This is a genomic window from Fusobacterium mortiferum ATCC 9817, from assembly GCF_000158195.2.
GTDB lineage: Bacteria > Fusobacteriota > Fusobacteriia > Fusobacteriales > Fusobacteriaceae > Fusobacterium_A > Fusobacterium_A mortiferum.
Genome location: NZ_GL987988.1, coordinates 496,226 through 547,531, shown reverse-complemented (window position 1 = coordinate 547,531; position 51,306 = coordinate 496,226). Strand labels below are relative to the sequence as shown.

The 51,306-nt window shown below is 27.7% G+C and carries 39 protein-coding genes and 1 pseudogene; 17 read left to right on the top strand and 23 right to left on the bottom strand.

What is annotated here, in order from left to right:
- A partial coding sequence (tnpA, locus tag FMAG_RS13730) for an IS200/IS605 family transposase (protein WP_005884099.1) occupies positions 1-228 on the bottom strand: 228 nt, incomplete at its 3' end.
- A 300-nt stretch (positions 229-528) separates the two neighbouring features.
- Between tnpA and FMAG_RS03550 the strand changes: the two genes are divergently transcribed.
- A complete protein-coding gene (locus tag FMAG_RS03550; RefSeq protein WP_005884097.1) occupies positions 529-1,887 on the top strand; it encodes an MATE family efflux transporter in 1,359 nt (452 codons plus the stop codon).
- A gap of 82 nt (positions 1,888-1,969) precedes the next feature.
- Complete coding sequence (locus FMAG_RS03545) at positions 1,970-2,743, top strand: glucose 1-dehydrogenase (RefSeq protein ID WP_005884096.1); 774 nt, start codon at positions 1,970-1,972, stop codon at positions 2,741-2,743.
- Between the two features lie 73 nt (positions 2,744-2,816).
- Here FMAG_RS03545 and FMAG_RS03540 read toward each other — a convergent pair whose 3' ends face one another.
- From FMAG_RS03540 to FMAG_RS13220, 10 genes are all read right to left on the bottom strand, one after another.
- On the bottom strand, positions 2,817-3,305 hold the full coding sequence (locus FMAG_RS03540) for a hypothetical protein (protein ID WP_005884095.1): 489 nt from the start codon (positions 3,303-3,305) through the stop codon (positions 2,817-2,819).
- A 10-nt stretch (positions 3,306-3,315) separates the two neighbouring features.
- On the bottom strand, positions 3,316-6,378 hold the full coding sequence (locus FMAG_RS03535) for a hypothetical protein (protein ID WP_005884094.1): 3,063 nt from the start codon (positions 6,376-6,378) through the stop codon (positions 3,316-3,318).
- A 29-nt stretch (positions 6,379-6,407) separates the two neighbouring features.
- On the bottom strand, positions 6,408-6,797 hold the full coding sequence (locus tag FMAG_RS03530; RefSeq protein ID WP_005884093.1) for a hypothetical protein: 390 nt from the start codon (positions 6,795-6,797) through the stop codon (positions 6,408-6,410).
- Between the two features lie 2 nt (positions 6,798-6,799).
- Positions 6,800-8,275 (bottom strand): WG repeat-containing protein, encoded by a 1,476-nt coding sequence (locus FMAG_RS03525; protein ID WP_005884092.1) that lies wholly within the window; start codon positions 8,273-8,275, stop codon positions 6,800-6,802.
- A 2-nt stretch (positions 8,276-8,277) separates the two neighbouring features.
- On the bottom strand, positions 8,278-8,745 hold the full coding sequence (locus tag FMAG_RS03520) for a hypothetical protein (RefSeq protein ID WP_005884091.1): 468 nt from the start codon (positions 8,743-8,745) through the stop codon (positions 8,278-8,280).
- Between the two features lie 18 nt (positions 8,746-8,763).
- Positions 8,764-9,321 (bottom strand): hypothetical protein, encoded by a 558-nt coding sequence (locus tag FMAG_RS03515; protein WP_005884090.1) that lies wholly within the window; start codon positions 9,319-9,321, stop codon positions 8,764-8,766.
- An 8-nt stretch (positions 9,322-9,329) separates the two neighbouring features.
- Positions 9,330-11,984: a hypothetical protein gene (locus tag FMAG_RS03510; RefSeq protein WP_005884089.1), complete on the bottom strand. Its 2,655-nt coding sequence runs from the start codon at positions 11,982-11,984 to the stop codon at positions 9,330-9,332.
- A gap of 93 nt (positions 11,985-12,077) precedes the next feature.
- Positions 12,078-12,665, bottom strand: coding sequence for a hypothetical protein (locus tag FMAG_RS03505; RefSeq protein WP_005884088.1), 588 nt, complete (start codon positions 12,663-12,665; stop codon positions 12,078-12,080).
- 21 nt (positions 12,666-12,686) lie between these two features.
- Positions 12,687-13,388 carry a hypothetical protein gene (locus FMAG_RS03500; protein ID WP_005884087.1) on the bottom strand — a complete coding sequence of 234 codons (702 nt, stop codon included), beginning with the start codon at positions 13,386-13,388 and terminating at the stop codon, positions 12,687-12,689.
- Between the two features lie 281 nt (positions 13,389-13,669).
- The gene (locus tag FMAG_RS13220; protein WP_005884085.1) at positions 13,670-14,464 is read right to left on the bottom strand and encodes a LytTR family transcriptional regulator DNA-binding domain-containing protein; all 795 of its coding nucleotides are present in this window, start codon (positions 14,462-14,464) and stop codon (positions 13,670-13,672) included.
- 647 nt (positions 14,465-15,111) lie between these two features.
- On the opposite strand from FMAG_RS13220, the gene FMAG_RS03490 reads away from it, so the two are divergent.
- Positions 15,112-16,347: a coproporphyrinogen-III oxidase family protein gene (locus FMAG_RS03490; RefSeq protein WP_005884083.1), complete on the top strand. Its 1,236-nt coding sequence runs from the start codon at positions 15,112-15,114 to the stop codon at positions 16,345-16,347.
- A gap of 395 nt (positions 16,348-16,742) precedes the next feature.
- On the opposite strand, the gene FMAG_RS03485 is transcribed toward FMAG_RS03490, so the two are convergent.
- Positions 16,743-18,899 (bottom strand): TonB-dependent receptor, encoded by a 2,157-nt coding sequence (locus tag FMAG_RS03485; RefSeq protein ID WP_005884081.1) that lies wholly within the window; start codon positions 18,897-18,899, stop codon positions 16,743-16,745.
- A gap of 138 nt (positions 18,900-19,037) precedes the next feature.
- Between FMAG_RS03485 and FMAG_RS03480 the strand changes: the two genes are divergently transcribed.
- Positions 19,038-19,397, top strand: coding sequence for a YbaN family protein (locus FMAG_RS03480; protein WP_005884079.1), 360 nt, complete (start codon positions 19,038-19,040; stop codon positions 19,395-19,397).
- A 243-nt stretch (positions 19,398-19,640) separates the two neighbouring features.
- On the opposite strand, the gene FMAG_RS03475 is transcribed toward FMAG_RS03480, so the two are convergent.
- On the bottom strand, positions 19,641-20,147 hold the full coding sequence (locus tag FMAG_RS03475; protein WP_005884077.1) for a flavodoxin family protein: 507 nt from the start codon (positions 20,145-20,147) through the stop codon (positions 19,641-19,643).
- Positions 20,148-20,344: 197 nt separating this feature from the next.
- Here FMAG_RS03475 and FMAG_RS03470 point away from each other — a divergent pair, with 197 nt between their 5' ends.
- From FMAG_RS03470 to FMAG_RS03425, 10 genes are all read left to right on the top strand, one after another.
- Positions 20,345-21,613: a radical SAM protein gene (locus FMAG_RS03470; protein WP_005884075.1), complete on the top strand. Its 1,269-nt coding sequence runs from the start codon at positions 20,345-20,347 to the stop codon at positions 21,611-21,613.
- A 61-nt stretch (positions 21,614-21,674) separates the two neighbouring features.
- The gene (locus FMAG_RS03465; RefSeq protein ID WP_005884073.1) at positions 21,675-23,801 is read left to right on the top strand and encodes a TonB-dependent receptor family protein; all 2,127 of its coding nucleotides are present in this window, start codon (positions 21,675-21,677) and stop codon (positions 23,799-23,801) included.
- A 31-nt stretch (positions 23,802-23,832) separates the two neighbouring features.
- Positions 23,833-24,804, top strand: coding sequence for a FecCD family ABC transporter permease (locus tag FMAG_RS03460; RefSeq protein ID WP_005884071.1), 972 nt, complete (start codon positions 23,833-23,835; stop codon positions 24,802-24,804).
- Positions 24,804-25,592, top strand: coding sequence for an ABC transporter ATP-binding protein (locus FMAG_RS03455; protein WP_005884069.1), 789 nt, complete (start codon positions 24,804-24,806; stop codon positions 25,590-25,592). The genes FMAG_RS03460 and FMAG_RS03455 overlap by 1 nt, the downstream gene beginning before the upstream one ends.
- Before the next feature lies 1 nt (position 25,593).
- Positions 25,594-26,484 (top strand): ABC transporter substrate-binding protein, encoded by an 891-nt coding sequence (locus FMAG_RS03450; RefSeq protein WP_005884067.1) that lies wholly within the window; start codon positions 25,594-25,596, stop codon positions 26,482-26,484.
- An 84-nt stretch (positions 26,485-26,568) separates the two neighbouring features.
- Positions 26,569-27,501: a metal ABC transporter solute-binding protein, Zn/Mn family gene (locus tag FMAG_RS03445; RefSeq protein ID WP_005884066.1), complete on the top strand. Its 933-nt coding sequence runs from the start codon at positions 26,569-26,571 to the stop codon at positions 27,499-27,501.
- An 11-nt stretch (positions 27,502-27,512) separates the two neighbouring features.
- Complete coding sequence (locus tag FMAG_RS03440) at positions 27,513-28,205, top strand: ATP-binding cassette domain-containing protein (RefSeq protein WP_005884064.1); 693 nt, start codon at positions 27,513-27,515, stop codon at positions 28,203-28,205.
- A gap of 4 nt (positions 28,206-28,209) precedes the next feature.
- Positions 28,210-29,040 (top strand): metal ABC transporter permease, encoded by an 831-nt coding sequence (locus FMAG_RS03435; protein WP_005884062.1) that lies wholly within the window; start codon positions 28,210-28,212, stop codon positions 29,038-29,040.
- Between the two features lie 17 nt (positions 29,041-29,057).
- The gene (locus FMAG_RS03430) at positions 29,058-31,271 is read left to right on the top strand and encodes a TonB-dependent receptor (protein WP_005884060.1); all 2,214 of its coding nucleotides are present in this window, start codon (positions 29,058-29,060) and stop codon (positions 31,269-31,271) included.
- A gap of 22 nt (positions 31,272-31,293) precedes the next feature.
- Positions 31,294-35,112 (top strand): autotransporter outer membrane beta-barrel domain-containing protein, encoded by a 3,819-nt coding sequence (locus FMAG_RS03425; protein WP_005884058.1) that lies wholly within the window; start codon positions 31,294-31,296, stop codon positions 35,110-35,112.
- A gap of 55 nt (positions 35,113-35,167) precedes the next feature.
- Here FMAG_RS03425 and hutX read toward each other — a convergent pair whose 3' ends face one another.
- The 8 genes from hutX to FMAG_RS03385 all read right to left on the bottom strand — a co-directional run bounded on the left by hutX (position 35,168) and on the right by FMAG_RS03385 (position 43,828).
- A complete protein-coding gene (gene hutX / locus FMAG_RS03420) occupies positions 35,168-35,641 on the bottom strand; it encodes a heme utilization cystosolic carrier protein HutX (protein WP_005884056.1) in 474 nt (157 codons plus the stop codon).
- A 196-nt stretch (positions 35,642-35,837) separates the two neighbouring features.
- Positions 35,838-37,208 (bottom strand): amidohydrolase, encoded by a 1,371-nt coding sequence (locus tag FMAG_RS03415; RefSeq protein ID WP_005884055.1) that lies wholly within the window; start codon positions 37,206-37,208, stop codon positions 35,838-35,840.
- A gap of 9 nt (positions 37,209-37,217) precedes the next feature.
- Complete coding sequence (locus FMAG_RS03410; RefSeq protein ID WP_040493587.1) at positions 37,218-38,522, bottom strand: NCS2 family permease; 1,305 nt, start codon at positions 38,520-38,522, stop codon at positions 37,218-37,220.
- Positions 38,523-38,724: 202 nt separating this feature from the next.
- Positions 38,725-40,545 (bottom strand): oligoendopeptidase F, encoded by a 1,821-nt coding sequence (gene pepF / locus FMAG_RS03405; RefSeq protein WP_040493704.1) that lies wholly within the window; start codon positions 40,543-40,545, stop codon positions 38,725-38,727.
- A gap of 138 nt (positions 40,546-40,683) precedes the next feature.
- The gene (locus tag FMAG_RS03400) at positions 40,684-41,940 is read right to left on the bottom strand and encodes a uracil-xanthine permease family protein (RefSeq protein ID WP_005884049.1); all 1,257 of its coding nucleotides are present in this window, start codon (positions 41,938-41,940) and stop codon (positions 40,684-40,686) included.
- A gap of 28 nt (positions 41,941-41,968) precedes the next feature.
- Complete coding sequence (locus FMAG_RS03395) at positions 41,969-42,346, bottom strand: thioesterase family protein (protein ID WP_005884047.1); 378 nt, start codon at positions 42,344-42,346, stop codon at positions 41,969-41,971.
- 19 nt (positions 42,347-42,365) lie between these two features.
- On the bottom strand, positions 42,366-42,995 hold the full coding sequence (locus FMAG_RS03390) for a thiamine diphosphokinase (RefSeq protein WP_005884046.1): 630 nt from the start codon (positions 42,993-42,995) through the stop codon (positions 42,366-42,368).
- Between the two features lie 8 nt (positions 42,996-43,003).
- A complete protein-coding gene (locus FMAG_RS03385) occupies positions 43,004-43,828 on the bottom strand; it encodes an endonuclease/exonuclease/phosphatase family protein (protein ID WP_005884044.1) in 825 nt (274 codons plus the stop codon).
- Between the two features lie 821 nt (positions 43,829-44,649).
- Between FMAG_RS03385 and FMAG_RS03380 the strand changes: the two genes are divergently transcribed.
- From FMAG_RS03380 to FMAG_RS03370, 3 genes are read left to right on the top strand one after another with little or no spacing between them, the layout of a single operon-like run.
- Positions 44,650-45,381: an HAD family hydrolase gene (locus FMAG_RS03380; RefSeq protein ID WP_005884042.1), complete on the top strand. Its 732-nt coding sequence runs from the start codon at positions 44,650-44,652 to the stop codon at positions 45,379-45,381.
- A gap of 41 nt (positions 45,382-45,422) precedes the next feature.
- Positions 45,423-45,761 carry a hypothetical protein gene (locus tag FMAG_RS03375; RefSeq protein WP_005884040.1) on the top strand — a complete coding sequence of 113 codons (339 nt, stop codon included), beginning with the start codon at positions 45,423-45,425 and terminating at the stop codon, positions 45,759-45,761.
- Between the two features lie 57 nt (positions 45,762-45,818).
- Positions 45,819-50,054 (top strand): 2-hydroxyacyl-CoA dehydratase, encoded by a 4,236-nt coding sequence (locus tag FMAG_RS03370; RefSeq protein WP_005884038.1) that lies wholly within the window; start codon positions 45,819-45,821, stop codon positions 50,052-50,054.
- 75 nt (positions 50,055-50,129) lie between these two features.
- Here FMAG_RS03370 and FMAG_RS03365 read toward each other — a convergent pair whose 3' ends face one another.
- Both FMAG_RS03365 and FMAG_RS03360 read right to left on the bottom strand, forming a co-directional pair.
- Positions 50,130-50,516, bottom strand: coding sequence for a PG0541 family transporter-associated protein (locus FMAG_RS03365; protein ID WP_005884036.1), 387 nt, complete (start codon positions 50,514-50,516; stop codon positions 50,130-50,132).
- A 16-nt stretch (positions 50,517-50,532) separates the two neighbouring features.
- A pseudogene (locus FMAG_RS03360) lies at positions 50,533-51,045 on the bottom strand (efflux RND transporter permease subunit); the annotation flags it as partial.
- Positions 51,046-51,306: the final 261 nt, after the last annotated feature.

Genomic DNA, 51,306 nt, shown 5'->3' with positions numbered 1-51,306 from the left:
GAATTTAGTCAATTCTGTTTTAGGATGAGCTTTGAACATTATATGTACGTGGTCTTTATCGTGATTCCATTGTACTAAAGTTATATGATACGGAACTCCAATTCTTACAAACATATCTTTAGCAAATTCAGAAATTGTGTCATCAAATACATTTCTTCTATATTTTACTACAAGAACTAAGTGATAATACAGCAAAAATACTGAATGACAATTACTATCTAATTCCATTGTTTTTACTCATATTTTTATATATCTACTGATTGTATTATATCACTTTGTCTTCTAAAAAACAATAGGGCAATTCATCGCACCACCTATAGAGGTGGGCGACTTCTTGCCCGTTAGGTTAAAAAAGATGGTACATTCTGGGGAAGAGAAAAAATCAAAAATAGAAATGAAGACCTTTTAAAGTTTATCAAAAATAATTTTTAATCAAGCAACATACAATCAATTATTTTAATAAAAAATTCACTCTCTTTAAATTTTATGATATAATACAGAGTACGATATTTATAGGGGAGTGAAAAGATGAAATTATCAAATGATTTAGGAAAAGATTCTATCTTAAGCTTAGTTTTCAAATTAGCTATACCTGCTATGCTATCTCAGTTAGTTAATCTTCTTTATAGCATAGTGGATAGAATGTATATTGGAAATATTCCAGAGATAGGTCCTATTGCTTTAGCCGGAGTTGGAGTATGTGGACCTATTGTTACTTTTTTAGCCTCTTTTGGTACTCTGATAGGACTAGGAGGATCTATCAATATGTCTATACAGATGGGAGCAAAGGAAAATGAAAAAGCTAAACAGATTTTATCTAACAGTTTTTTAGCTCTTTCTGTTGTTAGTATAGCTCTTACTATTATTTTCTTACTTGTAAAAGATAGCTTAATTATGTTATTTGGAGCTAGTGAGATTACATTTCCATATGCTAATACCTATCTTACTATCTATACATTAGGAAGTTTCTTTGCTATTATGGCTATCGGTTTAAACTTTTTTATAACTTGCCAAGGTTTTGCTACTATAGGAATGTTAACTGTTATCATAGGAGCTATTACAAATATTATTCTAGATACAGTCTTTATCTTTGGATTTAATATGGGAGTTGCTGGAGCTGCTTGGGCAACTGTTATTGCTCAATTTCTTTCATTTTTATTTGCCTTCTTATTTTTAAGAGGAAATAAAATACCTATCCCCATTACCTTTGGAAATTATTCAAAAAAAATTATGATAAAGATTATAACTTTTGGATTTTCTCCATTTTTTATACTAGCTACTGATAGTTTTATACTGATTATTTTAAATATGATGTTACAAAAATATGGAGGTATAGCTGAAGGAGATTTACTTATCTCTTCTGCTACTATTATTCAGAGTTATCTTTTACTTATAACAGGACCACTTATAGGTTTAACTGGAGGAACACAACCTATTTTAAGCTATAACTATGGAGCAAGAAAAATTCATAGGGTTAGAAAAGCTGAAAAATATATTGTAATATTTGCTCTTTGCCTTACATCAATTATGTTTTTTTCTACAAGATTTTTAGCTCCACAGTTTATTAGATTTTTTACTGATAATGTACTTCTTTCTGAAGTTTCTCTTTGGGGAATAAAGGTAAGTGTCCTAGCTGTAATTCCTCTATCTTTCCAATACTGTTTCGTAGATGGTTTTACAGCAGTTGGAAGAATAAAAACAGCTTTCTCTTTATCGGTATTTAGAAAATTTATATATATGGTTAGTACATATTTATTACCACTATTTTTTACAGCTAGATTTGCTTTTTTTGCTCAGCCAGTTGCTGATTTAATAGGTTCTATTGCCTCAACTGTAACTTTTTATTTTGTTTTCCACAAACATTTAAAAAGAAGAATTTTAAAATAAAGGATATTTTACTTTAATGTAGTATAATAGAATCAGATATTATTATCTTAGGGAGAAAGAGATAATAAAAGGAGTTGATATTATGTCAATAAAAGAAAAATATGATTTAAGTGGAAAAGTAGCTATTATTACTGGAGCTGGAGATGGAATTGGTAAAGCTAGTGCATTAAAACTTGCTGAAGCTGGAGCTTATGTAGTTTGTAGTGATTTAAATGAAGAGAAGGCTAATCTTACAGCTGAAGAGGCTAAAAAATTTGGTGTAGAAGCTATTGGAGTAAAATGTAATGTCTTACAGGAAGAGGATTTAAACTATCTTGTAGATACTACTGTAAAAACTTTTGGAAAAGTTAATATTTTAGTTAACAATGCTGGTGGAGGAGGTGCTGGACGTGAGTCTATAGAATCTCTTACTTTAGAGTATATTACTAAAACATATACTTTAAATCTTTTCAGTGGACTTATCTTAACAAAACTTTGTGCTCCTCATATGAAAGCTGATAGTTATGGCTCAATTATCAATATCAGCTCTATGTCAGCTAATATGGTTAGCCACAATATGATTATCTATGGAAGTTCTAAGGCAGCTGTTAATCAAGCTACTAAATATGCTGCCTATGATTTAGGTCCAGAAATTAGAGTTAATGCTATTGGTCCAGGAGCTATCAAAACTCATGCTCTAGGAACTGTTCTTACTCCAGAGATAGAAGCTAAGATGCTTGCTAAAACTCCTTTAAAAAGACTTGGAGATGTAGAAGATATTTCTATGGCTGTACTATATTTTGCTAGTCCTGCATCTGCTTGGACAAGTGGGCAAGTAATCTATGTCAATGGTGGAGGAACTCAAGAGTTAGATTAAAATAATTATATATTAAAAATAAAAATATAATATAAAAAGCTAAAGAAGTAAAGACTCTCTTTAGCTTTTTATTCTAATTATTATTTGTTACTAACACCTTTATTTTTACACTATTATCTATAAATCTCCCAGTACTATTACCTTTAGAAGTATCAGCTATTATTCTAATACTTCCATTATATTTTTTCTTTTCTGTTTCTCCACTTAATATATATGTCAAGTCAGTTTGATCTAACAATGAAACTATTTTCTTCTCTTCTTGGGAGGAACTTTCTTTAATTAAACTAGCTTTAACGTTTTCAATATTTTGTGCAACTCCTCCCCTCATTAACCTAGCTTGAAACTTTCCAACTAACTCTTGTTTACTTCCTTTTACTAATTCTCCAAAATCAAAATACATCTTACTTCCATCATCTATAGCATTGGTGATTGGAATAACCTCTAAATAAAGATCTGTAGGATCTAAAACCTTTGCTTTCATTTTTACAGTAATATTCCCATCTGATCCAAATAAGCTAGAAAAAATTATAAATAAATATATTAACAAATATCTTCCTTTCATCTGCTCTCCTTTAATTGGAACTAGTTGTATCAATTGTAATATCTATCATTATCTCTCCTGTATACTCTCCTGAGGCCATATTTGGATATGGCTTAGCATACCCTTCTAGTAAAAATGTATTAACTCCATTTATTGGAGTTTTTTTACTTTGGGTTATTTTAAGATTTTCTACAGGAATTGTACTAGTAGAGCTAGAAACACTTGTCAATATTCCAGAATTTTTTTGTAGTGTGAAAGTAATAGGATATGAGTTCGGATTTTTTACCGAAAATATCTTTTCTCCTTTTACATAAGTATTGTATGAATCGTATGTTAAAATTCCAAAATCTAACTCTCCATCATCTATTAACTCAAAAGATGGCCCTTTATCTGAGATATTTAATGTAATCTTTCCTACAGTTATATCGTAAAAATTAATCTTTCCTTCTAGCTTTTTATTTTCTAATTTTACACTAGAATTCTTTTTAATTTTTAATAGTGTTTTTCTATTAGTACTATCTTTTTCAAGTTTTATAGTGTAATTATCTAAACCTGCTGTTGAAAGTTTAGATGCTAAATCTTCTACTGTAAAGGCTGCCATATCAGGATTAGAATTTCCTAAAAGAGAATATTCAAATACTTCTCCCGATTTTGTTAATTTCTTTTTAGTTGTATTTCCATTAGCTACTATCTCATCACCTGTTGATAAATCAAAAGTATACTCTTTCCCAACTTGAAAATCTGTTGTATCTATTGTATAACTAGCCTCTTTATATGAAGTTTTAGTAGATTTAACAAACTCATATTTCATCTCATAAACTCTTCCATCATCTATTTGAAATCCAGTATAGAAACTATCACTATAAGAATTACTTTCATTCAAAGTTTTAAGATTAAATATAATTTTATCTTGAAGATCTGATAAAGTAACTGCAGTATTTATCAAATTATAATAAATTACCTCTCTTGATGAATTATCTCTATTATATGAAATTCTAATTTGTCCTCCTCCTGCCCCTCTATCTATTTGTCTACTATTAGATTTTACTTTAAACCCTAAATTAGCAGTTCCATTTTCAGTAACATTTACTACTTCTTTAGGAATAATGGAAGTAATCTCACTGTTAATATAACTTCCACTTCCTTTAATTATTAAATCCTTATACTTATTTTGTTGGAAAGCTCCAATATTATCAGACATTCCAATAAAAAACTGTCCTGTTCCTGTAGCTTTCATATAATCTATTAATAGATTATCAACCTCATAACTAACACTTCCAATATCTATTCCCCTATCTTTTATTACAGAGATATTCATTCGTCCAAATAATCTATCCTCTTCATCATAAAAATCAAGTCTATATTCAGCATCTCCAAAGTAATAATAACCTTTCTTATCTATAAAAAACTCTCCTAAAAGTTCTCCACCATCTATCCCAAAACCCAAGTCTTCATAATTTACATCAACTCTTCCATTACTATGAGAGATACTATTAGCTACTTCTATTCCCTCTTTAAAAAGTTTTATCTTCTTGGTTTTTTTCAAATCAAATTTTAGACCAGAAAGTATTTGCTCTTTAAAACTATATTTTTCTCCTGAGCTATTTGAGTCCCCATCATAAGCTTTTAACTCTGCAAAAATATCTTTCCAACGTCCCCAAGTATTACTTAGAAAACTTCTTAAATCTAACTCCTTAAGAGTTAAAATATCAGGTTGTCTTTCATATTCTATGATAATTTTATCTGGTTGTCCTCCAATTTGTAAATTATCATTAATCCCTGACAATTGTGCTACTACATCTATTTCATAAGTTCCTGAGGGTAAATTTGTTGGAATCAGTAATCCATCATAAGGACCTATGCTTATTCCTTTCCCAGCATCTTTTCCAGCTGTATTATAGCTAAACCTAAAACTATAGCCATGCTGTGAAAAATTATTTAAACTGAATTTAGAATATACTTGTCCACCCATTGTAATAATTGGATTTGATTCTCTAACTACTCTTACATTTATAGTTCTTGGATCTCTTTGAACTAAAAATTCAATAAGTTCTGGAGTGGTAATATCATAAATATTTCCCTTTTTATCACTTGTACGTAAAACTCTTCCTGGAATTTCATATTCTCTTATCCCATAAAGTCCAAATGCTTTATTTTTATAACTAGATGGAATATTTATTGTAAAACCATGATACAATTTTACTTGTGGAACTGATGTCCACCATGTTCCTCTCCAATCAGCTGCATAAATAACTTTATGAGCTATTTTTGAAGATGTAGAATCACTTACTCCAGTAAGTTGCTTTGTTTTATCAAATTCCCAAACATCATTTATTGTATACCCTTTTAGTAATTCTATATCCCACCAAACTGATACTGTAGCATTAATTGGTATATTTTGTGAAGTGTCTCTCTTATTAAAAGTCATAGATTTATTTTCAAATCCTCCCTCTATGCCATTAAACCACTCTGTATACTCCTTTCCTCCATCCATAGAAAAACCACCTTTTTCTAGAATTTCACCTGGTATCATCTTTCCTAAATAAAAACTATTTAAAGTAGTATTTCCAGGATTAACTGTTCCTGTACTTCTTGCTCTTCTGGTCTTTGGTATTTCTTTATATTCATATACTTCTAATAATTTTCCTGTTTTGCTATCAAGTTTTGAAATATACAAAGGTGGGGTAAAATTTTGAGCTATTTCTATGTAAATGTTATCCCTTAGGTTTTCTATATCTTCTTTATAAGTAAACTCTAACTTTTTACCTTTTGTATCTCTATTAATATTTTTACCATTTACTTTAATATCCCTAGGAATTAAATCTGTTGAAGTAGTTACAAGATACTTAGGTATTATTCCCTCTGTTTTATTTATTTCAAATACCATATTTCCATCCTCTAACTTAGAATATGTTATCCCCCTAATATTAAGTTTTTCTACTGTTAAATCAAGTATTGCTTTCTCTCTTATACGAGCTGTAGTATATGTTGTTACCTCTCTCAATGGATTTTTAGTTACATCTTCCTGTTCTATTTCTGAAAAAGATACTAAATAACTTGATAACAATAAAAATATAAGTATAATTTTTTTCATTTTTATCCCCTTACGAAACTATATTCATTTTATTCTACAACTGTATATTTTTGTTTTATTCTATACCTAAAGTTTGTAGTAATTCCATCTATTTTTTCCAATTTTCTCTCTGTTATTATTATAAAAAAATCTTTATCTCCTACTTCTCTCTCTGCTACTATCTTAAAACTGATTCTTTTAGTTTCTTTAGACTTTAAACTAAATTTTTTATGATCAATTCCTATGTTTTTAGTTCCATCAATTGCTAAAATATATTCTAAAGTTTCATTACTATTATTTGCAATCGTCATTATTTTTTCAACTTTTTCCCCTTTTTTTAACTTTTGATTAAAATCAAGAGAATCGATAGAAATTGCAAAGATATTATCTCTTATTAAAAATAATATTAAAACAAAGTATATAAATTTGAAATATTTCATTTTTAAATCTCCTGTATATTTATTAATTTGTAGTCTATTTTTTCCTTTAGAAGAATATATTTTTTATTGATATATATTAAATTATCTTTCTTTGTTTTAGCTATTATTTTACTATCACTGCTTCTTATAAAGTAGTATTCATCTTTTACTTCTCCAACTACTACCTCTGAACTTCCCTTTTTTAAATTTTTAAATTCTTGTTCTAACTTAACTCCAGTATAAAGGTTATAGTATTTCAAACTTTTTCTTTTAAAATTACCTAATCCATATATATCATCATCAATTTTTATAATATAATCATGTTGAGTATCTACATCATTTTCAATTTTATTTTCAAAAAATTCTCCACTCTTTATTAAACTATATTTCCCTTCATTTTCTATAATGAACCCAGTATCTACCTCTTGACTTATATTTTCATAAATATTTTCAGTAAATTTCAAATTAAATAAATTTATAAGTCCATATTTATTGTCTTTTTCATAAACTAAAATATCTTTTTTATTTGGAATAATTCTATCTATTTTTAAAACTTTCATATTAGAAGTAAAATAGAGTCCTTTTTTCTTTCCTAACCAATTTCCATTCTTCGTTATATAAAGTTCATCAAAAATAGGGTTTAATAAAATCTTTCCTTTTGAATCAATTATCCCTTTTTTATGATTATCAAAGTTTTGATAAATAGAAAACTCTCCTTTAAATTTCTCTAAAATTTTATATTTAAAATCAATCAAAATCTTACCATCTTTATTTATAACTCCATATTTATTATCTTTTTTAACAATAAAGGTTCCTATATTTCCACTCTCTAAGACCTCTTCAAAGCTTAAACTTTTATCATAAAAATCCAGATTTCTAAGTTCATATCTATTTTTTATTTTCAATATATATCTATCATTTACTCTCTCTAAAATTTCCCCATCATAATTATTTTGAATTTTTTTCTGTTCAAGATTATATATGTAAGTTCTACCTTGCCTAGTAAATATTAAATTACTATCATTAATATCTATAAATTTTATACCTTCGAGATTGAGCTCTTCACTTTTTAACATAGCTACTCCTCTCTCCCCTACATATCCAACCATATTCAAAATTAATTTTGTTAAATATCTTTTATGCTGTAACTTCCTATCCTTTAAAACTACATCTACTTCTTTTATTGCTAATTTGGCTGTATATCTTCCACTTAAAACATTTTCTGGAGCTTTACACAAAATTACTATTTCTTTTCTCTCTAGAGGTTCTAATTCTAATGAAGTTAAAGATAGACTACACCAATCACTCATATCCATTTTCTTATTAGTTTTTTCAAAATAAAACCTATATCTTACTCTATCTTCACTTTTATTATAAAGCACAAATTTTTTATAAGCTCCCTCATTATCAATTCTTTCTACAAATTTTACTGGATAAATATTAATATATGAAAAACTTAATTTAGATATTAATAAAAATAAAACTAATAATATCTTCATCTCTATTCCTCGCTATTTTTATTATCACTTTCTAGATTTTTAATCAACCGTCCATATACTTCAACTATAACTGGAGCATATCCTACATATTCTCCTTCTAATTGCTCAGCTGTATATGTTTTGTCATCTATTTGTGTCTTTTTTAAGATAGCATATACTTTTACTCTTCTTCTCTCTTGTATAATATCTATCTCTCTATTCCCTTCATCTATCATATATTTATCAACATTTAACCATTTTTTTGAATTTGTCATTAACCCATCTGATGGAAATTTTAAAATTACTTTTTTACCAAAATCCTCCTCGAAATTATCAGTAAAAATCTCTATTATTCCTTCACCTGTTACTATATTTCCAATTTCACTACTATTTATATCTTTAAACCTTATAGGTTCATAAACTTTTACCATTATTTTTGCAAAGGTTGTAGTTGATAAAATTAATATTAAAATTACTAATTTTTTGAACATTTTTGTCCTCCGTTCTAACTATTCCTCTCCTATTTCCACTGTCATATAGATACGTTTTTTATAGCTTCCCTCATTTGATATCCTTTCCCCGTATATTTTGACATAGTTATTCGTTTCTATCCTTTCATTTATATACTTAGGTGAATAAATATAAGTATCTTCCTCGCCATCATTATCGATATCAAATACCATATCACTATATTTTATAGAATAATAATTATTCTTTTCAGGTCTTCTATTCAATTCTAAATCAAAAGGAATTTCTAAAATCTCATTTCCTAAAACAGTAGCATAAATATTAATATCAGAAACTATTTCTAGAGGAACATAGACATTCACTTTCATATCTAAATATACATTATATACCTTTTCAAGTTCTCTTACCCCCTCTTTTGTTATGTATCTTTTTTCTTTATTGACTTCTGGTAAATTTAATTCTTTTATTTTATCTAATTTTTCCTTATTATATAACTCCTTATCTACTTCAATAAACTTTTCTAATTCTTCATCATTGGAAAAAATTATTTGAGATAAAGCTAAAAAAAGTATAAATAAACTTAAATTATTTTTTATCATTTTTTCTCCTATAATTCACCATATAATTCAATATCTTTTTTAGATATTTTTAATGTAATCTCTTTTCTAGACTCTACATTTTTACAATTTAAACAAAACTCTCTTATAAGAGGAGGTAAATTGTACTTTATCCCAGTATATTTTACTGATAATTGATACTCTTCAGGGATAAGTCCACTTATGTCGAAATATCCAGTATTATCTGGAGCGACTAATTCCAATATTTTCCCTGTTTTATCCATAACTTCAATTAAAAGATTAGAATAAAAATCTTGCTTTTCAAATTCTACTCCTTCAATATCTTTATCAAATTCTATCTTTCCTCCTATATTAATAAGTGGCTTTACTGGAATATATACTTTTACATTTGAGCTGTAATTACTCAATATTCTTATTTTTTCATTATTTAATGTATAGTTAGGATTTTTTATAACTATATTTAATTCATGTTCCATTCCATTGGATAATGCAAAAAGAGTTGCTTTCCCTACTTCATTTGTAACAGCTATTTGTTTTCCTACAGTTATCTCAACTCCTTTTAGAAATTTTTCTCCTTTATCATATTTATCATTTCCATTCTCATCAATAAAAGTGACAATATCAGCTCTTGATACATCAGTATTATCAAGTTTAAGCTTAGGATTTTTTAAGTCAACAACTTTATCAACTCCAATTTTATAATTTCTCTCCCCGTTACTAGCTAAACTACTTCCTATTGTAAATAAATCATCTAACTTCATAGTAACTCTCAAACTTATCATATCTTTCTTTTCTTTCTCATATTTCAATTCTGTTGAAACATCAAAAAGACCTTTAAAATTATTATTATAAAGAGTCAAAATGCTCTCATAATTTCTTCCTGAATCTTTCCACCTATTTTCTAATTTTATAGTCATATGTTGAAAGCCTGCATAATAAGCTCCTAAACTATAAATATTTTTATCAGAATCAATTAAATCAACTTGTGTATTTGCCATAAACAAAATATTTTTATATTTTTTATCTGCAGATAATCCAATCTTAGAATTTTTTTCTATTTTCCCTCGATAATCTTTCTGAGTGTCATAATTATATTCTAACCTTAGGCTTTCATTTACATCATATTTGAATCTAAAATTATTCATCTCTTTTTGAGAATAATATTTACCATATTGAGTCTTACTAAAAGTTGCACTATACTTTTTATATCTAATTTCTCCAAGTCCTGTATATGTATAATTATCCTCATAGTTCTTTTCATTGTTACTCAATTTGGAAAAAGCTTTTTCTCCATTTAATTTTAAAGTATAACCAATGCTATTATATACTCCACCATATATTGTTTCTAAACTCCCATAGTTTATATAAAAATTTTTAGGTTTTGCTTCACTATAATCGTTGAATAATTCAATCTCTCTACGAACACCTGCTCCAATTGTCAACCTATTAGTTACTCCATAATAAGCATTTGCTATTCCTCTATATTTACCTCCTCTATACTTATCTTCGTTTAGATATAAAGAGTATTTTACTTCATTCTTAGCTTGCCTATTGTAATCTTGAGTTGGTTTAATCTCCTTTGTATATATCTGGTTGTCGTTCGTATAAATTTTTAATTCATAAGTTTTATCTGTTTTTATTAATTCATTGTCAAAAATTACAACCCCATTATCATCATCTTTTATCTCTATGGGAGTTCCCATATATAGTAACTCTACCCTACTTCCAATAGGAACACTCTCTCTTATTATTACTTTTTCTCCTAGATTAAAGTATCCCTTATCTTTATAAAATGAAAATCCCCACTCTCTACTAGTACTATTATCTTCCTTTTTTACCCTTCTATTCTCAATAGTAAAGGTATGTTCTTTCCAAATATCTTTGTAGTTTAGGTTTAGAGTTCCCAAATAGCTATTTCTTAAATCATATTTTCCTGTAAACTCTCCATATAAAAGTGCTCCTTGATAACTTATCTCTCCATTCCAGTCTTTTTTATAGCTTTTTTCAGTTGAACCCTTATCAAATTCTTGCTCTCCTTTAATTCTTAAATATCCAGGTGCAAAAAGTTCTCTTGTCCCTTTTATAACTTTTTCATTATTTTTTTCTATCTCTTTCTTTTCTAGGCTCTCTTTTTTAAACTCAAGCAATCTTAAAATATCTTTTGGTTCTGTGAAGTTCAAGGACATTGTTATTTTTAAGTTTTGTTTATCTATATCTAAATGATTTAAGAATAGCTCTTTAAATGTTTCTTCTTTTAGAAAAATACTATCATTTTCTTGAAAAAAAGAGTTTTCTATTACCCTATTTTGAAAATATATTCTATTTTTCAATAAATCAATATCAATCTTTTCTAACTCTTCTCCTATGTATAAAGTCAACTCTTTTTCTGTTTGCTCAACATTCTTTAATCCAATTATCTCAATAAACTTTGTTAAGTCTAAGTAATTAAGATTTTCTCTCTCTCTTACAATAAAATTATTTGAAACATATCTATTATTTAGCTTTAATAAATATAACCCCTCTTTTTCCTCTATTTTTTCCATTTGACTTTTTAATATTTCATAGTCTTCTTTTGTTAGTATATTTTGATTATACATCTCTGTTAACTCTTCCAAACTATACTCTATACTAAATGAGTGTAAAGATAGAATAAGATATGCATATAAAAACATTATTTTCTTCATCTTAAAATCTTCTCCAAATTAGTATTAATGAGTCCTTCTGCTATATAGATATTGTCTATATAGCAGAAGAACCCATTTAGGGTTCTCTAATAATTAAAATGTTTTAGCTCCTTCAATATCAGATGTATTTTCTGCTGGTTTTTGGTTAGGTACTGATATTTTTACTGATAATCCAGTATCTGTAAATAATCCAGTCGTAACACCTACATCTGTAGCATCTGCTGAAACTACTACAGTTCCTCTATTTGTTTTTACTCCTGCCTCCCCTTTAGGTTGTGCTAAACTATAGTCAATTTTAACACCATTTAATGTATTAGTTTGCTTGTTATCACTTACTTCAGTTCCATCAGCTTTAACTATTTTATATGTTGGTTCATTTGCAAAATATGATTCTTTTCCAGCACTAGTCAATAATCTTGCTATAAATGTTCCATTTAATGTTTGCTTAGATTTTCCTTTTATTAAATCTCCAAAATCAAGAGCTAATGATTTTCCATCTGGACCAGCATTTAATACTGGTGTAACCTCTAACATTAAATCTGTTGGTTCTATTACATTTCCTGTAACTACTAGTGGTAATAGTGCATCTGTAGTTCCTTGTGCTTGATTAACTGGTTTTACAACTGCTCCAAACGATGTTGCTCCCACAACTAACATTGCTGCTAAAAATAATTTTTTCATCTTGCTTCCTCTCCTTATTTTTTATTTTATTTTTTTATTTATAAAAACACCCTTCTGAGTATTATATAGCTCTATATAGACTATGTCATCTCCAGCATTAAAGTTATTAATTTCAACTTCAAAAGTTTCTCTGCTATTTCCACTAACTCTTCCTAACCTTTTGGAATCAGCCTTATTTCTCTCTCTATCTTTAAACTGGGCTCCCAAGGTTATACTTGCATGTGAATTATTTATAACATCCATCTTACATACTAGCTTTTTATTTTCCTTTGTATAAAATTGTATGTTTTCTACATCTAAGGTCTCTTCTCTTTTAGGATTTCCTACGTGGGCTGTCATAATAATCTCAGGAACTAATCCAATTGTAGAACCACCTGTTATTTTATCTTCCTTTCCCTTTTTTAGTTCTGGAACAACTATTGGTGTAAAAGTTAATTTGAAAGAATATTCTCCTGTAGGTAAATTAGTACTACTTCCACCATAAATTTTTAATACGCCATATGTATTTGGGTCTAGACTCAATATATTAGGGTATATTGACATATCTTTTGTTATATCAATATCGCCAACTCCACTTATCTTCACTTTATATATTGCTCTATGCATTGACTGGTTATAAATTTTATACTCTCTATATCCATTTCCACCTACCTCTTCATCAAAATCAATACTATCTATTAAAAATGAAAAACTAATTGTTTTTAATAAAAATAAAAATATCAAAATATATCTCAATGTATATCCCTTACTCCTTTCGTTTTAAAACTATTCTAATACAGTTTACTTTTATATTTTAAAATTTTTTATAATTTATTTCTTTTTTCCTAATCTAACTTAAAAATTTATAATTTAATGTAAAAAGTACTAGAGCGTTACAAACATCCTAGTACTTCTAGTATAAACTTTATTTTAACATTTTTAACTTTAGATACATTAATTTATAAATATTTCACATTAAAATATTAATACCTAAACATTTTAGTCATTATTTTTTACATTTAATTTTAAAATTCTATATTTTTTTTATTTTTAATACTTATCCATTTAGATTCTAATTCTTTTAATTTAACCTTACTTACATATAATGTTTGTTTATTTTTAAAAATAATTCTTTCCTCTTTTAAATCTAAAATCTCTACTGCCTCTATATTAACAATAGTTCCTCTATCTAATTTATAAAAGGACTTTATTGTTTCCAATCTCTCTTCAACCTCTGAAAAATTTCTTTTAATTTCAAAACTACTTGAGTTTCTTAAAAAGAAAGTAGATCTCCTTGTAACACTTGAATAAGTTATATAGTTTATATCTTTTGTTTTAAAAAATCCTCTTTTAAATTTTCCAAGTAAATATATCTCTATATTGGCTAAATTTTCAGCTTCCAATATCCACTCTCTTGGAAAAACCTCATCCTTATTCTGTTTTAGTTCAGGAATAGAATTATGCATACTTATTATCTTCCAATCTCCATCTTCATAAAAAAATATTGTTGTTAGCCTTGTTTCCAAGCTTCTTTTTTCCTTATGAAAATATATAATTGTTAGATCACAATATGAAGATATTATACTTCCTAAGTTTCTTTCAATATAATTATTTATATAAAAACTAACTTTTCCACCTATATTTTTTATTCTATTCTTTAAGCTCTCTAAAAATTCATCCTTATTTTTAGCAATTTCTAACTTACTAGTTCCAATTCCTACAAAATTTTCAGAGACTAAACTTTCAATTAAATGAACATCATTTAGTATTAAGTAATTAAAAAAAAATGTTTTTAATATTCTTTCTCCTATTTGTTCCATTAAACCCCTCCTTTTAATTTTTCATAAATTACTTTTTATTTTTATAAAGATTTTCTTATAAAAGTAAAATATAATAATAAAGTAAAATTAATACTAGAAATTTAAACATTAATATTATAAGTCTATTTTACTATATTTAAATTTTTAAACACACCAAATTTTAAATATTCAGCATTAATATATACAAATTTGTACATTTAAGTTGAAATATTTTACATTTTAAATTATTTTATATTCTATAAAAAGAAAGAAGTATGAATTAAGACTTTGGATTAAAAATAAAATTTCCTAAATCATAATCATACTCCATTTGTTTTTTATTAAATTTATGTCAAATTATATAATTTATACCTAGTACATATATAATATTTTATATCCTATAAAAAGTCAATAGATTATTTTTTAGCTTTTATTACTTTCTTATTATTTTTATAAGAAAATTAATCTATTTTTATCCTCATCTAAAACATAATCTTGTGAAAACATATAATCACACTATCAATAAATTATTATAAAGTTATTCTTCTACATTTATTTTGTATATAAAACAATTTTTATATTATATTTTTTTATTTTAGAAAAACTTGACTTTTTTTATATTTAAGAGTAATATTCTATTACAATATTTTTATTTTAAGGAGAAAAAGATGTTTGAAAAAAGATATAAATCCCATCATGATGTAAAAGATGTTATTAATAAGTTAACTAAAAAAAGTATAGTAACTCCTTTTACATTCAATAAGTTACTCAATGAAGAACCAGAAAACAAAGAAGCTGGAATCTATGTTCATACTCCCTATTGTGATAAAATTTGCTCATTCTGTAATATGAATAGAAAGCAAGTATCCAACAATTTAGATGACTATGTTGAATATTTATGTAAAGAATTTGAAAAATATGGGAGTAAAAAATATGTTCAAGGAAAGGAAATTACTACTATATTTTTTGGTGGAGGAACTCCTACTATATACAAAGAGTATCAACTTGAAAAAATATTATCCACTCTTACTAACAGTTTTAATATTTCTTCTAATTGCGAATTTACATTTGAAACTACTCTTCATAATTTAACATTAAAAAAATTAGCTATTATGGAAAAATATGGAGTCAATAGATTAAGTATTGGAATACAAACTTTTTCTGATAGAGGAAGAAAACTGTTAAATAGAACTTATGAACAAAAAGAAATTATTAAAAGAATAAAAGAACTTAAAAAAAATTTTAAAGGGCTTATTTGTATTGATATTATTTATAATTACTTAGATGAAAGCTTAGAAGAAATCGAAAATGATGCTAAAATTGCCACTGAATTAGAAGTTGATAGTATTAGTTTTTATTCTTTAATGATACATGAAGGTTCAAATCTTTCTAAAGCTTTAAATGAAAATAAATTAAATTTTAATTACCAAATTTATAGAGATAAGGAATTACATCATACTTTTTTAGAAAAAACACTAAATAATGGATATAAATTATTAGAGCACACTAAAATTACAAATGGAAAAGATGAATATAGATATATAAAAAATATAAACTCTTTCTCTGATTTATTTGCTATTGGAGTTGGAGCTGGTGGAAGAGTTAAAAATATTGAATATTTTAATTTGAATAAGTTTATTACTTTCTATGCTAAAGATTCTAATTTTAAATACAAAGTAAAAAAACTTTCTGGAATTTTACAATATCCTGAAGTAAAATTAAGCAATATTAGAGAATTAACAGGAGATAAAATATATCCTGAAATATTAAGACTCTTACAAGAGTTTCAAAAAAGTAAATACATAGAATTTTTTGAAGATTCATTTAAATATACACTAGATGGTATATTTTGGGGTAATAGTATTGTTGCAGTTTTAATTGAAAAAATGATAGAGTTAGAATAATTTTTACTTCATTAAAAATATATTTTAAAAATAACAGTAATAATTTACATAAAAATTTCTTTAAAACTTTTTATTTTGAATTTTAAAATATTTTATAAAATAAATACTTGACTTTTGATTAAATATAATATATAATTCATTTAATCCTTTCTTTTAAAGTATTTTAATTTACTTAAACTAACAATTAATATAAAAGCTGTCAGTGTTATAAAAATCTGACAGCTTTTATATTTTTATTAAAAACTTTATTTCCAAATTCTAAAAAATCTTTTAACCATCAAAGGAAAATCTCATTCTAAGCTCAAAAATTTAAAAAATGAATTTTTTCATTTATACGATTGTTACTAAAAAAGTTGAGTACTGGATTTACTCAACTTTTTATTCCTATCTTATCATTAGAAAGTATAACTTATTCCTGTATAAAAAGTTCTACTATCTGCTGGTATTACAACTGCATAACTTCCTGGAGTAGAATACGAATAATACTTCTCATTAAAAATATTATTAATTCCACCATAAATACTTAATCCATTTGGATGATTATATTTTAATGATAAATCTACAACAGTATTCGATTTAACTAGACTATCTTCATCTTTGTCAGCTTCATTATAAAAATTATTATATTTTCCTGTATATTTCCAAGCAATTCCAGTACTTAGATTATCTGTCATTTCATAATCAACTTTTAGTGTCAACATATGTTTAGGAACTTTTTGTAATCCACTATTTGACCAATCAATCTTATTTCCATCTTCTATAGCTTGATTTCCTTTATCATTATACTTACTCTTTCCCTTTAAATACGAATAACTTTCTTCAAAAGAAAACTTTCCTAAACTTTGATTTGCACTAAATTCAATTCCATATCTATCTGTTGCTAAATAGTTTACTGTTCTAGATTCACTTATTCCATTTACATATACTCTATTCATCTGATTATCTGTAGTATTATAGAAAAGAGTTAGATTAAAAGCTGAACCCCAAATATAATCTCTCCATCCTATTTCATATATATCAAATATTTCATCTTCAGCTTCTGTTTTTACATATATTTTGTTTCCTTCAGAATCTAAAACTCTATCAGAAATTTGTTGCCCATCAGGTCCAGTAAAACCTCTTTCATATCTTGCATATACTTTACCAGTATCTCTGTAATTATATCCAATTGACAATTCATAGTTTTGATTTTTTCTCACACTAGTATCATTTCCAGGTCCATCTGAAGCTTTTTTATCAAAACTCCAATCTGTAATATCATATCTCATTCCTTGAGTAAACTCAAATTTTCCTCTTTCATATATATTCATAAAATATATAGCTTTTACAAATCTTTCATAGTCAAATTTAAGTGGAACTTCTTTATAAGTATATTTTCCATCATATTTTATATAATTTCCATCTACAGTTTGACCAGGCATAACTTTATCTCCATTTGATATTTTCCTCATCTTATAATCACTGTAATGTAGGCTAGCATTTTGTTTAAAATAATCTATTCCAAATAAAATACTACTTTTTTCCCCATATTCAATATTTAATTTTGCTTTTGTTCCTATGGTCTCTTGATACATTTTAGTATCATCATCATCGTTATTGGTAAAATACCCATCACTTTTAAAAGCATCTACTGAAGCAGTTATTGATTCATTTACTGCATAGTTATAACTCAGTTTAAAACTATCATCTTCTCTATCACTGCTTAAATAACTTCTTTTCTTTTCTACTATTTTTAGACCATTTTTATCTACACCAACTGTTACATTTTGATATTTAGGTCTATAATCTTTACCATATTTTTCTAAATTACTTTTAGTTATTGCTTTTATAAATTGCCCCTCTTCCTCTAAATGACTATACTTAAAAGAAAAACTTTGTCTATCTGAAATTCTATAATTAAATCCTCCTGAAAAATATTGAGAATTATTATAAGTATCTACAAAATACCAATCTTTATCACTTTTAGAATAATTAAGTTGAACTGTTAAATCATCATTAATTTTTGTTCCTGCATTCACATAATATTTTTTTTCTTTATCTTGAGAATACTCATATCCAACTTTATTAATTGGTTTACTCATAGCTTTTAAATTAGTAGTAATATTAATTACTCCTCCTACAGTACCATTTCCATATAAAACACTACCACCTCCAGGGATTACTTCTATCTTTTCAATCTGTTCCACAGGAACAACATCATAGTTTGTTCCATAAGGATGACTTACTAAAGTAGTAATAGGAGCTCCATCTATCATAACTTGAATATTTCTAGAAGCTTGATCTCCTTGTCCTCTAATATCAATCTCTCCCCATTGTGTAGTTCCTACTGTTATTCCTGGGACATCATTTAAAACTTGGGAAACTGATGTGTACCCCTTTTCATCAATTTGATTTTTATCAATCACAATTACATTTTTAGTTGATTTTAATTTTTCAATTTCAATATAATCAGGATTAATAAAAGTAGCTCCCAATTTAATATCTTCTGAAAAGGCTAAATTCTTAACTTGAACGATTGCTAATAGTAATAGTAATAATTTTTCTTTTTTCATTTAAATATTCTCCCCTCTATTTTTAATAATATTAATTCTATATCAAAATATTTTGAATGTCAATATTTTTATATTGAATTAATTTGACTTTTTTAATTTTTTGATATATCATTTTACTAAAATAATGAGGTGATATTAATGAAAAAAATTTTTTTGCTATCTTTAGGAACTATCTCTTTAGTTCTAGGGTGTCTTGGAATTTTTCTTCCACTACTTCCTACCACGCCATTTTTACTTTTAAGTGCTTTTTGCTTCAGTAAATCTTCTGAAAAATTTCATAAAGCTCTTTTAGAAAATAAAATTTTTGGACAATATATAAGAGATTATCAAGAGAAAAAAGGAGTTACTTTAAAGAATAAAATTATTGCTATTAGTATTCTTGTAATTAGCATAACTTTTTCTCTTACTAAAATCTCAAGCTTTCATTTAAAATTATTTCTAATCTTAGTTTTATTTGGAGTTTCTTGCCATATTTTAAGACTAAAAACTCTAAAGTAATTTAATTTGATATTAAAAATATTTTATTTTTTAATTTTTTACTTGACTTTTATCTAACTATACTATATAATTCAATTAATCCTTTCTTTTAAAGTATTTTAATTTACTTAATTAACAACTAATATAAAAGCTGTCAGTGCATATAAAAATCTGACAGCTTTTATATTTTTTGAAAAATATTTTATATCTAACTTTATTTTTATAAAAAAAAGAGAAGCAATTTTTGCCTCTCTCTCTATGAAACTATAAATTTATAATTAAATTCTTAAAATAATTATATGCATTTTCTAAATCATTTTCATCTGGATGCTTACTTGCATCTTTCCATCTTTTTATTCTTTCAGGGTTTGGTCCATGAGGATGATCTGGTCCAAATTTTGTTTTCATCATCTCTATAAGTTTTGGATCAATAGCTCCTTGACAATGATAGTGTCCTACTACTTCATTTTCATTACCTTCAAATAATTTTTTTATTCTCTCTATACAATCCATAGCATGTTGTGAATCTGGATAAGCTCCTAATGTAAATATGAAAGCTGTTTTCTTTTTCTTTATTGTTTCGATAAATTTAAGAGCCTTTGTATCAGCAGTCCCTTTATCTATCCAAGTCCCTACAACTATTAAATCATAATCTAAAGTTGTTACTTCACTGATATCTTTTACTTCTATCTCTGTAAAAGCTTTTGCCGCTGCTTCACAAACTTTTTTAGTATTCCCTGTTAGTGTTGAATAAGCAATTAATGTTCTCATCATATCCCTCCTAGTTTTAGTTACTAAAATTTATATCATATTTTAATTATAATGTCAAATTATTGTAAAATATTTATTTTTTATTGACTTTAAATCAAAAAAATATTATTATATTTATGTTAAAATTATTTTGAATATAAAAATATAAGTAAATATTAATAATAGATTAAATATGTATACTTTAGAGGAGGATTTAGATGATTAACAATTTATTATTATTTGATAAGAGGTATAAATCTCATCATGATAGTACTGGACTTATTAGCAAATATGTTCCTAGTGAAAAAGCTGATAAATCAAGTTTTGAAGCTATGCTTGAGATAAAACCAGATGATAGAAAAAAAGCTATCTATGTACATACACCATATTGTGATAAAATATGTTCATTTTGTAATTTAAATAGAAAACAACTAGATGGTAGCCTAGATTCCTACGCTGAATATATAGCTAGTGAATTTGATAAATATGGTCAAACAACATATTTTAAAGAAAGCACTTTTGATGTTATTTTCTTTGGTGGAGGAACTCCTACTGTTTATAAACCTAAACAACTTGAAATCATACTTCAAAGCATTCAAAGAAATGTAAAACTCGGAGAGAACTATGAGTTTACTTTTGAAACAACTCTTCATAATCTTACTGAAGAAAAATTAGAAGTAATGATGAAATATGGAGTAAATAGACTCAGTGTAGGGATTCAAACTTTCTCAGAAAGAGGAAGAATTTTCTACAATAGAACTTATAGTAAAAATGAAGTTATTGAAAGACTTAAAAAACTAAAAAACTTCTTCAAAGGAGAGATATGTATAGACATTATCTATAATTTCCCTGACCAAACTATTGAAGAGGTTATAGAAGATGCTAGAATTGTGAAAGAATTAGAACTTGGAAGTGCTAGTTTCTATTCTCTTATGGTTCATGAAGGATCTAAGCTTTCTAAAGATATTGAAGCTGAGAAAGTGATAATGGAAGAGGATATGAAAAAAGATTATCTTCTTTACTCTCATTTTATTGATGAAATGTTAAGAGAGGATAAATACTACATTTTAGAACTTACTAAGATAGCTAAAAATGGTGGGGATACTTACCAATACATTCAAGTTAGAAATAGTGGTGGCGATACTTTCCCTATTGGAGTAGGTGCTGGAGGTAGTGTTCAAGGAATTGGAGTATTTAGGATGAATAAAGAGATGAGCTTTTACTCTAAGCAGACTGAATACCATGCCAAATTTGCTAAGCTTTCTGGAATAATGCAGTTCCCTATCATCTCTAAGGAGAGTATTAAAGCTATTTTAAACGAGGAAGAGTATAAGTACTTCTGTGAGAAAATGAAGAGTTATGAAGAAGAAAAACTTGTTATTGAAAAAGAAAATTCCTTTAATTTCACTAAAGATGGAGTTTTCTGGGGAAATAATCTTTCAATAGATATTATCGGATATATTTTAGATAAAGTTTTTAATAAATAAATTTATATAATTTTATTTTATTAGTCTAATAATTAATTTAATGTAAAGGAGAGATATACATATGAATAAGAAAAAAGCTACATTGCTTTGGGCTCTACTTGCTGTATGTGCCTATGGAGAAACAAATAGTATTGACTTAGGAAAGAGTGTTATTTACTCTACTACAGGATTTGCTACTGAAACTAGAAAGATAAGTGCAAGTCCTACAATTGTAACAGCTGAGGAAATTAAAGAAAAAAATTATAAATCTGTAAAAGAAGCTTTACAAGATATACCATCTGTAAATATTATAAATAATACTTTTGGTTCTATGATTGACCTTAGAGGACAAGGAGGATTAGATGGAAATTCTGCTGGAGCTAAAGCTAATGTACAAATTCTTTTAGATGGAGTAGCTATAAATTCTCTTGAAACTTCAATGGTTAGTTCACCTATCAATACTATCTCAATAGATAATGTAGAGAGAATAGAAGTTATTCCTGGTGGGGGAAGTGTTATCTATGGAAGTGGTACTTCTGGTGGAGTAATCAATATCATTACTAAAAAAGGAACAGGAACTAGAGCAAATGCTGGTTATAGTTATACAAGTTTCAATGGTAAGAAATATGATGTATCTGCTGGACACACAATAGGAAAATTTGATATTGATTTATCATATAGTAATAATGAAGCTAAGGGATATAGAGATGATTCTAAAGATGATTCTGAATACTTCCAAGGTAAAGTAAGATATGATATCAATGATAATCACAATGTTGAATTTAAATATAATAATTATAATGCTGGTGCGAATATATTGGATTCTCTTACTAAGGAGCAATTAGAACAAGATAGAAAAATGGGAGATACTGATGGCTTTATCACTAAGATGGATACTGATAAAGATGACTATACTTTAACTTATAACGGAAAACTATCTTCTAATTTAGATATTAATACTATTGCTTTTTATAGTAAAACAGATATGTTAATGGATATGCCTGGTGCTGGAGTAGAAAATATGATGGGAATACAAATTCCATATACTTCAGATGTAAAATGGAACTTTAGAGATGAGAAAAAAGGAGTTAAAACTAAATTAAAATATAGCTATGGAAATGATAGTTCATTAATTTGGGGTATTGATTACATTAATAATGATGGTGGAAGATATGGAAAAATAAACAATACTCTTGATATGGGAATGATGGGAAAAAAACCTATGAATGTTAAAACTGATATGGATTTAAATAAAGATACTATAGCTACTTTTATTATGAATGCATATAAGTATAATGATTTTGAATTTACTCAAGGAATCAGATATGAAAAGTCTGATTATGAAGTTACTAGAGCCCAAAATGTAACTCCACCAATGGGTAAACCTACTTCATCATATCAATCATTTGAAAAAGATGAGGATAATTATGCTTGGGAATTATCAGGAAGCTATAACTATTCTGATACTGGTAGAACTTATTTAAGATATGAAAGAGGATTTACTTCTCCTGGTCCATCATTATTAACTAATAAATATGGTGGTAGTTATTACTTAAATAATCTTGATTCACAAACATATAATAGTTTTGAAATTGGTATGAGTGATTATAAAGGATTTACTGCTATTAATTTATCCCTTTTCTACTCATTAACTGATAAAGAAATCTATACTTATATGAGTTCTGGAATGACTAATAGTAATATTTTAAACTATAATCTTGATAAAACTGAAAGATATGGCTTTGAAATTAAATTAGAACAATATATTGATAAATTAACTTTAAGTCAAACTTACCAATATATTAATGCTGAAATTAAAAAAGGAAAAGAAAAGTTATTTGATGGTAACGGTAATGTAATTACTGGAGAAAATCTTTCTGGTAACAAAATTGCCGGTGTTCCAGAACATAGATTTACTTTAGGGGCTAAATATGACTTCACAAATAACTTCAATATTAATGGAGAAGTAGTTTATAATGGTAACTCTTATATCAACAATAACAATAAATATGGAAAGCAAGATAACTACGTTGTAACAAATATTAGAGCAAACTACAATATGGATAATGGATTATCACTATTTGCTGGAATCAATAATCTATTTGATGAAGAGTACTGTACTTCTGTATCATATAGTCAATCAGAAGGTTACACTTATGACCCAGCAGCTGAAAGAAACTACTATGTAGGATTTAGATATAGTTTATAAGATAAGAAGAAATTAAAATGTGAGGAATTATATGAAGAAAATTTTACCTATCGTGCTTACAATAGGAATTATCATAACAGGGATACTTGCCATACCTATGGGGAGTGTCCCTATTCCTCTGGAGTATATATTTTCTCCAGGAAAAGCACCTGATTATATAAGAACAATAATTTTTAACCTAAGATTACCTAGAATAATTATGTCACTATTAATTGGAATGATGTTAGCATCTAGTGGAGCAGTGGTACAAACAGTATTTCAAAATCCTCTTGCCGATCCTTATATTATTGGAATTGCAGCAAGTGCTACTTTTGGAGCTGTAATTGCCTTTGTGCTAAATCTTCCAGATTTTATGTATGGTGTCTTAGCTTTTATAACTTGTTTAGCTAGTACTCTTCTTATTTTTAAAATGGCTAAAAAGGGAAACAAAGTAAATGTTGCCACTCTTTTAATAGTTGGAATTGCCGTTTCATCTTTCTTAGGAGCATTTACATCTTTTGCTATGTATCTAATTGGAGAAGATTCCTTTAAAATAACAATGTGGATGATGGGGTATCTTGGAAATGCTACTTGGAAAAGAGTTATCTTTATCTTAATTCCACTTGTTCTATCACTGATATATTTCTATTCCAAAAGACATGAGTTAGATGCTCTATTATCTGGTGATGAAGAAGCCCACTCATTAGGAGTTGATGTAAATAGATTAAAAGTGAGAACACTTACTGTGTCTGCTCTTATTGTAGCTTTTTCAGTGGCTTTTTCTGGAATGATTGGTTTTGTAGGGCTCATTGTACCACATACTATTAGAATGATTGTGGGTCCATCTAATACTAAGATGCTACCTAGCACAATTTTAGCTGGTGGATTTTTTCTACTCATATGTGATACCTTTGGAAGAATTGTTCTTGCTCCAGTAGAGATTCCTATTGGTGTAATTACTGCATTTTTTGGAGCTCCATTCTTCCTATACTTAGCATTAAAAAATAAAAGGAGAGATTTCTAATGGAAGCTATAAAAATTGAAAACTTAAATTTCTCCTACGGGAATAGAAAAATACTTCAAGGTATTAATTTAGAATTAAAAAGAAATAAATTAACAGGAATTTTAGGTCCAAATGGTTGTGGAAAATCAACTCTTTTAAAAAATATTTTAGGATATTTAAAAAGTGAAAGTGGGAATATTTATATAGATAAGATTCTAAGTAAAAATATATCTCAAAAAGAGAAAGCTAAACTTCTTTCTCTGGTTCCCCAAAAATCTCAACTTGTATCTGCTATGGATGTAGAAGAGTTTGTACTTATGGGAAGACTTCCCCATTTAAAAAATAGTTGGGATGGGTATTCAAAGAAAGATGTTGAAATTGCTCAACATCATATTAAAGAGCTAGACTTAGAAAAATTTTTACATAGAAAAGCTGTTAGTCTTTCTGGTGGAGAGTTTCAAAGAGTTCTTTTAGCAAGAGCTCTCACTCAAGAAACAAAAATTATTTTATTAGATGAGCCTACATCTGCTTTAGACTTAAATCATGCTTTGGATTTAATGAAAAAAGTAAAGGATAGTATCATTGATAAAGAGCTTACTGCAGTAGCAGTACTCCACGATCTGAATCTTGCTGCCATGTTTTGTGATGAAATTGTCATGTTAAAAGATGGAAAGGTATTTTGCCAAGGAACTCCTAAGGAAACTTTAACTAAAGAGAATTTAAAAGCTGTCTACGATTTAGAATCTCAAGTTTGTTATACAGAAGAGGGAATTCCTTATATCATTCCTAAATTAAAAGGAGGAAAATAAATTGAAAAAAATAATTTTTTCTTTTATGTTTATACTATACTCTCTATCTTTTTCTGCTCTAAAAGTAGAAAATAATCAAGTTATAGATAGTTATAATAATAAGATTGAACTTAAAGAGTATAAAAAAATAGTTGTTTTAGATCCTGCAGTAATAGAAACTCTATATTTAATTGGGGCTGAAAACCATATTGCTGCTATTGGAACTATAGCAAGAAGTAAAATTTATCCTGAAGAGAAGGTAAAATTACTACCAAATGTAGGACATATTAATAATAGTAGTGTTGAAAAAATACTTTCTTTCTCTCCTGACTTAGTTTTAATAAATGCTATGTCTCCAAAACTAGGTGATACATTAAAACCTTTCAACATTCCTTATATAGTTGTTGAAGCTAATAGTTTTAATGATATTTTAAATAATATAAAACTTTATGGTAAGCTTACTGGAAATGAAGAAAATGCTGATTTGCTTTACAATAAATCTATTGAAAAATTAAATAATATAAAATCTAAAATTACTGCTCAGCCACTTAATATGAAAGGAACAGTGCTATATTCAACTTCTCCTATGATGGCTTTTAACTCTAAATCTCTTCCTGGACAGATATTATCTCTTCTAGGAATTGAAAATCTAGCAGATAATTTAGTTGGAGATAAACCTATTATATCCCCTGAGTTTTTATTACAACAAAACCCAGATTTTTTAGCTGGAGCAATGAGTATTTCTAAACCTGAAGATATTTTAAATAGTAATATAATAGTTAAGGAAACAACTGCTGGAAAAAACAATAATCTTTTTATTGTAGATTCTACAAAAATTCTTAGAGGTTCTCCAAGAATTTTTGAGGCAGTTGAAGAATTATATAAAGAGTTAGAAAATTTAAAAAATAATTAAAGAGATGGAACTTTACAGTTCCTATTTCTTTATAAAATTATTTTGATAATCAAAAATTTAGTTTTTCAGAAAGGTTATAATACTATGAAAAAAATTACAATTTTACTTTTTACTATACTTTCTTTTTTCTCTTTTGCTGAAGAAAAAATAAAAATTGGAGTTACTCTACAACCTTACTATAGTTTTGTAGCTAATATTGTTAAAGACAGAGCAGAGATTATCACGCCTGTTAGATTAGATATTTATAATTCACATAACTACAGTCCTACAGTTGAAGATATGAAAAAAATATCTTCCCTTGATACTATAGTTATAAATGGATTGGGTCATGATAGTTTTATCTATAAGCTGCTTAAAATGAGTGGAAAAAATATCCCAATTATTGAAGCTAACAAAAATATAAAATTAATGTATACAGAAGGAATATGTACCCACGAACATAATCATGATGTGCATGAAGAAGAACATCATCTTGAACATTCACATAATGAGGAAGTAAATTCCCATACCTATATCTCTATAACTGAGTCTATTGAGCAAATAGAGTATATTGCAGATCAATTAGGAAAATTAGATCCTAAAAACAGAGAATTCTACTTAAAGAATGCAAAGGAATATACTGATCGTTTAGCTAAACTAAAAAAAGATGCTCTTAATGAAATCAAAGATATAGATATCTCTAACTTTAAAGTTGTTACTTTTTATGCAGGTTATGACTATCTTTTTAAAGAATTTGGAAAAAAAGTCGATATAGTTATTGAGCCAGCACATGGAGTAGAACCTAGCATAGTACATTTACAACATATTATAAAAAAATTAAAAGCTGAAAATATTAAAGTTATTTTTGGTGAAAAACAATTAAAAAATAAATATATGGAAATTTTAAAAAGAGAAACTAGAGCAGACATCAAAGAACTTTATCATATGACTGGTGGTTCCTATTCTGCTGAAAGTTTTGAAGAGATGATTTCTCAAGACTTAAATGAAATTGTCTCTGCTCTAAAAAAAGAAAAATAAAAGGATAAAAAATGGAAAAATATGAACTAGAAATTAAAAATTTAAACCTTTCTATTGGTAATAATTCTATCTTAGAAAATATTAATCTCAAGATTAAGAAAGGGGAAATTCATTGCTTAATTGGACCTAATGGCGGGGGTAAAAGTTCTCTTATAAAATGTATTTTAAAAGAACTTAACTTTCAAGGGGATATTACCTTCCAAAATAATCATAAAAATATCATTGGATATCTCCCTCAACATATCAATCTTAATAATTCTATCCCCTTGACTGTTAATGAATTTATATCTATTAATTCTCAAACGTCCCCCTGCTTTTTAGGTTTTGATTTTAAAAAGCAAAGGCAGGTTGATAATCTTTTAAAAAAATTTAAACTATATGATAAAAGAAATTCAATTTTTACAACTTTATCTGGTGGAGAAAGGCAAAGAGTATTATTATTACAATCTCTTCTCCCTACACCAAATTTTTTAATTTTAGATGAACCTTTAACTGGTATGGATAAATATGGAGAAGATTTCTTTATTTCACTTATAAAAGAACTTAAAGAACAAGGAATTACAATACTATGGATAGAACATAATTTATATAAAGTAAAAAAATTTGCTGATACTGTTACTTGTATAAATAAAACAAATATAGCTTGTAATCTTTTAGATAGTAATTTTTTTGAAAAAGAAATCTCAAATATTTTTTGTAGGTGATTTTATGTTGGAAATACTTAATTATTCTTTTATCACAAATGCTCTTATTTCAGCTTTATTTATAGGACCACTGTTAGGAATTATTGGAACACTTGTTGTAAGCAAAAAAATGGCTTTCTATTCTGAAGCCATAGGGCACGCTGCAATGACAGGAATAGCTATAGGAATAATATTAGGAGAAAATTATTCGACTCCTTACTTCTCTACCTTTGGTTATTCTATCTTATTTGGAATTTTGATTATATATACAAAAACTAAAACTGATATAGCCTCAGATACTCTAATTGGAATTTTTTTAGCAGTCTCTATTTCCATTGGGGCTTCTCTTTTAACTTATACAGCTGGAACAATTAATCCACATATAATTGAAAATATTCTTTTTGGCTCAATACTAACTATTGAGAAAGTAGATATATATATCCTAATAACTATAACTGTTTTAGTTTTTATTATTTTATATCCTTGTTACAATAAATTTTTATTAATCAGTATAAACCCTAGTATTGCCTTAGCTAGAAAAATAAATATAAAATTTTATGAGTATCTTTTTATCATTCTGCTAAGTATCACTACAATAGGAGCTATAAAAATAGTTGGTTCTATTTTAGGTGAAGCATTACTTTTAATTCCAACTGCTTCAGCTAAAAATATATCTCATTCAATGAGAGCCTTTATTGGATATAGTATTTTATTCTCAACCCTCAGCTGCATATTAGGAATAATTCTTCCTGCTTATCTTACTCTTTCAATTCCTTCAGGGGCAGCTGTAATTCTATCTTCTACAATTATTTTTATAATAAGTATAATTATTAAGAAATTTAATTTTAACGTATAATATAAAGGAGGAATTTTATGAAAAAAATTATTTTATTTTATCTCATTGTCAGTGCTTTAAGTATAGCTGACGATGTTAACATTGATTTAGGGGATTCTGTTATCAGGAAAAACTATTCAGAACGGGAATTTTTTGTTGCTCCAAGAGAGATTAAAAACACCTATGTTGTTACTCAAGAACAAATTCAGGAAAAAAACTATAAAAATGTTGAGGATGTTCTTAGAGACTCACCTGGAGTTGTAGTTAATAATACTGCTTTTGGACCAAGAGTAGATATGAGAGGTAGTGGAGAAAAATCTCTTAGTAGAGTTAAAATTCTAGTTGATGGGGTAAGTATCAACCCTACTGAAGAAACTATGGCTAGCCTTCCTATAAATTCAATACCCATAGAAACCATTAAAAAAATTGAGGTTATTCCTGGAGGGGGAGCTACTTTATATGGAAGTGGTTCTGTTGGAGGGGTAATTAATATTGTTACTAATTCAAATGTCACTAAAGATAACTTTTTTATGGATCTAAAATACGCTTCTTTTGATTCTAGAAATTTTGGATTTGCTGGTGGAAAAAATATAAATGAAAAGCTCTATCTTAACTATGGTTTTAACTATGTTAATAGTGAAGGATATCGTAAAGCTGAAGAAAATGAAAACATTATATTCTTAGGAGGATTTGATTATAAATTTAATGATAGAAATAAAATTCGTTTTCAAGTAAGAAATTCAAGAGAGAATCAGAATGGAACTAACCAAGTTTCAAAGAAAATTTTAGAGCAAGATAGAACTGCTCCAGGATTAAATTTAGATTTAGATACTGAAAATAGTAGCTATACTTTTGATTATGAAAATAGATTTAATGACAGTTTGACTTTCTCTTCTACCTTCTATTATCAAGAACAAGAAAGAGACATCACTACTGAAAGTATTGATGATATTATAATTATTGCAAGTGATAGAAATCATACCCATGTACAAAATCATTATAATTTCTATGATGTAAAATCTATTATGAATGCAAAATTTTCTGAAAAAAAATATGGAATAAAATTAAAAAGTAATTATGAATATGACCATGGAAACCTTATCTTAGGTTATGATTTCTATAGTTCAAATAATAAAAGAAACTCTTTTGTTAAATCTGAAACTTTAAAAACATATAGTGATGGAAATTCATATATAAATCTTAACCCTAAAGATAGAAAACCTGTAATTAATAGTGTAGATATTGATTTAACTAAAGAATCACATGGACTTTACGCTTTTAATAAATATGAACTCACTGATAATATAGATATTACTAGTGGAATACGTGGAGAATATACAAGTTACAATGGAAGTAGAAAAAATGGTCCTAACTCTATGCCTTTTCTAGCCGCAAAAACACAAGAAATAGAAACAGATAGAAATTTAACTAACTATGCTGGAGAAATAGGAGCTCTTTATAAATATAGAGATACTGGTAATATTTTCTTAAGATATGAAAGAGGATTTGTCACTCCTTTTGCTACTCAATTAACAGATAAAGTTCATGATAATCAGTTAAAAAATCCTGATACAGGAATTATAACTCCTCCTATTGTTAATGTTGCTTCTATATATGTAGCTAATAATTTAAATTCTGAAATAACTGATACTATTGAATTAGGTATCAACGATTATATATTTAATTCTTTATTTTCTCTTTCATTCTTTGTAACAGATACAGAAGATGAAATTACTTTAATTGAATCTGGAGTTACTAATCCAGCTATTAAGAGATGGAAATATAGAAATATTGGAAAAACTAGAAGAATGGGACTTGAATTGCAAACAGAACAATATTTTGATAAACTTAGTCTTAACCAATCTCTTTCTTTAGTTAATGCTAAAGTTTTAAAAGGAGATAGTGATATCAATATCAATAAGAATGATAAAATTCCAATGGTTCCTGAAATGAAAATAACTTTAGGAGCGAAATACAGTCTAACTGATAGATTATCTCTATTAGCTAATTACACTTATATTAGTGAAAAAGAGGTTAGAGAATTAGATGATAAAGATAATATTAAAAAATTTACTATTGATAGCTATGGAACAGTTGACTTAAGTACTCTATACCAAATAGATGAATATTCTAATTTAAAACTTGGAGTAAAAAACTTAACTTCTACTAAGTATAATCTTAGAGAAACAAGTATTGAAGCTTTTCCAGCACCTGAAAGAAATTATTTTATTGAATTAAATGTAAAATTCTAAAAATATTAAAAGGAGACCAACTATGAAAAAACAACTAATTATGTTAATGTTAATTATTGCTGCTCAAAACAGTTATTCTGAGACTGATATCTACAGTAAAGATGGAAATTTTAGAATCTCAGTTGATTCTGAATTTATAACAACTTTTGAAAAAGGATCATATGAAGACTTATTAAGAATGGTAGATGAAATAAATAGACAAAATGGAATAAATTCTGATTATCTAGATAAAGGAACTACTGTTGGAGAGGGATATAATGATGTTGATATTGTTCCAATAGCTCAATTTACAACTAACAATGAATTTATTGAAGAGTTTACTTCAATAAAAGGAATAAATACATCAGATTCATATTTTAATGTTTCAGATTTAATTAATAACAATTTATCTAAAAATGAATTAGATAAGTTACAATATAAAAGAATAGGGAATCAAAAGAGAGTTTATCTTGGAAATGGTAATATTGTAAAAGATTTAAAAATTGTCAATTCTTCAGATTTTGAAAATGAAGTAGAAAATAGTAATAAAAATAGTAATACCAAATACCTATTAGAAGGGACATATAAAAGTATCGAATCCGGAGTAAGAAATCAATTAAATATTTCTATGGATGATTATTATTCTAAAATTCAAGGAAAAAGTAAAGAAGAAGTAGTAAAATATCTACAAAAAAAATTAAAAGAAGTTAAAGATATTGAAACTGTATATAAAAACGGAGAGCTATATACAGTTTGTAATGGAAAAGAATGGAAAGTTCTTTGGGAATTAGAAGCAGTATCTGTGCATCAACCTGGTGAAACTGATGAAAATAAACAATTTAAAGATGAAGTTTTTACAAAAATCTATATCTATGACTCTTTTAATAGAACAAATGATAGTTCTGGAAAAGTCTTATATAAGACTGATGGTAGTATAGTTATTGAAGATAAATTCAATTATGACAAAGCATATACTCAAATATCATCTGGGTATAACTCCACAAAATCTTTAGAAAAAATTATTGAAGAAGCTAAAAACAATCAAAATTCCAATAATAAAATTTTAAATCAATATTTTAAAGATAAAAATGAACTTTCAAATGAAGAGTTTGAAAAAAAATGGATAAAACCATTTGAAAAGGGTGGAGAATTTGATACAGCTCTAAATAACATGAAAAGTGAAATAGCCCAAAAAAGAAAGGATTTAACTCCTCTTAAAGAACAAAATTCAACAGCAAAAAAAGAATTAGAAAAAATAAAAAATGATTCTAGATTACCTGATGACCATTATATATTCACTGGAGGCTGGTATTCAAAAGAAGAGGCTAAAAAATATTATGATAAACAAACTAAAGAAGTTCAAGAATTACTTGATAATTATGTTAAATATAACAAAATTAAAGATGAAACTGATGATAAAATATTAAAAATAGAATTAGATATACAAATGGAAATTCCTAAAAAGTATGGTTTCTATAAGTGGGGAACAGAAGATGAAAGTAAGTGGACAAGTTTTGTTATAGGTGCTAAAGACCTTGTTGATGGTATCCTAGGTAAAAATATCGAACTTAGAGGAAAAGGGAGAATAGATGGAATTATAGATTTAGGAGAAGGTAACAATCAACTTACTATCACTGAACAATTCACAGGAAAATATGGTACTAATGTTATTTTAGGAGCTTATTCTCAATTAAAAAATATAGATGTGGTTAAAGTTGGGGGACAAATTGGAACTGATTCTTCTGCCTCTCTTTCTGGAAGAACTTCTCTTTCAATGGATATTGACCCTACAGTAAAAAATAAAGAAGGACATCTAATACAACATGCTTTTAAAGATTCAGATAAAGATATTATTTTTAAAAGTTTACACTCTATTTTAAATAATAAGTATAGGAATGATTTTGCTATTGAATTAATGGTTAGTAGAATTAGCGAAGACTCTGTTATTAACATGGGTAGAAAATTAGAATATGAAGCTTTTGATAGAGAAAGTGGAGAAATATTAGATTATAAAATATCTATGATTTCAGATTCAATTGCACATACCTTAGATAAGTTAGAAAAAACTGATTTTGAGGGAAATACTCTTTTAAAAGTTAATATCAAAGATTCTTTAAAAATGTTAAATGATAAAGAAAATGAAGTTTATGCAAGTATTAAAAATTCAGGACATCTATCATCTCTTTTTGCTACTTTGACAACTACAAATAAAAGAACTAACTTTACAGCTGAAGAAGATGAAAAAGAACTAAAAAAAGATATTACACTTGCTAAATATCTTAGAGAAAAAAATGCTGAAGAGATTATAAAAGATTTAGGTCAATTTAATTTTTCTAAACTTGAAGAAGACAAAATAAAAGAAAATATTAGTAATCTTAAAAATAATACTGTTATTACTATTGGACAAAAAAGACATGAACAATTAGCTAAAGTTAAAGAATTAAATCTATCTGAAACATCGCAAAAAATATCTGATTTAAATTTACAAAATGATATAAATAATTTAGACAATCTAACAGAAAATGAAATAACTGAAAAATATAATAACTTAAAAAAGTTTTATAGTAATGCACTTGAAACTTTAAAATCTCATTTAGATGAAGAAAATCAAAAGATAGATAGTGTTAAAAGTTTAAACAGTAAATTATCTTCTTTAGATAGTGCTATTAGATGGTTTGATAAGTATGGAGATAAAAAAAATAATTTAAAAGAGATTATGAGATATGCTCTTGAAATTCCACAACTTATTTCTAAAGTTCTACTTGAAAATGAAGAATCATTAGATAAAGCACTTTTAAAAGATTTAAAAGCTCTTGAAAATAAAGAAGATATATTTGATTATAAAGAATTACACTCTATTCTTTACTATACTCAAAGACAGGAAGAAGTACTAAAAGAATTACAAACTCTTATAAATCAAGTTCAAAATAAAAATATTTATTCTAGACTAAATAAAGTAGCAAAAGATGAAATCTCTACTTTTACTTCTATCCCATTTGATATAAATAACGACTTTTCAGTTAACAAAAATTATGTACATGGTGGAAGTATTTTAACTAAAAACTCTTATGATTCTTTTAAAGGAAATATCTATAGTGGTTATGGTATATATGAGACTGAAATTAATAATATGAACTTTGGATTTATTGTAGGAGGAGCTACTTCTAATCATAATGAAATAAAAAATGATACCCTTAAAGAGGTTACTACAGAATCTAAAATTAAAGGTGTTAGTGCGTATTTAGGTGGATATAATAGAAACTTCTTAACTCCTAAATTACAATGGCTAAATGGATTTGGATTACAGTATGGAGAGTATGAAGTAAATAGAGAGTTTAAAAATAATTATCAAGAAAACAATTTCACTTCCAATACAAATGTATATGGAATAAATTTATACTCAGGATTAAATTATCAATATTCTTTAAAAGATGACTTAGCACTTAATTTTAGAGGGCTAGTATCTTATTCATTTATCTCACAAGAAGATATTAAAGAAAAAAATGCTCCTTTAGCCTTAAATATTAAAGCTCAAAATTATAATTATTTAGATAGTGAATTAGGAGTAAGCTTAAATAAAACTATCTTTAACCCTAACTCTAAAAATACTCTATCTGGAGGTATTTTTGGAAAATTTGGTATATTGGGATATGACAATAAAAATCTAAATGGTAAATTTAATGATTCTACTAGTTCAATGGAAATCCAAGGAAACAAATTTGAAAAAAATTCTATAAAATTAGTTTTAAACTATGATGTTTCTTTAAATTCAGGAATCAACTATGGATTAGAAGGAACTTATACTACAAATGATGAATATAATAATATTACCTTTGGGCTAAAAGCTGGATATCGTTTTTAATCTAATTAAAAAGAAGCTGTAATAACATAACAGCTTCTTTTTTTTATTAACACTTTTATATCAAAGAGTAAAAACAATCTAAATACTCTTTAATTAATTCTTTCTTATCATCTCTTGGAACATATATAGCAAATATCTCTTTCTCATCTTCCCCATAGAATCTTATTGAACAACTTTTTCTTCCAAACATATTATCCTCTACTAAGAAAATCTCTTTTATTTTATCAACACTTAAATGTCCTCCTATTGAAGATTCTGGGTCATGGAAATTTAAATATCCATGAGCATAAAATCCCTTTGGAAACTTATCTTTTATTTCTAAAACAAAGTTAGGAGTTACTACTAATAGAAAAACTTTTTCCCATCCTCTTAATATTTCAAAAAGTTCTTCTCTTTTCTCAAGAGGATATTTTCTTACTGTTGGAGCTTCTCTTAATACCTCTATAAGAGATATTCCTAACTCTTTAGCTATTTTTTCTAAAGATATTTTCTCATTTTCTTTTAATAATTTCACAATTCTATTTTTCATCTCTTTACTCCTTTTATCTTCTTATTTTTTAAAATATTTTGTTCTTAATTTAATTTTATATTCAAATTATATTATAATTTAAAATTTTTGTCAATATTATCTCTCATATTGAAAATAATAAAAAAGAGTATTATAACTTTTAATTACAATACTCTTAATTTTATTATATTATTCTAAAGAATAATATAATATTTTTTTATTTAATATCTACTACTGGAAATCTATTTGGTAACTTTACTCCAGCTCTATCTAAAACTTTTTTACTTTGTTTTTTAACTTTTTCTAAAAGTTCTTTCTCATCTAAGAATAAAATTTTCTTCTCTTTCATTAACCATTTTCCATTACACATTGTAGATTCTACATTTTCACTGCTCATAGCATATACTATATTAGCTATTGGGTCTACTAATGGTAGAGCATGAATAGTATCAGGATTTAAAACTATTAAATCAGCTTTTTTACCAACTTCTAAACTTCCTATCTCCTTCTCTTGTAAAGCACATTTAGCTCCATTTATTGTTGCCATCTCTAAAACCTCTTCAGCAGAAACACTCTTAGGGTCTAATGTTCTTCCTTTATGTAATAATGATGTTAAATACATATCTCTCATCATATCCATCCTATTATTAGACGGTGCTCCATCTGTTCCTATTCCAACAGTAATACCTTTCTCCATCATCTCAGGAATTCTAGCAAAACCTAAAACTACTTTCATAGCAGCTGCTGGATTATGAGATGCTTTTACATCATAAAGTCTAAATAAATCTATCTCTCTTTCAGTTAACCATACTACATGGGCAGCTACTAAATTAGGTCCTAAAGCTCCTAGTCTATATAGGTGCTCCACTGTTGTTTCTCCTCTAGTAGCTCTTGTATAATCCATCTCCTCTTTTACTTCCAACACATGCATATGTATTCCAGTATTATACTTATCTGCTAATTTTTTTGTTCCTACTATTAAATCATCTGAGTTATTAAATATAGTTCTTAGTCCAAACCAAATTTTTATTCTTCCATCAGCTGCGTTATTATATTTTTTAAATAACTCCTCTTGCTCTCTTAACTCCTCTTCAGTAGTTTTTTGCCAAGGTTTTGGAAGTCCCTCTCCATCGTCCATAGTAGACTTACAAAGGCAAGCTCTAAGTCCACATTTTTCTACTGCCTCTACCATAGCATCTACATATTGTCCCCCAGCTTCTAAGAAAGTTGTAGTACCTGATTTTATCATCTCTACACAACAAGCTATTGATGAAATTAAGGAATCCTCATAATCAAAGCTACTCTCATATGGCCAAATTCTCTCTCTTAACCAAGTAAGTAACACTACATCATCTGCTATTCCTCTTCCTAATTGCTGTGAAAGATGTACATGAGTATTTACAAGTCCAGGAAGAATAATTTTTCCTTGTGCATCATAAATCTCTACATCGCTATCTAATAGTTTTTCATCTATTTTTCCAATGGCTTTTATTCTATCATCTTCAATAAGAATAGAACCTCCATTAAAAACCTCTCTTTTTTCATTCATTGAAACTATATATCCATTTTTAATTAAAAGTTTTCCCATTATTTCCTCCTATCTCCAAATTAAGTTTACTAATGAAAGAGCTCCTATTATCCATAAAACTGTATTTATTTTATTCCACTCTTTAGCTACAGCATGCATTATAATATAGCTAACAAATCCAAAACTTAATCCAATACTGATACTATAAGTAAGTGGCATAAATATTATTGTAACAAAAGCTGGAACTGCTATCTTTATATCAGATAAATCTAAGTCTCTTACACTTTTAAACATAAATACTCCTACCATTACAAGTGATGGAGCAGCAGCAAACATTGGTACTATTCCAACTAATGGAGTAACAAGTAAAGCTAATAAAAATAAAATAGCTGTAACAAATGAAGCTAATCCTGTTTTTGCTCCTGCTGCTATTCCTGCTGCAGATTCTCCAAATGTAGTAACTGTACTAGTACCTAAACAAGCTCCTATTATCGTAGATGAAACGTCAGCAAACATCATTCTTCCTAAACCTTTATATTTTCCTTTTTCATCTACTAGACCTATCTCTCTAAAACAAGCTATTAAAAATCCTAATGAATCAAATAAGTCTATAAACATAAAAGAGAATATTGAACCAAATAATGAGATTTTAAAGGCTCCAAAAATATTTAATTTAAAAGCTATTGGTTCTATACTTGGTGGCATAGATATTATAGCTTTAGGTAATTCTACTAATCCTAATATCATTCCTAGTACTGTTATAATTACAATACTTATCAGTATTCCACCTCTAACTTTTTTTAATTCAAAAATTGCCATTAAAACTAAACCGAGTATAGATAGTGTAACAGGTAAGTCAAATTTTCCTAATGCTACTAATGTAGCTGGATCTGCTACTATTATTCCCATATTTTTTAAACCTATAAAAGCTATAAATAAACCTATCCCTGCTGTAGAAGCAATAGTAATCGGTGTAGGTATAGCTGAAGCTAACTTTTCTCTAAGCCCTGAAGCTGCTAATATAAAAAAGAAAACTCCTGATATAAAAACTACTCCTAAAGCATCTTGCCAAGGTACACCTTTTCCTATAACAAGTGTAAAAGTAAAAAAGGCATTAAGTCCCATTCCAGGTGCCATTGCTATAGGCACATTTCCTATAAAAGCAGCTAAAAATGTTCCTATTGCTGTAGCTAGACAAGTTACTGTAATTAAAGCTCCTTTATCCATTCCAGCTAAAGATAAAATTGCAGGATTTACAAATATTATATATGCTATTGCTAAAAATGTTGTAACTCCTCCAATTACCTCTGTTTTTACACTACTTTTTCTCTCTTCAATTTTAAATACTTTTTCTAACAAAGTGTTAGTCATCATTTCCCTCCTATTATAAAAGTCTACTTCCATTTTATTAGAAAATGTGATTTTTGTCAAACTTTTTTGTTTGAATTTGAGAATATTATATTTTTTTCATATTAACATAAAATAACAAAATATTTTAAATAAAAAAGAAGAATATTTTACTCATTATTATCTACTCTTCTAAAGAATTTTTTAGTAAAATATTCCTCTTCCTATTTTATTTTTCTAATTTATTCAATTCCTCTTCTAAAATATCAAGTAATCTATCAAACTCTACAGCTACAGCATGGAAGCTTTCAAATTTTTCTAAATCCACTCCTGCCTTTTTAAGTTGATTCATAGGATGGTCATTTCCACCAGATTTTAAAAGTGTTAAGTAATCTTCTTTAGCTTTGGCTCTTTCCTCTTCGCTATACTTAGTATTAGTTATTCTATCATATAGATTTGCTGATGAAGCAAAGCTAGTAGCATATTGATATACATAATAAGGAGAGTTAAAGAAGTGTGGTATTCTTGCCCAGATTATTTTTTGTAACTCATCCATAGTGATGCTATCTCCAAAATACTCTTTAAATAGATTATTCATTATTCCGCTAAGAACATCAGGAGTTACAGCTTTTCCCTCCTCTATTAACTTATGAGCTTGATACTCATAGTTAGCAAATAGAGTTTGGATATAGAAAGTTCCTACAATATTTCCAAGAGCTTGCTCTATCAATGCTATCTTCTCAATAGGGTCATTTGAATTTTTAATCATATAATCTAGTAGTAATCTCTCATTAAAAGTAGAAGCTACTTCAGCTACAAATATTGTATAATCATGTGTAGCATATGGTTGGTTTTCATTTGATAACATTGTATGTAGTGTATGTCCCAATTCATGGGCTAATGTAAACACATCATCCAAAGTTGATTGATAGTTTAATAACATATATGGATGTACATCATAAATTCCTATTGAATAAGCTCCACTTCTTTTGTTTTCAGTTTCAAATACATCTATCCAACCTTCACTTATAGCTCTATTCATCTTAGCAGAATAATCTTCTCCAAGAGGTGCTACAGAATTATATACCATCTCTTTTGCCACATCATAATCAAAAGTTTTATCATATTCTACTATATTTATACTATTATCATAGTAGTGATACTCTTTTAAACCTAAAGCTTTTTTTCTTAAATTTACATATCTTTGTAGCGGAGCATTATTATCTATTGCTGATTTTAATAAAGTTGTATAAACTTCAGTTGGAACATTTTTAGGCTCAAGTGCTTTTTCTAAACTAGAGTTATAGTTTCTTCCTTTAGATGAAGCCACATCTCTTTGAAGAAGTGCTCTATATATTGCTCCATAGGTATTTTTATTATTATCAAAAGCTCCATATAGTGCTTCAAAAGCTTTTTTTCTATCCTCTTGATTTCTATTAGTTGCTAAAACTTTTGAATATACTCCATTTGTAACAGGTCCTTCATATCCATCAGAAAGTTTTACCTCATTCCATTTCATATCAGAGATAGATAATTCTGCATATATATCATGAGGAGCTCCCATATATTGCCCATAGTAAGAAAGTAATTTTTCTTTTCCTTCATCTAGTACATGCCCTTGCAATCTATATATTTCCATAAGTCCAAATCTATTATCTTTTAGTTCTGGATTTTCATCTATCCATCTTTCCATAGTCTCTTTGGGAATTTGCAAAATCTCTGGTGTTATCCAAGCTGCACTTACTGAATACTCTGTATATATAGCTTGAATCTCTTGAAGTTTTACAGAAGATACCTCATCTTTAGAATCTAAATCTTTTAACATATATACATATACATAAAGCTTATCTAGTAATCTTCCCATTTTTTCTTCTAATTTGATAAGCTCTACAAATTTTTTGGAGTCATCTTTTATTTGCCCTTTGTATTGTGGAATCTCTTTCATCATGGATTTTAAAGTTTCTAAGTCTTTATCCCACTCTGCCCAGTCAGGATAAAAATCTGTCATATTCCACTTATACTTATTATCAATCTCACTTCTTTTTAACAATTTTGTTTCCTCCTTTTGTGGTTTTACAATCTCACTCTTTACAACTTCACTTTTCTCCTTCTTTTCATTAGTTAAATAAAGCCCAGCTAATGCTGCAATAAAGCCTACAATTATGAGATTTTTCATATTACCACCTCTCTAGTCCAATTTTTTTAGTTTTATCTCTCTATCTTTTGGAAGAATCTTATTTAAAACAACACCTGAAAAAGCTGCTAAAGCTAATCCTGATACAGAAACTGTTTGCCATATACTTATATTATCTACTGCTATTCCAAGAACAAATATTATAGAAGAGATTATTAGATTTCTTGAATTACCAAAATCAAGTTGTGCATCTACAACAGTTCTTACTCCTACTGAAGCTATCATTCCAAATAGAATTACAGAAACTCCTCCCATTACTGGTAATGGAATAGTTTGTAAAAGTATTCCAAATTTTCCTATAAATCCTAATATAATAGCATAACAAGCTGCTATCCTTAAAATAGCTGGGTCATATACTCCTGTTACTGCTAACACTCCTGTATTCTCTCCATAAGTTGTATTAGCTGGTCCTCCTAAAAATCCTGCTGCTATTGTAGCAAGTCCATCTCCTAAAAGTGTTCTGTGGATTCCAGGATCTTTGAAGAAATCTTTTCCTACAACAGCACCATTAGTTGTAATATCTCCTATATGCTCAATAAATACTACTAAAGCTATTGGAGCTATGGCTATTATTCCTGTCAAAGACATAGATGGTATTGTAAACAGATCACTCGCTGCTTCAGTAGAAAGTCCTATCCACTTAGCTTGAGATACTACACTAAAATCTACCATTCCTAAAATAGTAGCTACAATATATCCTACTATTACAGCAGCTAATATTGGTATAAGTCTTAAGAATGATTTCTTCATCATTGTGATAGATACCATTGTTAAAATTACAGAAAAAGCTACTATTAAACTTTTAGTATCAAATTTTCCATTAGCATATCCAGCCATATTTAAAGCTGTTGGACTCATTCTAAGTCCTATAAGCATAATAATAGGTCCTGTTACTATTGGTGGGAAAAATGATTTTATTTTCTCCACTCCAAAAGTTTTTACCAAGAAAGACATTATTACATATATAAGCCCTGCAGCTATTACTCCACCTTTTATAGCTCCTATTCCTTCATTTTTTAAAACTAATGTCAATGCTCCTATAAAAGCAAAAGATGAACCTAAGAAAACTGGTACAATTCTTTTTGTACAAAGATGAAATATCAATGTTCCTACCCCAGCAGATATTAAAGCTATTGATGGATTTAATCCTGTTAAGAAAGGAACTAAAACAGTAGCTCCAAACATTGCAAGTACATGCTGTATTCCCAGTATAAATTTAGCATTTCCTACTACCTTTTCAGTATTTTTCATTTTTTAAACTTCCTCCAAATATATTATCTTATTTTTTTAATTTTGCTAAAAATTTCTCTTCATTAACTATAAATCTACTATGTTCTCCCTCTCCTACTAAAGTTTCTCCATGGAAAACCTTAACAGAGAAATCTAATTTTTTCCCATCTATTTTATCTAAAGTAGCTGTACAAGTTAATTCATCTCCTATAAGATTAGCTTTTAAATGTTTAATATTTACAGAGATTCCTACTGTTGTATCCCCTTCTCCTAACTCTTTTTGAGCTAAAGTAAAAGCTGTACTCTCCATAAAAGCTATAAGCATAGGTGTAGAGAAAACTTCTAAAGCTCCTGATGCCACTTTAGCTGCTGTTTCACTCCCTTTAACTACTTTGCTTTGTGTAAAATTCATACCTTCTTTTAACATAATATTCCTCCTATATAAATTATTTTATAACAATACCTATTAATTTCCCCTTATCAAAGGATACAACACAGATATCCTCCTGTGCTATATTACTCATACAAATGCTCTCCCCTTGATGAAGAGTATAATTAGTAAGTGGGTATTTAAATCCTTTTAATGTCAAGTTTTCTACCTTCTCAGAAAATGGAACAAAGGATATAGTTTTTCCTTTCTCTCCTACAAACTCTCTGTAGTTTTCTATTGCAAAAATATCCTCTGTTTCACTTACAAAAATTAGATTTTTAAATTTAAACATCAGATTAAGGTTTGTTAATTCATGATCTTTTCTACCACCTAACCCACCAATTACAATAATCTTATCATATTTTTTTTCACTTATATATTTTAAAATCAACTCTCCATCTGTAAAATCCTTATCTTTAGGAAATCTCTTTATAATTACTCCTGACTTTTCATATTTTTCTAAAATATTTTCAGGTACAGAGTCAAAATCTCCCCATATCTCCATTGGAACTACTCCCAATTTTTCCAAAAGATTTGCACCACCATCAGCACAATAGATATCCCCCTTATTTTTTTTCATAAGGTTTAAATAATACTCTTTACTTCCTAAAAGTTCTCCATTAAAAAAAACATACGCTACTCTCATTTTTCCCTCTAATCATCATCAAATTCTGTATCTACTATAATAAATATTGGTAGATGGTCTGATATTTTATCTTTCATCATTCTGTACTGTTTCTTTGTAAAATCTATCGCTCCACTCTTTCCTTCAAATTCCTGAGTATAAATTTTTGATAGAAACATATTATCATAGGAACTAGCTAATTTATCCTTCCCAATAGTTGTTTTTATTCTTGGATTGAGTACATGTACTACCTCATCACTGTGATTCAATAGATTTTCAAATGCTTCATCATCAGCACTGAGATTAAAATCTCCAGCTATAATTATATCATTCTCTTCACTATCTAAGTTTTGAAAATAATCATAGACTCTATCCATAGTAAAAGCTTCAGCCCTTCTTTCAGATTCTCTCTTTCCAAAGATAGAGTGTACTAATACAAAGGTAAAATCAAAATTTCCTATTTTAAAATCTGCTCCATAGGGAGCTCTTTCAAATTTTTTCTCATCATCAGGATAAAATCCTCTATCTCCTAAAAATTCTGCTCTTTCACTTTTCCAAATATATGCAAAATACTCTTTATAACTTGTACTTCCTACTGGATATGGAGAAATATGGTACTCCCATCTCACTCCACTCTCTTTTTCCAGCTCCTTTATTAGCCTTTCTACTCCTATTGGATTCATTACTTCTATAAGTCCAACTACATCAAAACCTTCTAAAACTTTACTCATAAGTTTAAAATCCTTTTGAGCTTTTCCTATTCTTAAGGTATTAAAAGAAGCTATATATCCCTCTTGAGCTAAAAGAGTCAAAGTCATTAAAATATATAAAATCAAAATTTTTAATTTTCTCATCTTTCCACCTCTTTTTATTCTTTACATATTATATCATTAATTGTAAAAATTCTCTATCAGATTATTAAGCTATAACTTTATTTTTTCAAAAAATAAAAAGTATTATAAACTCTTTTATTAGAATAGTACTTTTTTACTTTTTATATATATTCTTATACTGTTTTTTCATTTTTTATACTTTTTTATCTTATTTTGTTCATAAAAATGAAAAAATATAATTTTTGTACTCTCTCAAAGTATCTAAAATAGCTCCTTCCAAGCATCTCTTCTTAAAGAGGTTTTTATAAGCTTATAGAGGTATATTTTTTAGTCATACTTTTAATCAAAAGAATAAAATAACAGGTGTTAAAATCGATTTTATAGCTTCAACTTTTCCCTATTAAATTTGACTTTTTGCCTATAATTTGATATAATTCAATCGTACTATAGTACCCCAATGGGTAGTTAAGTTGTGTTTAATCAAGGTCAGAATATCAGCCCTAATAATTTTTTATTGGGGCTTTTATTCTGTCTTTGACCGAGACAGAAAACACAACTTGACTTAGGAGGAATGCTCTATGAATATTTTTATTCAAAACATCCACTTTGATAGTGGACTAGTTCTTTTACTAGTAGTTATCATCATTGTAATGATATACAGAAAGTAGCATTACCTCCAACCCTGCGGGGTATTTTTTATATAGATATCTCAATTAATTTTATAAAGTTATCTTTTTAAACTGTTTTAGTATAATAAGAAATCAAGATAATATTTGACTTTTTTTGATTTTTCAACTATAATTTTTCTAATATAGATATATTTTTTGAAGGAGGGTATAATTATGATTGCAGCGTTTTTTGATATTGATGGTACTATTTTTAGAAACTCTCTTTTGACTGAGCATTTTAAAAAATTAATAAAATATGATTTATTAGATTTTAGCGAATATGATAGAAGAGTCAAAGAGGCATTTAAGCTTTGGGACGAGAGAGTTGGAAATTATGATAACTACTTAGGGGATTTGACAGGAACATATGTAGATGCTATAAAAGGCCTACCTACTAAATACAATGATTTTGTTGCTGATAAAGTAGTTGAGTTAAAGGGAAACAAAGTATATGCTTACACTAGAAAGATGATAAAGTGGCATAAAGCTCAAGGGCATCTTGTTATTTTTATATCTGGTAGTCCAGACTTTTTAGTTTCAAGAATGGCTAAAAAATGGAATGCTGATGATTTTTGTGGTTCTACTTATCACACTGATAAGAGTGGAATTTTAACTGGGGAGATTTCTCCTATGTGGGATTCTAAAAATAAATTAAAATCAATACATAAATTTTGTGAAAAATATCAAATTGATTTGGATAAAAGTTATGCTTATGGAGATACTCATGGAGATATTACTATGCTACAATTAGTGGGAAATCCTAAAGCAATAAATCCTAGCTTAGAGTTATTAAATAGCATTAAAAGTGATGAGGAGTTAGCAAGCAAAACTGAGATAATTGTAGAGAGAAAAGATGTAATTTACTCTGTTGATGCTAATGTAAAAACTATAGACTCTACTTTCTAAAGTTTGTAAAAATTTTTATATAGATTGAGGAGGAAAGAGAAATGATAAAAAGAGTATTTTACTTTATCATTTCATGTTTACTTCTGTTTTTTAGTTCAAGTATCAATCCTAAAATGGAGTTTGATGGCTTTTACGACAAAAATCAAGCTATCTATATGATACATAGTAACGATGAAACAGAAAGTTATAGTTTTATCGAACTTAATAAGGTACAAATTTTTGCTAGAAATATTATTAGAGCTGGAACACCTAAAAATTCTGTTGAGATAAAACCTATAATTGAAAGATTTATTGAATATGAAGAGTATTCTCCTATTCTTTATGAGGGAGGATATTACACCATTTTGACTCGTTATGAGTCCCGCATACTACGAATTTAAAAAACTCTTTAATTTTTATCAAAATATTTTAAAAAGTAAATTTTAAGGAGTAATACTATGAAAGAATTTTTTATTGGAACAGATGTTGGTTCAACAACAGTTAAAATCGTCTGCTTAGATGAGGAAAAAAATATTGTTTATTCTATCTATCAAAGACATCTATCAAATGTAAGAGAGACTACAAAATCTATGTTTGATGATTTCTTTAAATTTATGAAAGAAAAATATGGAGAAGATATCAGCTTTAAGATAAATATCACAGGTTCAAGTGGTATGGGTATTGCAAGTTGGATAGGAATAGAGTTTGTACAAGAAGTAATCGCTTGTATAAAAGCTATCGAGGTAATTATCCCTGAAACTGACGTTGCCATAGAATTAGGGGGAGAAGATGCTAAAATTACTTTCCTTAAAAATGATATGGACCAAAGAATGAATGGTAGCTGTGCTGGTGGAACTGGAGCTTTTATTGACCAGATTGCTGCTCTACTTAATACTGATGCTACAGGATTAAACGAATTAGCTAAGGAATATGACACTATCTATCCTATTGCTGCTAGATGTGGAGTATTTGCCAAAACTGATATACAACCTCTTGTAAATGAGGGAGTAAAAAAAGGGAATATTGCTGTATCTGTTTTCCAAGCAGTAGTAAATCAAACTATCACTGGACTTGCTTGTGGTAAAAAGATAACTGGTAAAGTAGCTTTTTTAGGAGGACCTCTTTTCTTTTTAAGTGAGCTTAGAAAAAGATTTATTGAAACTTTAAATCTTGCACCTGAAGATGTAATCTTCCCTAAAAATTCACAAATTTTTGTAGCTCAAGGAGCTGGTTTTCTTTCAGAAGAAAATAATAATACTTACTCATTAGAGGAATTACAAAAAAAATTCTTAAAATTAAATGAAAAAGATACATCTGAAACTTCAAGACTTCAACCATTATTTACAAATGATGAAGAGTTTGAAGAGTTTAAATCAAGACATGAAAAAGAAAAAATAGAGAACAAAGCTATTGAAAATTATTCTGGTAATGCATATCTTGGAATAGATTCTGGTTCTACTACTATAAAGGTGGTTCTTATCTCTGAAAAGAAAGAGATACTTTACTCATACTATTCTCATAACAAAGGAAACCCTTTAGATAATATAATAGATAATCTAAAGCTTCTTTATTCTAAATTACATGATAAAATAAAAATAAAAGGTTCTTGTGTAACTGGATATGGAGAAAATCTTATAAAATCTGCTCTAAAAGTAGATAAAGGAGTAGTAGAAACTATTGCTCACTACAAGGGAGCTAAATTTTTCCAACCCCAAGTAGATTTTATCTTAGATATTGGTGGACAAGATATGAAGTGTTTAAAAATACAAGATGGAGTAATTACATCTATTCTTTTAAATGAAGCTTGCTCATCTGGTTGTGGTTCATTCTTAGAAACTTTTGCAAACTCTCTTGGTATGGATATAAAAGAGTTTGCAAAACTTGGACTTACTTCTAAGTCTCCAGCAGATCTTGGAACTAGATGTACAGTATTTATGAACTCAAAGGTAAAACAAGCTCAAAAAGATGGTGTAGAGGTGGCTGATATCTCTGCTGGACTCTCTTACTCTGTTGTAAAAAACACTTTATTCAAAGTTATAAAAATTAAAAATAAAGAGGAACTTGGAAAATATATAGTAGTACAAGGTGGAACTTTCCTAAATGATTGTGTTTTAAGAGCCTTTGAAAAGGTATCTGAAAGAGAGGTTATAAGACCTAATATTGCAGGAATTATGGGAGCTTTTGGTGCTGCTCTTATTGCTCAAGAGGAAGCTAAAGAAAACTCTACTCTTATGACTTTAGAAGAGTTAGAAAATTTCCACTACACAACTAATCTTACTCGTTGTGGTATGTGTACTAATAGATGTCTTTTAACTATTCATAAATTTGAAAGTGGAGAGAATTTTATCTCTGGAAATAGATGTGATAATCCTGTTGCAAAGATGAAAAAAAACCAAGCTCCAAATATGTTTGAATACAAATACAACAGATTATTTAGTTACACTCCATTAGAACTATCTAAGGCTACTAGAGGAGAAATTGGAATACCTAGAGTTTTAAATTTCTATGATTCTTATCCATTCTGGTTTACTCTTCTTACTGAGCTAGGATTTAGAGTTGTACTTTCTGATGACTCATCTAAAAAACTTTATGAAAGTGGAATAGATACTATCACTTCAGATTCTATCTGTTATCCAGCTAAATTAGTTCATGGGCATATTATGAATTTAATTAGTAAAGGTGTCAATAGAATATTTTATCCATGTGTAATTTTTGAAGAGAAAGAGGATAAAAAATCTCAAAATCAATTTAACTGTCCAATTGTTATGTCTTATCCTGAGGTTATTAAAAATAATATGGATATTATAAAGGAAAAAAATATTGATATGATGATACCAGTATTCTCTTTTGAAAATAAAGAGGTTCTCTATAAAACAGTTATGGAAGAGTTTACAAAATTTGGTGTAACTAAACCTGAAGTTAAACTGGCTGTAGATAAAGCTCTTGAAGAAAAGTATAACTTTAGAAAAGATATGCAAAATAGAGCTAAAGAGATTATTAGCGAGCTAGAAAGAACTGGAAAAATTGGAGTAGTACTTTGTGGTAGACCATATCACTGTGACAAAGAGATACATCATGGTATTCCAAATATTATCAACTCTTTTGGTATAGCTGTATTAACTGGGGATGCTGTAGCTAGCCTTGGTTCATTAGATGATGAATTAAGAGTTATTGATCAATGGACTTACCATTCTAGACTTTATAGAGCAGCAACAGTAGTAGGAAAAAATCCTAACCTTGAATTGATTGAATTAAATAGTTTTAGTTGTGGTATTGATGCTGTTACTACTGACCAAGTTAATGAAATTTTAACTAATCATGGTAAAGTTCATACTTTATTAAAAATAGATGAGATCAGTAATCTTGGGGCTGTCAAAATTAGAATAAGAAGTTTACTTGCAGCTCTTGAATATAAGAAAAACTCTGTAGCAAATGTTATCAAACATAAAATAGAGTATAAAAAAGCTGAATTTACTAAGGCTATGAAAAAAGAATATACAATACTTGCTCCACAAATGGCTCCTATGCACTTTGATTTAATCAAACATGCTTTTAAAGCTCAAGGATATAATCTTGTAATATTACCTGAAACACAAGAAGCCCTTGATTGTGGATTAAAATATGTAAATAATGATGCTTGTTATCCATCTATATTAGTAATTGGAGAACTTATATCAGCTCTTCAATCTGGAAAATATGATCTAGATAGAACTGCTGTTATTATATCTCAAACTGGTGGAAGTTGTAGAGCTACTAACTATCTAGGATTTTTAAAGAAAGCTATCAAAGATGCTGGATTTGAAAAAGTCCCTATACTCTCATTGAATGCTAATGGATTTGAAAAACAAGAGGGATTCTCACTTTCACTACCTCTTATACACAAAGCTCTAATTGCTGTTTCATATGGAGATTTACTTATGAAACTTCTATACCATACTAGACCTTATGAACTAAATAAGGGAGAAAGTGATGCTCTATATAAAAAATGGAATCAACAAGTTATTAAAAATATTCATAATGGTAACTTTGGAGAGTTTAAAAGAAACTGTAAACTTATAGTTGATGAATTTGCTAAAATAGAAGTAAGTGATGAGAAAAAAATAAAAGTTGGTATTGTAGGAGAGATTTTAGTTAAGTTTAGTCCTTTTGCTAACAATGACTTAGCTAACTTTATAGAGCAAGAGGGAGGAGAGGTTTATACTTCATCCCTTATGAACTTCATAAAATACTGTATCTATAGTGATATTTTCCTAGCTGAAAAATTCAAAGGAAAGATGGCTGGATTAAAACAAAGAGGAGCATTATGGGTATTAGATAGATATACTGCTGTACTTAATGATGCTATTTCAACCCACGCTAGATTTATGAGAGAGATCTCTATTCAAGAAACAGCTAAGAAAACTTCTGAATTTATCTCAATAGGACATCAATCTGGAGAAGGTTGGTTCTTAATGGGAGAGATGATAGATTTTATTGAACACGGGGTACCTAATATAGTTTGTGTTCAACCATTTGGTTGTCTACCTAACCATATTACTGGTAAAGGAATGATTAAAAGACTTAGAGAGGAGTATGAAAATGTAAATATTACTCCTATTGACTATGACCCTGCTTACTCAGAGGTAAATCAACTTAACAGAATTAAACTTATGCTATCAGTAGCTAAGAAAAATATGAATCAGAAAATTTCATAACTAGGAACTGATTAGAGGAGGTTATAAATTATTATAACCTCCTCTTAAATTTTATCTAAGAAATAAAAATTAATACTATTTTTTCTTTTTACTTTTTAACTTTTTAAGTAGTACCTCATCTATTCCTACACTATCTTCTCTAGATATATCTGGAATAGTTCTCTCCATAGGAATTACTCCTATTGCCATCACTATCTCATATGGTAATGAAGCTCTAAAAGTCTTTAACATCTTTAACATATTGTCTACTTTATCTCCTGGCAATGATAATAAAAATATACAATCTGTTCCTGGCCATATTTGAGTATTCTTATGTTTTAATTTTTCACTCCATACACTTTCAGCCTTCCTTTGTACTGTATACATATGAAAATGTATATCATCAAAGAAATCTTCAAGCATAGTTTTATGTGATTCATTAATATAAATCATTATCAATTTATAGTTGTCAAATTTATTCATATGCTAATCCCCCTTACTATTCAGCAGATTTTTTATTAAAAAGCTTTTTTAATACCTTTGCTAATTTCTCTATAAAATCCTCTACCAATGTAAATAGTATTGGGATAATTACTAGAGTTAGTATAGTTGAGAAACTTAATCCAAACATTACTGTTATAGCCATTCCTCTATAAATCTCAGAACCTTCCCCTATTCCTAAAGATAGTGGTAACATTCCTAATACTGTTGTCATTGTTGTCATTAGTATTGGTCTAAGTCTTGTTCTACAAGATTCTACTACTGCTTCTATTCTGCTACTTCCTCTTTCAATAGTCAACTGAATAAAGTCAATAAGTACAATAGCGTTATTAACAACTACTCCAGCTAGTAAGATAAGCCCAACCATTACCATTACATCTATTGGTTGATCAAATAATAATAATCCTACTATTATTCCTATTAATGACAAAGGTATTGATCCTATTATGATAAATGGTAATAGGAAGTTTTCAAATTGTGCAGCTAGTAGTGCATAAATAAAAAAAGCTGAGTAGCATTAAAAAAATGCTTTACTCAGCTCTCTTTTTTTGTATAATATAGTCGCCAAACAAAATATACAAAAGGAGATATACATGCTTTTAAAACACATATTCTCCGATATTAATATATCAAATCTTTTAACTCATGTCAAAAAATATTTTTACTATAATCATTTTCTTTACATTGAAGAGACTATTCAAAAATTTCTTGCTTGTTCAATTGATAAAGCTTTCATTGTTTATCAATGCCCTCTGTGCGGTAGCGCTCATAA

What these genes read in the sequence shown, in the direction of transcription:
- FMAG_RS03550 (WP_005884097.1), top strand. Translation starts at nt 529, where the DNA reads ATGAAATTATCAAATGATTTAGGAAAAGATTCTATCTTAAGCTTAGTT.
- FMAG_RS03545 (WP_005884096.1), top strand. Translation starts at nt 1,970, where the DNA reads ATGTCAATAAAAGAAAAATATGATTTAAGTGGAAAAGTAGCTATTATT.
- FMAG_RS03540 (WP_005884095.1), bottom strand. Translation starts at nt 3,305, where the DNA reads ATGAAAGGAAGATATTTGTTAATATATTTATTTATAATTTTTTCTAGC.
- FMAG_RS03535 (WP_005884094.1), bottom strand. Translation starts at nt 6,378, where the DNA reads ATGAAAAAAATTATACTTATATTTTTATTGTTATCAAGTTATTTAGTA.
- FMAG_RS03530 (WP_005884093.1), bottom strand. Translation starts at nt 6,797, where the DNA reads ATGAAATATTTCAAATTTATATACTTTGTTTTAATATTATTTTTAATA.
- FMAG_RS03525 (WP_005884092.1), bottom strand. Translation starts at nt 8,275, where the DNA reads ATGAAGATATTATTAGTTTTATTTTTATTAATATCTAAATTAAGTTTT.
- FMAG_RS03520 (WP_005884091.1), bottom strand. Translation starts at nt 8,745, where the DNA reads ATGTTCAAAAAATTAGTAATTTTAATATTAATTTTATCAACTACAACC.
- FMAG_RS03515 (WP_005884090.1), bottom strand. Translation starts at nt 9,321, where the DNA reads ATGATAAAAAATAATTTAAGTTTATTTATACTTTTTTTAGCTTTATCT.
- FMAG_RS03510 (WP_005884089.1), bottom strand. Translation starts at nt 11,984, where the DNA reads ATGAAGAAAATAATGTTTTTATATGCATATCTTATTCTATCTTTACAC.
- FMAG_RS03505 (WP_005884088.1), bottom strand. Translation starts at nt 12,665, where the DNA reads ATGAAAAAATTATTTTTAGCAGCAATGTTAGTTGTGGGAGCAACATCG.
- FMAG_RS13220 (WP_005884085.1), bottom strand. Translation starts at nt 14,464, where the DNA reads ATGGAACAAATAGGAGAAAGAATATTAAAAACATTTTTTTTTAATTAC.
- FMAG_RS03490 (WP_005884083.1), top strand. Translation starts at nt 15,112, where the DNA reads ATGTTTGAAAAAAGATATAAATCCCATCATGATGTAAAAGATGTTATT.
- FMAG_RS03485 (WP_005884081.1), bottom strand. Translation starts at nt 18,899, where the DNA reads ATGAAAAAAGAAAAATTATTACTATTACTATTAGCAATCGTTCAAGTT.
- FMAG_RS03480 (WP_005884079.1), top strand. Translation starts at nt 19,038, where the DNA reads ATGAAAAAAATTTTTTTGCTATCTTTAGGAACTATCTCTTTAGTTCTA.
- FMAG_RS03475 (WP_005884077.1), bottom strand. Translation starts at nt 20,147, where the DNA reads ATGAGAACATTAATTGCTTATTCAACACTAACAGGGAATACTAAAAAA.
- FMAG_RS03470 (WP_005884075.1), top strand. Translation starts at nt 20,345, where the DNA reads ATGATTAACAATTTATTATTATTTGATAAGAGGTATAAATCTCATCAT.
- FMAG_RS03465 (WP_005884073.1), top strand. Translation starts at nt 21,675, where the DNA reads ATGAATAAGAAAAAAGCTACATTGCTTTGGGCTCTACTTGCTGTATGT.
- FMAG_RS03460 (WP_005884071.1), top strand. Translation starts at nt 23,833, where the DNA reads ATGAAGAAAATTTTACCTATCGTGCTTACAATAGGAATTATCATAACA.
- FMAG_RS03455 (WP_005884069.1), top strand. Translation starts at nt 24,804, where the DNA reads ATGGAAGCTATAAAAATTGAAAACTTAAATTTCTCCTACGGGAATAGA.
- FMAG_RS03445 (WP_005884066.1), top strand. Translation starts at nt 26,569, where the DNA reads ATGAAAAAAATTACAATTTTACTTTTTACTATACTTTCTTTTTTCTCT.
- FMAG_RS03440 (WP_005884064.1), top strand. Translation starts at nt 27,513, where the DNA reads ATGGAAAAATATGAACTAGAAATTAAAAATTTAAACCTTTCTATTGGT.
- FMAG_RS03435 (WP_005884062.1), top strand. Translation starts at nt 28,210, where the DNA reads ATGTTGGAAATACTTAATTATTCTTTTATCACAAATGCTCTTATTTCA.
- FMAG_RS03430 (WP_005884060.1), top strand. Translation starts at nt 29,058, where the DNA reads ATGAAAAAAATTATTTTATTTTATCTCATTGTCAGTGCTTTAAGTATA.
- FMAG_RS03425 (WP_005884058.1), top strand. Translation starts at nt 31,294, where the DNA reads ATGAAAAAACAACTAATTATGTTAATGTTAATTATTGCTGCTCAAAAC.
- hutX (WP_005884056.1), bottom strand. Translation starts at nt 35,641, where the DNA reads ATGAAAAATAGAATTGTGAAATTATTAAAAGAAAATGAGAAAATATCT.
- FMAG_RS03415 (WP_005884055.1), bottom strand. Translation starts at nt 37,208, where the DNA reads ATGGGAAAACTTTTAATTAAAAATGGATATATAGTTTCAATGAATGAA.
- FMAG_RS03410 (WP_040493587.1), bottom strand. Translation starts at nt 38,522, where the DNA reads ATGATGACTAACACTTTGTTAGAAAAAGTATTTAAAATTGAAGAGAGA.
- FMAG_RS03400 (WP_005884049.1), bottom strand. Translation starts at nt 41,940, where the DNA reads ATGAAAAATACTGAAAAGGTAGTAGGAAATGCTAAATTTATACTGGGA.
- FMAG_RS03395 (WP_005884047.1), bottom strand. Translation starts at nt 42,346, where the DNA reads ATGTTAAAAGAAGGTATGAATTTTACACAAAGCAAAGTAGTTAAAGGG.
- FMAG_RS03390 (WP_005884046.1), bottom strand. Translation starts at nt 42,995, where the DNA reads ATGAGAGTAGCGTATGTTTTTTTTAATGGAGAACTTTTAGGAAGTAAA.
- FMAG_RS03385 (WP_005884044.1), bottom strand. Translation starts at nt 43,828, where the DNA reads ATGAGAAAATTAAAAATTTTGATTTTATATATTTTAATGACTTTGACT.
- FMAG_RS03380 (WP_005884042.1), top strand. Translation starts at nt 44,650, where the DNA reads ATGATTGCAGCGTTTTTTGATATTGATGGTACTATTTTTAGAAACTCT.
- FMAG_RS03375 (WP_005884040.1), top strand. Translation starts at nt 45,423, where the DNA reads ATGATAAAAAGAGTATTTTACTTTATCATTTCATGTTTACTTCTGTTT.
- FMAG_RS03370 (WP_005884038.1), top strand. Translation starts at nt 45,819, where the DNA reads ATGAAAGAATTTTTTATTGGAACAGATGTTGGTTCAACAACAGTTAAA.
- FMAG_RS03365 (WP_005884036.1), bottom strand. Translation starts at nt 50,516, where the DNA reads ATGAATAAATTTGACAACTATAAATTGATAATGATTTATATTAATGAA.